Here is a 57,671-nt window from a genome sequence, read left to right on the forward strand (position 1 = left end):
CCACGCTCGGATCATCCGCCCGCGACCGGCTCTTCGCGCTCGGCAAGGCCGTCACGCCGACGCCGCTCGATGCGGCCGTCGCCACGGTCTATCCCCTGCTCTCGCACGCCGCCGCGCCCGCGCCTGCACTGCGCTTTCCAGTCTCTGCGCCAGGCAACCCGCGCACCATCACCGTCCAGACCGACGCAGGCATCGCCGACCCGGAGCACGTCGCGCGCACCGCTCTCGACCACGCCGCCACAGCGGTGCGCGGGTGCTCGTGCTCCGCAACACCGTGCGCGACTGCCGTCGACACGCAACAGCGCGCTCGAAGCGCTCGCCACTTACGACAGGATCGCTCGGCGCTGCTCTTCACCTGCTGCGACGTTGCCGACGCCGCACCATGCGCGGTTCGCCCGTGACGACCGTCGCGCGCCTCGACGCCGCCATCGAGCGTCGAGTTCGGCAAGGCCGAGCCCCGTCGGGCGGGCTGCGTGATCGGTCGCGACGCAGACCGTGCAGCAGGCGCTCGACCTCGACGCCGACCTCCTCATCACCGACCTGTGCCCGATGGACGTGCTGCTGCAACGCGTCGGGCGGCTCCATCGGCATCGACGGCCGACGGCGCTCAGGCGCCGGCCCGACGGGATACACGCGCGCCGGTCGCCGTGGTGCTGACGCCCGGCGAGCGCGACCTCGCCGCGATTCATCACGAAGGGCGGCGAGCCTCGCGGAAAGCACGGACACGGCACGGTCTACGACGACCTGCGGGTGCTCCACGCGACGTGGTGTCAGATCGAGGCAGCTCCCGATCGTCTCCATCCCGGCGATGAACCGGCACCTCGTCGAACACACCACGCACCCAGACGCGCTGCTCGACGGCCATCCCGCGCCGCGACGACGGGACTGGTCACAGCACCGGATGTGGGTGCACCGGGCAGTTCTGCGGCGACCGGCGCGCGGCGTGTTCATCGCTCGTCGACGCGGGCACGACGCGCTCTTCGGCGCGTGCGCCTTCCCCGACAAGGCGCTCGGCCGAGCGCATCTCGACGCGGCTCGGCGAGGGCGACCGGCGCGCGGTGCTTCACGCCGCCGCCGACGCGGCCCGTTCGGCGACGTGCAGGTCGCCAGAGCTCACCGTGCCGACTTTCATGGCGCGGGAGGTCGCCGCCCGACGCCGTGCCCACCGTGATTCGAGCGACGAACGCCGGCGCTTTGTGTTCGCGTTCGGCGCCGACGCGTTTCGTCTACGACCGCCTCGGGCCTTCGCGCCGCGAGACCGAGTGCCCCCGCCACCGACGAGGACCTCTCCGATGTCTGAACCGACGCACACAACCTGCTCACCGAGCCCGTTGCTCGACGGTCGAAGACGCGCGATGGAGCCCGCGCCCGCACTCACGCTCCCCGGCGTGCTCGCGCGCCTCGGGCGCGGAGAGTCGCCACGGAGTTCCGCTGCGCTGCGGTCGCACCAGCGGCACCCGTGGCACGCGTTTCTGGTGCAGCTCGCCGCCCTCGCGTGTGCGCGCGGCCGGCGACGACCGCTCGCGGTCGATGAAGCCGCGCTGGCGGGAGCGGCTGCTCGCGCTCACCGGCGGCGCGCACGAGCCCTGGTGCCTCGTCGTCGACGACCTCGCGACGCCCGGCGCTGCTCCAGGCCCCGGTGCCCGAGAACGAAGCTCGACGGGTTCAAGCGCACCTTCGATCAGCCCGACGCGCCTCGACGTGCTCATCACGGCCAAGAACCACGACCTCAAGAGCGCGCGCATGGACCATCGCCCGCCCCGAGCACTGGCTCTTCGCGCTGGTGACGCTCCAGACCACCGAGGGGTTTCTCGGCAAGGGCAACTACGGCGTCGCCCGGATGAACGGCGGCTTCGCCAGCCGACCGCAGGTGGGCGTCGCGCGCGGGCCCGGCTTCGTCGACCGCTTCGCCCGCGACGTGCGCACGTGGCTCGACGCGCGCCGCGAGTCGCTGATCTCGCTAGCTTCGGGTACGCGCCCCGACGGGATCGGGCTGCTGTGGTGCGAGCCCTGGGACGGCACGACCTCGCTGCGCGCTCCAGCGAACTCGATCCGTTCTTCGTCGAGGTGTGTCGGCGCGTCAGGCTCACCCTCGTGGGCGAGCGCATCGCAGGGCCGCGGCGTCTCGACCGAGGCCGCCCGCGTCGACGGCAAAGCATCTCGCTGGGCGTCACGGGCGACGTCTGGATCCCGGTCGAAGCGCGACGACGCAGGCAAGGCCCTCACGGTGTCGGCCAACGGGTTCAACTACGTCGCTCCTGTCGAACCTCCTCTTCGACGGCGACTACGCGCGCGCGCCGCGGCGCAGAGCCTCCGCCCCGAGGACGGCGACGCGCCGGTGCTCATCGCGCGGGTGCTCGCGCGGGGGCAGGGCGAGACCAACGGGCTCCACGAGCGGGTGCTCGAGCTCCCGGCCGACGGCTCGCGACCTGCTTCGCCGAGCCCGCCGCGCGCGCAGCGCCTCGGCGCCCTCGCGCAGCGGCGCGTCGAGCAGGTCGGCGGCGAGCGTCCGCAAGCGGGCGCTGCGGCCGGCGCTGTGCGCGCTGGTGCAGGCGGGCGCCGAGAGCGAAGCTCGACTTCGACCGACAAGCGGCCCGATCCCTTCGACCGCCCGCTTCGAAGAGCGCGTCGACGCGATCTTCTTCCGAGCACCTCTGGCGACGACGTCGGGCTACGACGACCCCACGGCCGACGCGCGCTGGCTCGACGACCGTGATCGAGCTTGCCCGCACGGTGCTCACCGAGGCCCTCGACGCGGTTCCGCTGCCGTCGATGCGGCCGCTTCCGCGCCGTCGCCGCCGCGCAGCGCCTCTTCGAGGGCGCCGCTCGCAAGCACTTCGGCATCGGCCTTTCCGACCGCGCCCAGCACCACCCCTGCACCGCCCGCCACCGAGGGAGATGACGCCCGATGAACGCCCCCGAGCACCAACCCTGCTCGCCCGCTCCGCGACGTCGTGGGGGCCGTCGCCCGCACGCTCCAGCGCCTACCGCCCCGGTGACCTCGCGGCGCTCCGCCGACTCGACGCCCCGACGACCCGCACTGCCCCGCGCTGTGGAAGCTCCTCGTGGGCGACCTCGCCGATCAGCTCCCGACCGGACGACGCCTCCCGCCGCCGCGCCGAGCGGCGCTGGGCCGTCATCCTCGCCGCAATGGCCGAAGCCTGGGCTTCGTCGGCCCCGGTCGACGGTTCGGGCGCGCGCTCGGTGAGGCGGTGCCCGAGACCCGCGTCGTGAAGATGCTCCGCGCCCACGACGACGCGCTCGCCGTCGCGGTCCGCACGGTCGTCCAGCAGCTCGCCTCGCGCGGCGTCTACTTCGATCACGTTCGACCTCGCGCGCCTCGTGCTCTCCGACGGCACGCGACGACGAAGAGCGACGTCCGCCGCGCACATCTACCGAGGACTTCTTCACGGCCGCTGCAGCGCGAGTAGACCGTCATCCGCACTGCAACGACTCACAGGAAAGAACCCCGATGATCACGCTTCATCCAGATCCACACGCTGACCTCGTATCCCGGCCGCGCTGCTCAACCGCGACGACGTGGGCTTCGCCAAGCGCATCGCCCTTCGGCGGCGCGACGCGCACGCGCATCTCGTCGCAGTGCCTCAAGCGCCACTGGCGCACCTTCGACGGCGCGCACGCGCTGTCCGAGCTCGCGGCGCGATGTCGCGTGCGCTCGCGGCATCACCTTCGAGCAGCTAGGTCCTCGAGCCGCTCGTGCGCCGAGGGCGTTGACCCGGCCCTCGCGCGGGCGGTGACCGAGGCCATCGATCGCCGCTGGTGCTCGGGCGAGAGCGCCAAGGCGAAGAAGGCCAAGGACGACGCGGAGGCGAAGAAGCCGAAGGCGAAGGGCAAGAAGGGCGCGGAGCGCGACGACGACGCGGCCGCGCGGAGCGTGGTCGCCGAGAAGGCGCCGTGCAGACGCGCAGGTGACCGTGCTGGGGCGGCCCGAGATCGAGTACTTCCTCGGCCACGCGCGGGCGGTCTGCGAGGCGAAGCCCGACGCCGAGCAAGATCGCCGACGCGGTGAAGGCGCGCCTCAAGGACGCCAAGAAGAACCTCGACGGCCATGCAGGCCGTGCCGCGGGCCTCGACGCGGCGCTCTTCGGGCGCATGGTCACCAGCGACATCCTCGCGCGCGGCGACGCGGCGCTCCACGTCGCGCACGCGCTGACCGTGCACGGCGAGCGCGCTCGGAGACGGACTACTTCGCCGCGGTCGACGACCTGCTCGGCGCGACGGCGACGACGCCCAGCTCGGCAGCGGCCACATCGGCACCACCGAGCTCACCTGCGGGCTCTTCTACGGCTACGTCGTGGTCGATGTGCCGCTGCTCGTCTCGAACCTCGAGGGCTGCGACCGCAAGGACGTGGGCGACGCGCCGATCGCACCCTCGCCGGCGAAGGTCGTCGAGGCGCTCATCCACCTCGTCGCGACGGTCTCGCCGGGCGCGAAGCTCGGCTCGACCGCGCCGCACGCGCTACGCGCAGCCTCGTGCTGGTCGAGGCACGGCGACGACGCAGCCGCGCACGCTGGCCAACGCCTTCCTCAAGCCCGGTGACCGAGCGGCCCGACGTGCTCGGCAACACCTACGCGCGCGCTCGACGAGCACCTCGCGCGACCTCGACGGGATGTACGAGAAGACGACCGCGCCGATCGCACGCGGCGATCGACGCGGCGAGGCGTCCTCGACGCGTCGCTCGCGGGCGAGCGGCAGGCGCTGGCCGCGGTCGCGCGGTGGGCCGGCGCCGTCGGTGCGGGGCACGTGATGCTCGGACGTGCTGCTGGCTGCGCTTCGACGCGCCGTGGATGAGCTTCGGCGGCGAGGTGGTCGACAAGTTCGGCGTGACCCGAGACTTTCCCGGGCGCGCGATGCTGACGGGGCTGATCGGCAACGCGCTGGGCTACGACCACGCCGGAGCCTGCGCGCCTCGACGCGCTCCAGCGTCGCCTCCGGTACGCCGTCGCGGCAGGACCGCGCGGGCGTCGCGATGATCGACTACCAGACCGTCGACCTGGGACAGGACTTCATGAGGCGCGCCGGCTGGACCACCCGCGGCGCGCCCGAGGAGCGAGGGCCGGAGGATCGAGCGACGGCACCCACATCCGCCATCGGCACTACCTCGCCGATGCCCTCTACACCGTCGCGCTGACGCTCTCCGGCGACGGCGAGCCCACGATCGACGACGTCGCGCAGGCGCTGCGCTCGCCCGAGCGGCCGCTCTTCCTCGGCCGCAAGAACTGCCTCCCTTCGGCGCCGTTGCTCCTCGGTCGTCACCCGCGCCCCGAGGCTGCGCGATGCGCTCGCGGAGGCGCCGCTCCCGACCGCGCGGTTGAGAGAGGTCGGTAAGCCATTGAAGGCCTGGTGGCCCGTCGACGAGGGCGCCGACTCAGGTCGCACGCTCGCCATCACCGACGACATGGACTGGACCAACCAGATCCATGTCGGTCGGCGCTTCATGCAGGAGTCGATGCTCACCATCACCAGCGAGGCCTCTCATGTCGGGTGACGCCCTCACCATGCTGCGGCTCGGGTTCGACGGTCCGCGGCTCATCGAGCTCGCGCGCCGTCGTCGGCTCCCCGCCCGCGACGTCGACCTCGGGTACGTCGTGCACTGCGCACTCGGCGAGCTCTTCGGCGCAGAGGCCCCGAAGCCCTTCGCAATCACCCGCGAGCAGGGCCGCGTCGTCGAGGTGCTCGCATACTCGCCGCACACCCGCGACGCGCTCCACACGACCGCGCAGACCTTCGCCGACCCGTCGCTCTACGACGGGCTCTGCCACTGGGCGAGCTTCGCGGGCAAGCCCATGCCCGAGCACTTCACCGCCGGGCAGAGGCTTGGGTTCATGGTGAAGGTCTGCCCCACGGTGCGACCCGCGAAGCCGGGGCTGCACCAGGAGAGCGAAGCCCCGGAGGTGGACGCCTTCCTCGCGGCCTGCCGGAAGGTCGGACCCGAGGTGAAGGTCGACCGGGAGACGGTCTATCGGGAGTGGTTCCTCGGGGAGATCGCTCGACGCGGCGGAGCGACGGTGGAGCACGTGGCGCTGGAGCGCTTCCAGTTGGAGCGACTCACCCGGCGACACCAGGGCGCCGACCGCAAGAGCGAGTCGCGCGACCGCCCTGCCGCCAGCTTCCACGGTACCCTCACCGTCACCGACCCCGCGCTCTTCCGCGCCACCCTCGCCCGCGGCCTCGGGCGCCACCGCGCCTTCGGCTTCGGGATGCTCCTCCTCCGCCCTCTCGCCCCGCGGTAACACCCGATGCTCAAGGGACGCCTCGGCCTGGAGACCGCCCGCATCCCCCACGGGGACCGCCACGGCCTCCTCTGGCTCGGCCGGGGCAACCTCGTCGTCGACGCGGGCACCCTCCGCTTCATCACCGCGGGCGACGGCGACCTCCCCGCGGGCGACTACGCCATCCCATTCCAGACCGTGTCGTGCATCGCGCTCCAGCCCGGAGCGACGGTCTCGCACGACGCGCTGCGGCTCTGCGCGAGGCACAGCACCGGCATCGTGGTGACCGGCGTCGATGGGCGTGCGGCTCTACGCCTCGATGCCCTTCGGCCCCGACGAGTCGGCCCGCGCGCGGATGCAGGTCACCCACTGGAGCGATCCCAACCTCCGCACCCTCATCGCCCGGCGGATGTATGCGTGGCGGCTCGGGGAGATCCTCCCCGACGCCGACATCGCGGTGCTGCGCGGCATCGAGGGCGCGCGCATGAAGGAGCATCTACAAGCGCCTCTCGCGAGCAGCTACGGGATGTCCATGGCGCGGCCGGCGCTACGACCGCGGCGGCGCCGGACAGCGCCGACCTCGCCAACCAGGCCATCAACCACGCGTCCACGGCGGTGTACGCCCTCGCCCAGGTGGCCGTGGCAGTGACCGGGACCATCCCCCAGCTCGGGTTCATCCACGAGGACTCGGGCCGCGCGTTCGCGCTCGACATCGCCGACCTGTTTCGCGACTCGCGTGACGCTCCCGGCGGCCTTCGAGGCGGCGAAGAGCCCGCGCCCCGGAGAGACCCTGGAGCGGGCCGTGCGCACGCCACGCCGGGAGCGGTGTTCACGCGCGACACGCGTCGTCGAGAAGATGATCGACCGCATCAAGGAGCTCTTCGACCATGATGACCATCGGCGATCACGCGAAACGTTCCCGACCGGTTTCGGGGCTTCCTGGCGTCGGTGATGTGCGAGGTGACGCCGGGGGTGTACACGTCGCCGGGGATGACCCGGGCGGTGCGGGAGCGGGTCTGGGCGGTGATGGAGGAGTGGTTCGACGCCGGCGACGCGCCCGACACAGGCGGTGGTGATGACGTGGCCTGACTCGCAGGCCCCCGGCGGTCAGGCCTTCCTGCACGCTCGGGCTCCCGAAGGTGGACCTCCAGGAGCACGACGGGATGGTCCTCGTGCGCTGCGCGCTGACCGAAGAGCACGCAACGGTCTTTGACAATCCATGCAGAACGAAACGCCGGGAGCGAGGGCTGACGGAGCGCTTCGTCCCTTCTCCCTCCCCACGGAGGTGACCGCCGTGGGGGGGGCCGGGGGGCGGGGGAGGCCGCGGAGGCGACCGCCGTGGGGGCCCGGTGCGCACCGGGGGGCCACGGAGGCGACCGCTGTGGGGGGCCGGCGCGCGCCGGGGGGCCACGGAGGCGGCCGCTGTGGGGGGCCGGAGGGCGAGGGGCGACGCTTGCGGACACCGCTGTGGGGGGCCGAACAACGGCGTTGCCATCGGCGGAAGGCATCTGCGACGCTCCGGGGAGTCGGCGGGGAGAAGCATTGGAAACTCCCCGCACATTTCAGCGAGAGAGGAGCGTTGCGATGAGACAGATCGACGAGAAGACCGGCTGGGAGGCTTCGAGGGCGGAGGTGTTGTTCACCGAGTCCGTGCTCGCGGCATCGGAGGAGCACCCGAAGCTGCTCCGCGCGATGCGCGCGCAGAACGAGCGCTGGACCGCGCTCGATGCGGTGCGACGCGCGGCGGAGGACGGGGTCGTGCGGGCGAACGCGCGGGTGTCGTGGCTGGACCTCCGGCTCGATGGCCGGGTGCGGGCCTTCGCCAACGAGCTGCTCCGCGACGCCGGGGGAAACAAGGACGACAAGACCTTCCGCGCGTACTTCCCGGAGGCGCCCAACGAGGTGATCCGGCTGGGCCTGGAGAGCGAGATCGAGCGCTGCGAGCGCTTCCAGACGGTGCGGGAGAGGGTCGCGCTCTCGAAGTCGGCGGCGGCGAAGCTCGCGGCCGTGGAGGCGGCGATCTCCGAGGGCAAGGCGGCGCTCCAGGGCCGACGCGACGCCTTCGCCGCACGCACCGGCGTGAGCCTCGATGTGGAGTCGTGGAAGGATGCGACCAACGGGGCGAGAGAGAGCGTGTATCTCCAGCTCCGCACGTGGGCCCTGGAGAACGGCGAGGAGCGCGGGTACGCCGACCGGTTCTTCCCGCTGGGGAATGCCAGGGCGACACGGGCGACCGCCGAGGAGCCGGATCAGGGCGGCAGCAAGGACAGCAAGGAAGACAGCAAGCCCACCGGCTGATGAAGGGGACCTGAGCGGACGGTCCGCAAAGAGGTCAAAGAGGCTCCCCCGCACACGCGGGGATCGACCCGCGCCGACGCGCGCGGCGCACGGCGCTGCGCCGATGGCTCCCCCGCACACGCGGGGATCGACCCGCGTCGCGCCGTGCGCGGCGAGACGCGGCCGACGGCTCCCCCGCACACGCGGGGATCGACCCGGCACCGCGCGCGCCTGCGGGCGCGCGGCGCGCGGCTCCCCCGCACACGCGGGGATCGACCCGCGTGCGCGATCGCGACGCACGCGTCGCGGCGAGGCTCCCCCGCACACGCGGGGATCGACCCCGCGTCGGCGATGGTCACGCTCGCCGCGACGGCGGCTCCCCCGCACACGCGGGGATCGACCCGCGTCGCGGCAGCGACGCCTCGGCGAGCCGCGCGGGCTCCCCCGCACACGCGGGGATCGACCCGTCGACGCGAGTCGCGCCGCGGCGATGCGCCGCCGGCTCCCCCGCACACGCGGGGATCGACCCGCGGCGTCGCGGCCGCGCGCGACGGTGCGCGCGGCTCCCCCGCACACGCGGGGATCGACCCGTCGCGCGCCGTAGCGCGACGCGTCGCGCACGACGGCTCCCCCGCACACGCGGGGATCGACCCGCCGGCGACGGTCGACCGCACGGCGCGCGTCGGGCTCCCCCGCACACGCGGGGATCGACCCGCGACCCCGCGCGATGCAGCCGCTGCGGACGGCGGCTCCCCCGCACACGCGGGGATCGACCCTGCGACGCCGCGCGACGAGCGTCCGCGGCGCGAGGCTCCCCCGCACACGCGGGGATCGACCCATCCGCGATCGCGCCGACGTGCCCGAGCATCGTGAGGCTCCCCCGCACACGCGGGGATCGACCCGCGCCGGCAGCGCGAGGTCGACGCGCTGCAGCTGGCTCCCCCGCACACGCGGGGATCGACCCTCGCGTCGCGTCGCGCGGTCCGCGCCAGCGCGCGGGCTCCCCCGCACACGCGGGGATCGACCCGCGCACGACGCGCGGGACGCTGCGACGCGGCGGCTCCCCCGCACACGCGGGGATCGACCCGGTCTCGCACGCGCAGCGTCGCCATCGCGGCTCCCCCGCACACGCGGGGATCGACCCGCGTGCACGCGGCGCGACGGCGACGCGCGTCGAGCGGCTCCCCCGCACACGCGGGGATCGACCCCGTCGCGACGGCGTCACCGGCCCGACGGCCGACGGGCTCCCCCGCACACGCGGGGATCGACCCGCAGCGCAGTCGGCGCTCCGTCGATGCTCGCGGAGGCTCCCCCGCACACGCGGGGATCGACCCCGCTCGGCGACGCCGCGGAGCCGTCAGCTCGAGGGCTCCCCCGCACACGCGGGGATCGACCCGTGCGCGACGCCTCGCCGGCGCATCGACGAGCCGGGCTCCCCCGCACACGCGGGGATCGACCCTGCATCCGATGCGAGCAGCGGCAGCGTCGACCGCGGGCTCCCCCGCACACGCGGGGATCGACCCTCGGCGCGAGCGTCGCCGGGCGGTCGCCGCGTGCGGGCTCCCCCGCACACGCGGGGATCGACCCGCGCGCACGCACGGCGTCGCGCATGGCCGCTGGCGGCTCCCCCGCACACGCGGGGATCGACCCGCCGCAGTCGATCGCCTCGAGCGCGGCGATGCGGCTCCCCCGCACACGCGGGGATCGACCCGATCGGCAGCCCGCGACGGCACGCGGCGTCGTCGCGGCTCCCCCGCACACGCGGGGATCGACCCCTGGCGCGACTGCGCCGCGATGCGCCGCCATGCGGGCTCCCCCGCACACGCGGGGATCGACCCGCGCGGCCGCGCAGGCTGCCGCGGCGTGCACCGTGGCTCCCCCGCACACGCGGGGATCGACCCGCGACCGGGCCGTCGCGGCGCATCGTCGCGCGCGGCTCCCCCGCACACGCGGGGATCGACCCCGCGTCGCTCGCAGCGGCACCAGCGCCGAGTGGCGGCTCCCCCGCACACGCGGGGATCGACCCGTCGGTCGCAGACGTCGACTCGCGCGCGGTGATGAGGCTCCCCCGCACACGCGGGGATCGACCCGTCACACCGCCAGCTGCGGTTGGACACTGTGCTGGCTCCCCCGCACACGCGGGGATCGACCCACGCTCGCCGCGCGGCCGGCATCGCCGCGAGCGTGGCTCCCCCGCACACGCGGGGATCGACCCCGGCCGCTGGCGATCGCCGTCGTGCCGACGTCAAGGCTCCCCCGCACACGCGGGGATCGACCCGTGACGGGCCATGAGCGCTCGACGCTGCGATCGGGGCTCCCCCGCACACGCGGGGATCGACCCCGCGCCTCGCGACGGCGGTCCGCGTCGCCGGTCGGGCTCCCCCGCACACGCGGGGATCGACCCGACGCGCGACGCCGCTGCCCGGACGCTCGGCAGGCTCCCCCGCACACGCGGGGATCGACCCGTCGGCGCGCAGTCGGCCATGCGCCGTGCCGCGGGCTCCCCCGCACACGCGGGGATCGACCCGTCGCGGTGCACGTGCGATCGGCGACGCGCCGGGCTCCCCCGCACACGCGGGGATCGACCCGCGCGCCCGGACGACCACCGCGGATCGCCGCGCAGGCTCCCCCGCACACGCGGGGATCGACCCGTGCCGACGTCGACGACGGTCGCTCGCACGCGCCGGCTCCCCCGCACACGCGGGGATCGACCCCGAGCGTCGGCACGCGCTGCGCAGCGGCTCGCGGCTCCCCCGCACACGCGGGGATCGACCCTCGGCGGCAGCGGCTACGAGCGACACCGCGGGCGGCTCCCCCGCACACGCGGGGATCGACCCGCCGCGAGCGCGACTGGCGCGGTCGACGTCGGCAGGCTCCCCCGCACACGCGGGGATCGACCCCGCTCGCATCGTCGAGCGCGCGATCACGCGCTCGGCTCCCCCGCACACGCGGGGATCGACCCGCGGCGATGCGCGCGGGCGATGCGCCGACCGCGGGCTCCCCCGCACACGCGGGGATCGACCCGCGCTGCGAGTCTTCGCGAGCTGGCCGAGCCTGCGGCTCCCCCGCACACGCGGGGATCGACCCCACGTCGCGCCGAGCGCTCGCCGAGCGGCACGTGGCTCCCCCGCACACGCGGGGATCGACCCTGCGCACGGCCGCAGCGCTCCGGCGCGCATCGCGTGGCTCCCCCGCACACGCGGGGATCGACCCGCCGCGGCGCGCGACTGCTCGACGAGCGCCGTGGGCTCCCCCGCACACGCGGGGATCGACCCGCGACCACGGCTCCCGCCGACCGGATGCCGCGACGGCTCCCCCGCACACGCGGGGATCGACCCATCGCGCGATCGCAGGCGTACGTCGGCCGACGCGGGGCTCCCCCGCACACGCGGGGATCGACCCTCGGCGTGGCCGCGTCGCGCCGCTCTCGCAGGTCGGCTCCCCCGCACACGCGGGGATCGACCCCACGCGGCCGATCTGCCCGCGGCGCGGCGCTGCAGGCTCCCCCGCACACGCGGGGATCGACCCGCTCGACCGCGCGCGCTGGCAGCGCGGCGCCTGCGGGCTCCCCCGCACACGCGGGGATCGACCCCGCCCGAGCACGCGTCGCGACCGAGCGTCGGTGCGTGGCTCCCCCGCACACGCGGGGATCGACCCTCGCTCGACGTGCGGCGACGCTTCACCCCGAGCATGGCTCCCCCGCACACGCGGGGATCGACCCGCGTCGCCTGGTGAGGTCGCGGAGGTCGCTCGCAGGCTCCCCCGCACACGCGGGGATCGACCCCGACGCCGAGCCGGTGACCTTCACGTCGCCGGAGGCTCCCCCGCACACGCGGGGATCGACCCGTGCCGCGTCGGGCTACCCGACGACTCCACCCAGGCTCCCCCGCACACGCGGGGATCGACCCGGCACCGGCGCGCGGTCGCCGCAGGTTGCATGCGGGCTCCCCCGCACACGCGGGGATCGACCCAGCGGTCGATGTCCGCCAGTCCGACGCGCGGCGCTGGCTCCCCCGCACACGCGGGGATCGACCCGTCCGGTCGGCGAACAGGCTCGTCGACGTCGTCGGCTCCCCCGCACACGCGGGGATCGACCCCTCCGCGTGCGCGCCACGGTGCAGACGAACGCAGGCTCCCCCGCACACGCGGGGATCGACCCGCGTCGCTCGCCGCAGACGCTGATGCACCATCGCGGCTCCCCCGCACACGCGGGGATCGACCCTCGTCGTCCGCCGTGGTCGCGCGATCCGCGCCACGGCTCCCCCGCACACGCGGGGATCGACCCCGACGTCGGGCGTCGGCTCCGGCGCAGCGCCGACGGCTCCCCCGCACACGCGGGGATCGACCCGCATCGGGTGATCGACGCTCGCGGAAGCCGCCAGCGGCTCCCCCGCACACGCGGGGATCGACCCTGCCGCACGACCCTGCGGCACCGCCTCACACGCGGGCTCCCCCGCACACGCGGGGATCGACCCGCCCGGCGCGCGCGTCTCCCGGCTGCGGCGGCCGGCTCCCCCGCACACGCGGGGATCGACCCTCGACCGTCGCGCCGCTAGGGACCGCGTCGACGCGGCTCCCCCGCACACGCGGGGATCGACCCGTGTCGCCGGTGACGTCGGCTTCCGTGCGGCCGGGGCTCCCCCGCACACGCGGGGATCGACCCGCCGCTGTCGACGTCCTGCGACGACCGGACCGATGGCTCCCCCGCACACGCGGGGATCGACCCTACCGGCGCCCGCGCACCTGCTCGTAGCCGCCCGAGGCTCCCCCGCACACGCGGGGATCGACCCCACGCGCGGAGGCAGGTGCTCGGTGATCGTGGTGGCTCCCCCGCACACGCGGGGATCGACCCGTCGCGCGTCGTGTCGCTCCGTGGCCGACGCCATGGCTCCCCCGCACACGCGGGGATCGACCCTCGGAGCGAGTCGTAGTCGCCGACGGTCGCGAGACGGCTCCCCCGCACACGCGGGGATCGACCCGCCGGCTGTGGGCCGCGCGAGATTCTGGCGGCGAAGGCTCCCCCGCACACGCGGGGATCGACCCACGCCACCGGCATCGACCGCGCAGGACGAGGTCGGCTCCCCCGCACACGCGGGGATCGACCCGTCACGCGGTGCATGCGGTCCGCGCATGGTCGGGGCTCCCCCGCACACGCGGGGATCGACCCGATCGCTCCGCGGTGACGCGCGGCGAGTCGCAGTCGGCTCCCCCGCACACGCGGGGATCGACCCTCGACGCGGCCTTCGCGTCCCCGGCTGCGAGAGCGGCTCCCCCGCACACGCGGGGATCGACCCCTCGGACGGACGGGAGCGCTTCAGCCGCGCCGGCTCCCCCGCACACGCGGGGATCGACCCTGGTCGATGGACGCCGGGAGACCGTGGCGATAGCGGGCTCCCCCGCACACGCGGGGATCGACCCGTCGGCGCATCCGCGCGGACGTCGGCGCGGGCGACGGCTCCCCCGCACACGCGGGGATCGACCCGCCGATGCCCGCGGGACTCGGTCGTCACGGCTCGGCAGGCTCCCCCGCACACGCGGGGATCGACCCCCGCGCCGCGCACGTGCTCGGTCGCCGCGCGCGAGGCTCCCCCGCACACGCGGGGATCGACCCGAGACAACGAAGCGTCGGGCGCTCCGAGGATGGGCTCCCCCGCACACGCGGGGGAGGCTCACGCGCGCGGATGCGGCGCTACGGCCCTCGCCGGCTGGGCTACGCTCCGGGGATGTCAGGCGACGCCGCACGCACCATCGACCCGGAGTTTCCCAACCTCGCGCCCGACGTCGTGGACGGCTACCGCAACGCGCCGGAGACGATGCTCGCGGAGATCATCGACGGGGAGCTGCTGACGATGCCTCGCCCCCACCGTCAACACGTTCACGCGGCGTCGGCGCTCGGCGAGGAGCTGGGGCCGCCGTTCCGTCGAGGGCGCGGCGGACCTGGGGGGTGGGTGATCCTCGACGAACCGGAGCTGCACCTGGGGCCGCTCCCTGACGTCGTGATCCCCGACCTGGCCGGGTGGCGGCGCGAACGCATCCCCGCGGACTTCCTCGCCGGGACCGAGCCGCCCTTCATCCCCCTCGCGCCGGACTGGTGTTGCGAGGTGCTCTCGCCCTCGACGGAGCGGGTCGACCGCGGGCGCAAGCTGGCGATCTACCATCGGGAGGGCGTCGGCCACGTCTGGCTGGTGTCGCCGACGCTGCGCTCCGTGGAGGTGTACCGCCGGGCGGACATCGGCTGGCTGTTGGTCGCGACCTTCGAGGGAGACGCGGTCGTGCGCGCGGAGCCCTTCGACGCGGTGCCGCTCGAGCTCGCCGGACTGTGGGCGCTGTAGCCCGGCCCCCCTCCCCCTCCGATCAATCCTCGTCAGGAAAGCGCGCCGTCGAGGCGAGCACCAGGTCGAGCGACGACGAGCCCAGCAGGTCGCGCTCGATGGTGTCGCAGACGCGGCTGAGCGCGAGGTCGTTGGGGTCGTGGCCGAAGGGGTTGTCGAGCTCCTGCCCGATGCCCTCGATCATCAGCACGGCGTACGCGACCATCATCGTCACCAGCGGCGTCAGGAACCCGACCTCCTCCACGAGGCTGAGCGGCAGCGTCGCGATGTAGAGCGCCACCATCCGCCGGAGGAGCAGCACGTAGCCGAGGGGCGTCGGGGTCTTGCGGATGCGCTCGCACCCGCCCAGGCTGTTGACGAGGACCATCACCTCCTCCTCGACCCGCGCGACCATCGGCGCATCGAGCGCCCCGCGCCGCGCGTAGCCCGCCAGCAGCGACGAGATCTTCTCCGAGGCATAGAGCGGCGGGCTCGGGTGCGCGGCCATCGCGGCGCGCTCGGCCTCCGGCAGCAGCTTGTCGATCTCTGGCCGCTCGGGCTCCTCCCGGAGCGAGCGTCGGGCGGCGTGCGCGAAGACCACCACCCAGGTCACGAACTCCCTCGCCTCCCCGACGTCGATGGCGGCGTGGCAGCGAGCCACGCGACCGAGGTTGCGCGACGCGTTGACGATCGACCCCCAGAGGGTTCGGCCCTCCCAGAAGCGGTTGTAGGAGGTGTTGGTGCGGAAGGCGAGGATCAGCGCGATGACCGCGCCGGAGATCTCGTAGAGCCCGATGTTGAGCACCACGCGGTCGTTGAAGCGATGGGCGATCCAGAGGGCGGTGGCGATCAGCCCGAAGACCAGCACCCGGCGCATCAGCCCCGGCGCGAAGGATCCCCGCGGAGACACCAGCATGTGGAGCCAGTCGGTCTTCGCATAGGAGAGCACCGGCCCTGGATCGATCCCTCACGAGCGAGCGTCAAGCGCGGCACCGCGGATGCAGCTTCGTAGGACGGCCCTCGGGCCGACCACAACACGCTCAGGAGGATAGAGGCCATGCGACGACTGCTGCTCGGTGCCCTTGCGGGCGTCTTCATCCTCTCGGGTTCGCTCGCGACGGCGCAGGACGGCGGGCTCCGCGCCCCGCCGACGGAACAGGTGCCCGGAGGCACCGGCATGGGCGGGCTCGACTCCCCCGACATGACCCTCAGCGAGGGTGAGATCGTGGCGACGGTGGCCGCGTTCAACCGCGGCGAGATCACCCTGGGCACCTTCGCGCAGGGCCGCGCTTCCAGCCGCGCGCTGAGGGAGTTCGCTCGCTCGATGGTGACCGCGCACACGGAGGCCGGCACGCGGATGTCGGCGCTCGCGCAGCGGCTCAACCTCACGTCCATCGAGGGCACCGAGAGCCTGAGGCTGACCGCCGAGGCGACGGCCACCCGGCAGCAGCTCTCTCGCCTCCGCGGCGGCGTCTTCGACCGCGCCTTTCTCGACGCGCAGATCGCGTCCCACGGCGAGCTGCTCGAGCTGCTCGACCACAAGCTGATCCCGTCGGCCCACGCGGCCGACCTGCGCACCGCGCTGCAGAGCGACATCCGACCCATGGTGGCCGCGCACCTCGCCCACGCTCGCAGCCTGCGCAGGCGGCTGTGACTCACTCCCTCGGTGTCGCACTGCCGCCATGGTGTGGCGGCGCTGCCGTGCGCGGCTAACGGCTGGTGCCGGTCGGCACCGACCCGCGGCTCGTCGGGCTTCGGCTCGCTCTCCACCGACGACTCGCCCACCCATCGGCCGATCGACATCAGGATCAGGTCGCGCGCCTGCTCGGGCGTGCGGTCGGAGACCTCGATGATGAGCCGCTTGAACTCGTCGTGCTGGAGATCGATCGCGACCGCCTTCGTGTCGTCGCGCACGTCGCAGAACACGTTGCCCGTGCCGTCGGCCATCACGAGCGTACCGGCGAGCACGTTGCCCGGGCTGTGCACCCCGCGAAACTGCGACTCCACCGGCATGTACATCACCTTCGAGATGTCGGGCCGCGCGGTGACCCCTGTGATGTGCGCGAGGGGAACGGTGATCGAGCTTCGCAGCGCCAGGATCTTGTCGAAGCCCTCGACGGTCACGAGGAGCGCGCTGTCCTTGATTTCGATTGTTGCCATCGGAGACCTCCGGGGCGATGCGCGACCCCCGCCACGCGATGGGACACCGCGTTGCAGACGCCGCGCCTCAGCTCATGCCTGTTGCCCTCGGGCACGCCTGTCAATGTGCGGCCCGGTGGCGCACCGCCCTCGGGGAGAGCGCGCTCAGGCCTTGTTGGCGAGGGCGCGCTGCATGAGGTCGGTCATGCGCTGGGCGAAGCGGTGCGGGTCGTCGCGGGGTCGAGCCCTCGGTGAGCAGCGCCTGGTCGTAGAGGAGCTCGATCCACTCGTCGAGCTGGCGTCGTCGCCGGCGTCGCGGCGCGCGCCTGGATGCGCCTCCATCAGCGGGTGCGTCGGGTTGAGCTCGAGCACCCGCGTCGGACGGCGGCACCTCGCGCCCGTGGGCGCGCAGCAGGCGCTCCATCGCGGGGTTCATCGCCGCCCGGCGGGACCACCAGGCAGGCCGGGCGAGTCCGTGAGCCGCGTCGAGCTGCGCACCTCGTCGCACCCGCGCGCCGAGCACCGACTTCACGCGCGCTCGACGAGCGGCTTGATCGCGCCTCGCGGCGGCCTCCTCGCTCCTGCTTCGCCTCGGCGGCTCGCGTCGAGCTTGAGGTCGGCGCCATCGCCACGTTGACCAGCTTCTTCCCCTGGAACTCCCGCAGCCCGTCGGCCGCCAGCGTGTCGATGGGATCGGTGAGGTAGAGCACCTCGTAGCCGCGCGTCGCGCAGCGCCTCCAGGTGCGGCGACTCGGCGGCCGCCTGCCGCGACTCGCCGATGGACGTAGTAGATCGCCTCCTGCCCCTCCTTCATGCGCGCGACGTACTCCGCGAGCGAGGTGATGCCCGTCGCCGTGCGAGCTCTCGAAGCGCACCGAGCTGCCCGAGGCGCTCGCGGTACTCGTAGTCGATGGTGCAGGCCCTCCTTGAGCGACGCGCGCCGAACTGCGCCCAGAAGGTCGCGTAGTCCGTCGGGCGTCGTCCTTGGCGAGCTCGTCGAGCCGGTCGAGGGTCTTCTTCGCGACCTGCTTCTTGATGGCGCGCACCACCGCGGAGTCCTGCAGGGTCTCGCGGGAGACGTTGAGCGGCAGGTCGTCGGAGTCGACGAGCGCCGCGCACGAAGCGCAGCCACGAGCGGCAGCAGCGCGTCGCAGTCGTCCATGATGAAGACGCGCTTCACGAAGAGGCTGCACGCCCGCGGCGCCCTTCGCCCGGAGTGTCGATGTCGAAGGGCGGCGCCTCGGGACGTAGAGCAGCCCGGTGAACTCCTGCGTGCCCTCGACCTTGAAGTGCGTCCACGCGAGCGGCTCCTCCCAGTCGTGGGTGAGGTGCTTGTAGAACTCCTCGTACTGCTCCGTCGGTGATCTCGCCTGCGCGGCCGCTGCCAGAGCGCGCTCGCCTGGTTGATCGCCTCGAAGGCGGGCTCCTCGGCCTTGGGCTCCTCGCCCTCCTTGGGCTCCTCCTTCTCGCCGCAGCTCGATCGGGTGGCCGACGAAGTCGGAGTACTTCTGCACCAGCTCGCGCAGGCTGCCAGCGTCTGGAGGAAGTCCTTCTGGTCGTCGCTTGAGGTGGAGGATCACCGAGGTGCCCGCGCTCGCGCGCTCGGCGGGCTCGACGGTGAAGCCGTCGCTTGGCGTCGGAGGCCCAGCGCCAGGCCTCGTCGCTGCCCGCCGGCGCGGGACGACCACCGTCGACCCGGTCGGCCACCAGGTACGGCGCAGTAGAAGCCCACGCCGAACTGCCCGATGAGCGTCAGGTCGGGCTTTCCCGCCTCTGGCCTTCAGCGACTCCAGGAACTTCTTCGAGCCCCGAGCTGCGCGATGGTGCCCAGGTTCTCGACGAGCTCGTCGTGGGTCATCCCGACGCCGTTGTCGTCGATGGTCAGCGTGCCCGCGGCCTCGTCGGGGATCAGCCGGATGCGCAGCGGCGTCCTCGCCCAGTCAGCCCGGGCCTCGGTGAGCGACGCGGAAGCGCAGCTTGTCGATGCGCGTCGGAGGCGTTGGAGATCAGCTCGCGGAGGAAGACCTCGCGGTGGCTGTAGAGCGAGTGGATCACCAGGTCGAGGACCTGGCTCACCTCTGCCTGGAACGAGTGGTGTTCGGGTGCGTGCGCTTCGGTGGTTCCCATGGGGCGAGGCTGATAACCAGCCGCGCGCCACGGCTCAAGCCCTACGGGCTCATTCCATGTAAGAAGGCGAGAGGAAGGCGTCGCGGTGGGCCCACAGCTCGTCGGCCACCTCCGCGGGCACACCCTCGGTCACCGCCGCGATGGCCGCGTCGACGTCCCCGCCCTCGGCCGCCGACCGCCCCGCGCGCCGGGCGATCTCGCCCGCCGCCTGGAGCACCATCCGCGCGGTCATCTGCCCGACCATCCCGCCGAGCGACTGGAGCGCCTCGCCCTGGGCCCGCGCCTCGGACTCCGACTCCGCCCGCATCACCCGGATCTGCTCCATCGCCGCCGCCAGCTTGCGCGCATAGCGATCGCGGTAGCCCTGAGCCTCCCGCGCCGCCCGCTCCGCCGCCTCGATGCGCTCCAGCGTGTCCGTCGCGTAGTTGCCGAGCGCCTCCCGGGTCGCCTCCAGCTCCCGCTCCAGGTCGGCCGCCATCGCCTGCGCCGATGCGACCGCCTCCGCGGCCTTCGACTGCGCCGAAGCGACCTCCTCCGCCGCCTTCGACTGCGCCGATGCGACCTCCTCCGCCGCCTTCGACTGCACCGAAGCGACCTCCTCCGCCGCCTTCGACTGCACCGAAGCGACCTCCTCGGCCGCCTCCCTCAGCGCCGCCGAGGCCTCGTCCGCCGCCTCCCTCAGCGCCGTCGAATACTCCTGGTGGATGGCAGCCACCGCGTCCAGGTGCTCTGCCCGCAGCGACTCCGCGGACAGCTCTCGCGCCTCGTCCATCGCCCGCTTCATGGCCACCGTCGCCTCCTCGGCGGCGATGCGCGCGGCCCGCTCGGCGGCGAGCTCCTCGGCCTGCTCGTCTTCCATGGCGCGCAGGGCCATCGCGTGCGCCGCCCTCGCCGCCTCGAAGCGCGACACCAGGGCGTCCTGCGCCGCCTCGGACTCCTCCCGGGCGCGAGCCACCGCGGCGGACAGCTCCGCCCGCACCGCGGCCAGCTCCCGGGCGTGGGCGTCGAGGAGCCGCTGCCGCTCGGCGTTGGCGACGTGCAGCGCCGCCCGCAGGCCCGCCGCGTCGTTGGCCAGCTCGCCCAGCTGACGCCGCGCCTCGTCGCGCTCCCGGGTGCGCTCGTCGGCGTAGCGCTGCCACTCGTGCACCGTGCCGTCGGCCTGCATCAGCGCGCTGGCCGCGTGCTCTCGCTCCTGGCGCACCGCCTCGAGGGCGCGGCTCAGCGTGGCCCGCTCGGCCTCGATGGACTGGAACACCCCGTCGCGGGAGCGCAGCCGCTCCTCGAGCTCGGTGCGCTCGCGCTTCAGCCGCTCGACGACCTCCCTGGCCTCGTGGATGGCGCGGTCGCGCCCGACGTGGTGGGTCTTGAGCGCCAGGATCTCGCTGTCCTTGCGGGCCAGGGCCTCGCGCAGCAGGGCCAGCCGCCGCCCGGCGCCGTCGCCGTTGCGGGTGGCCTCGTCGAGCTCGCGCTGCGCCCGGTGGAGGGTCTCTACCTCGCGGCGGAGCTGCGCGTTCTCGGTCACGAGCTGGTCGCGGTGCCTCGCGAGCTGCTGGGCCGCCGCGTGCGTCGCCCGGAACTCCTGCTCCGGCACGAAGGACGGCAGCTCGTTGTGCGTGTCGACCGAGCCCGGGTTTTCGTAGTTCAACGCCATGAAGCTCTCTCACCTCCACGACGGGCCTTGGCCTACATGGTGGGTGCGGGTCCAGTTTTCGACCGAGATCGCTTTGACGCCTCCCGCCAGGAGCGGTCACGCTCGGGGCCGCCATGACGTACCCCACCCCCGGTCCGAACGTCCCCTACGGCATCAACCCCCAGTACGACCCGCGGATGGCCCGCGCGGCGCAGCTCGCCGAGAGCGCCCGCAACTGGCTCATCATCTGCGGCATCGGCTGGTTCGTGGGCTTCATGTGGATCACCGGCCCGCTGGCCTGGTACCAGGCCAACCAGTTCGCCCGAGACTTCCAGACCATGGGCCTCGCGCCGCCCAGCGAGGTCACCAACCTCCGACTGCTCGGCATCATCACCACCATCGTGGTCGCGGTGGGCTTCCTCTTCCTCATGGTGGCGCTCGCCGTGATGTTCATCGGCTTCGCCTCCTACGGCGGCTTCAACCCCCGCTGACCCGCCGCTCCCGGCGGCCCTTCGCTACGCGGCGCCCTTCGGCGCCCGAGGCATCCGGAGGCAGAAGCTCGCCCCCGCCCCAGCTCGCTCTCGACCGTGACCGACCCGCCGAGCGCGTGGACGACGCGCCAGACGATGGTGAGCCCGAGGCCCGTGCCCTTCCCCGGCGCCTTCCTGGTGAAGAACGGGGTGAAGATCCTCGCGCGGTCGTCCGCGGAGATGCCCGGCCCGTTGTCGCTCACGGTGAGCAGCACCTCGTCGGCCAGCAGCTCGCCCCGCACCACCACCCGGCCGCTCTCATCGCGCGACCGCCTCGATGGCGTTCTGAACCAGGTTCGAGATCGCCTGGTGCAGCTCCTCGGCGACGCAGTCGACCCACCCTTCGCCCTCCAGCTCAAGCACCAGCTCGACCGGGCGGCCGATCGACGAGGACACCAGCGTGGCGACGTCCCTCGCCCCGGCGAACACGTCGTGCGAGCGCGCCACGCGAGCGAAGCCCTCGCGGCTGTACCGCCGCATCAGCGCCACCGTGTCCCCGATGCGCGAGAGCCCCGCCTGGGCGGTCTCGAACATCCGCAGCGTGCGCCCCTCCAGCGCGGCGATCCTCGCCCGCTCGGCGTCCCCGTCCGCCTTCGGGACGGCCATCTTGAAGGCCTCGGTGACGTCGATGCGCACCCGCGTGAAGGCGTTGCGCACGTAGTTGAGCGGGTTGTTGATCTCGTGCGCCAGGCCCCCGGTGATGGTCTCGAGGGAGTCCATCTGCTGGATGAGCACCCGCTCGGCGGCGGCGTCGCTCGCCTGCGCGAGCTTCTGCACCGTGGCCAGCAGCTCGCGGGTGTTGAAGGGCTTGCTCATGTGCTCGGTGACCCCGGAGTCCATGCCCTCCAGCCGGTCGGTGAGCTCGCCCCGCGCGGAGAGCATCAGCACCGGGACGTGCTTCGTGCGGGGGTCGTGGCGGAGCCGCCGCGTGAGCTCGAAGCCGTCCATCTCCGGCATCATCAGGTCGGTCACCACCACATCGGGCATGTGCTTGAGCGCGAGCTCCAGCCCGCGCACCCCGTTGGGCGCGGTGAACACCCGGAAGCTGCTGCCGCAGCACCGTGTGGATGAGCCGGGTGACCTCCGGCGTGTCCTCCACCACCAGCACCGTGCGTCCTCGCGCCCCCTCGTCCGGGTCGCGATCCACCACGCGACGCTCGGTCGCGTCGAACACATCCAGCAGCCTGAACTCATCGCGCGCCGCGAACTGCGCCGTCCAGTCCGTGGGGCTGTGCTGCGCGCGGCGCTCGTTGGGCACCGTCGTCCGCGCGGGCGCGGCGCTCCAGCACCTCCGTGCGGGAGGTGCGCCCGCCCCTGGCGGAGCGTCACGGTGAAGGTCGCTCCGGCGCCCGGGGGCGCTCGACGCGGTGATGGTCCCGCCGTGCAGCTCGACCAGCTCTCGGGCGAGCGCGAGCCCGATGCCCGTGCCGCCCTGCGTGTAGCGGTTCTGCGCGGTCTCGCTGTCCACCTGGAAGAAGCGCTCGAAGAGCCGCTCGGACAGCTCCTGCGGAAAGCCCGCCCCGGTGTCCTCGACGGAGACCCGCGCCTCGCTCCGCCGTCTTCGGACGAGCGAGATCGTGATGCTCCCCCCCTCGGGCGTGTGCTTCGCGGCGTTGGAGATGAGGTTCACGAACACCCGCTCCAGCCGGTCGAGGTCGCACCACACCTCGGACACCTCGACGTTGGCCTCGAAGCGCAGCTCGATGCGCTTGCGCTCGGTGAGCGGCGACACCTGGGCGACGAGGGCACTCAGCCACCGCACGAGGTCCTGCGGCCTCACCCGGAGGCGCAGCCGCGACTCCTCCAGCCGCGACAGGTCGAGCAGGTCGCCGATGAGCCGAAGCAGCCTCGCGCCGGACAGGTAGATCGACCGGAGCGTGGCGCGCTGCGGCTCCGAGAGCTCGCCCAGCTCCCCGTCGATCATCAGCTCCAGCGGCGAGAGGATCAGTGCGAGCGGCGTCTTCAGCTCGTGGGTCACGTTGGCGAAGAAGCGCGACTTGAAGGCGTCGAGGCGCTGCAGGTCCTGGTGGGCGCGCCCCAGGTTGGCGGTCGTCTGAACGATCACGAGCTGATTGACGATCTGCTCTCGCTGGGTGCGGTAGGCGAGGATCTGGCCGATCGAGATCACGATCGCCGTCGCGGTGAGGAACACAAGGTTCGACACCGCGCCGACCCCAGCGGTCTCCGGCCGCAGCATCAGGTTGGGGAGGAGGAACGACAGCACGATGATGGCGTGCGTGGTGAGCACCACCTGCGGCGGCCACACGAAGAGCAGCCCGGTGGCCACGATGATGAGCGAGAGGCCCGCGTAGTAGGGCGACGCGAGGCCCTCCAGCAGCACGGTCATCAGGGAGATGCCGCAAGAGCCGACGATCAGGTAGCTCGCCGAGAGGCTGTTGGGGAAGCGCTCGAACCAGCGTGTCGGGAGCAACCTGAACATCGCCAACGTCAGCACGGTGACGAACGCTCGCGTGCCCCACAGCACCTTGAGCCACGCAGCCGGGGCGACGAGCCAGTCGAGCACGCCGAAGAGGGGATACATCGTGATGCCGATCCAGAGGACCAGCCGCGTGCCGCGGCGATTTCTCTCGACCAGCCAGGCCCTCCAGCGGGGCTCGACCTCTTCGATGGGTACCGGCCCGACCGGGCTCACGCCCGAGTCAGCACGGCGAACGGGTTGACCCCCGAGGGCTCCTCCCGAATCGCGACGGTGGCGTCAGGTGCCGCCGCGCGCCCCATCGCCAGTAGATCTTCGTGGGTCTTGTACTTCAGGTTCCAATCGAGGTTCAGCTCCATGAACCAGCGGTTGGGGCTCGTCGGCACCATGTTGCCGATGAAGAGCTCGCCCTTCGGCCTGAGGTTGCCGTAGAGGCTCTTCGTCAGCGACACCGCGGTCGGCATCTCGAGGTAGTCGAAGAGCCCCGTGCAGAAGATCACGTCGAAGCCCCCGTACCTGGCGAACAGCGTCGGGTCACGCAGCAGCCGCTTGATCGAGTCGTGCAGGTAGGTGACCGTCACGGCCTTCGGCCAGCGGGCGCTCACGATGGGGCTGATGCGACGAAAGGCGTACGACAGGGCTCCCTTGTCCTGGTCGAAGAGCACGATCTCCAGCGGGACGGGGACCGTCTTCCGCTGCTTCAAGAGCTCGTAGACCTCCTGCGCCGGACCGGCGGCCACGGACAAGAACCGCAGTGGGACGCCCGGCTCCGCGTGGTCGAGCGCCTCGGAGAGCCGGTCGCGGACGAGGTTCTTGCGGAACCTCACAGCGTCGCCCGGGCGCGTCGTCAGGATGGCCAGGCTGACAGCCTTCGCGAAGAGCGTCGGACCGGCGAACTGGTTCTCGTACATGTACTTCATCACTTCGTAGTCGCCGGGGTACCCGAGCGGCTTGAAGAGCGCCCGGTGCATACACGGCGCCTCGATGAAGTACTGCTGCAAGAACCGCTGTGAGTACTCCTTGAGCGCGGGGATGTCCGCGAGCGGCACCGTCCGGAGCGCCGCGTCGATGCGCTCCGACCGACGGATGAACTCCTCCGCGAACTCGCGCCTTACCCTGCCGATGAGCGCGTCGCGCGCGGCCGATCTGCCCTCGCCATGAACCACGTCCCAGGGGAGCAGGCGCTCGACCGCCGTGAGGTGCTCGCGCGCGTCCTCGAGGAAGAGGCGGAGCTCGGCGACGAGCGACTTGAACTCGGCGTGCCCCTCGACCCTCCACGGGGCGCTCGCGAGCCCGAGCCCGCCGGAGCCCGCGGACGCGTAGGACTTCACGTCGCGCAAGGCGATCACGTCGTCCACGTTCATCAGGGAGTCGACGAACGACGCCCCGACGACAAGCTTCCCATCGAGGCGGCGAAGCGAGCTGACCCGCGCGGCGCCGCTGTACGCCTCATGCTGATCGAAGTTCAGGGAGAGTTCCGGAATCTCGAACCCGATCTCTACCTCGACGTCGACCGGCCACTCGAAACCCACGCCGTTCTGCGAGACATCGGTCATCTCGCAGTCGAAGCGGCGACCGCTCACGGAGATCGACACCACGGTGCGAACGGGCCCGAGGTCGGATGGCTGGTAACGCTGGGGCCTGAAGTAGATCTCCCGCCCCTCCCCCCCGTCGAGGTCCTCGACGTTTCTCGGGGCCACGCTGGGCCGCCCCTCCGCCAGGACAAGTTCATCCTGGCTCATGCCGGGGACGATCGAGGGCCGTGAAAGACGTTCGACGCTGCGTCCCCTGTCGTCACTATCTGTCATCAGGTCCTCTCGGCAGTTCGATCACAAACCTCGCCCCGCCCCCCGGCGGCACCGGAGGCACCGAGCGGATCGATCCGCCGTGCTGCTCCATGATGAGCCGACACATGTAGAGACCCATCCCCAGGCCGTGCGCCCCCTTGGTGCTCTCGAAGGGATCGAAGAGCCGCGACGCGATCTCCGGAGCCACCCCCGGACCCTCGTCCTGCACCGCGATCGACACCCCCCCCGGGGTGCGCGCCACCTCCACCTGGATGCTCTGCGGCGCGTCCGTCGACTGCATCGCGTTGCGCAGGAGGTTCACCATCACCTGAAGGATGCGAGCGCGGTCGCAGCGCACCGGAGGCAGGCCCGGCTCGACGGTGATCACGCAGCGAGAGCGCCGCTGCTCCATCTCGAGCCCGGCCAGCACGAGGGCGTCGCGCAGCACGTCCGAGAGGTCGATGGGCTCCTCCTTCAGCGCGAGGCTGCCCGCCGCGAACTGGTGCAGCGTGCTCAGCGTCGACATGAGGTGCCGGGTCGCGGAGACGCCCACGCGCAGCGGCGACATCAGCCGCGGCGCCACGCCCTGCGCCTCGAACAGGCTCTCGAGCAGCGTGAGCCCGCCGAGGGTGTTGCGCAGGTCGTGGGTGATGCCCGCGGTGAGCCGGCCGATGGTGCCCAGGCGCTCGAGGTGCAGCATCTTGTGCTGCGCCGCGCGGAGCTCGTCGAGGGCCAGCTTCAGCTCGTCGCTGCGCGCGGAGAGCAGCTCGAGCAGCCGGGCGTTGAGCCTGCGCTGCTGCACCATCGCGCTGGCCTGCGCGACGGCCCCGAGCAGGTCTTCGGGCTCCCAGGGCTTGTGCATGTGCCGGAACACCCGCGCGCGGTTGATCGCGTCGACGAGCACCGGCGTGTCGGTGTAGGCGGTGAGCAGGATGCCCGCGACGTCGGGGTAGCGCTCGCGCACCACCGCCAGCATGTCGATGCCCGTCATGCCGGGCATGCGCTGGTCGCACACGATGACGTCGAAGCGCTCGACCTCGAGCAGCTTCAGCGCGATCTCCGCGGAGCGCGCCTCGTGCACCACGTAGTCGGCGTCGAGAAACGCGCGCAGCACGTCGAGGTTGCCCAGGTCGTCGTCGACGATGAGCACCTGTCCGGTGAGCGTCTCGCCGATACCGTACCGGGCGGCGAGCGCCGCGAGCGCATCAGGCTCAAGCACGACCGGAGTCTAGACAGGGCAGCGTGAGCCCATCAACCGCGAAGTGTCCGAATGACGGCCCCGGGATCAGCGCGCCCGATGTGCTGCGAAGTGGTCGAGGATGTGATCGGCGACCGAGGCCTTGCTCATCGGAGCCAGCGGAGTCACCGCCCCGGGCGTCACCAGGGTTACGCGGTTGTCGTCGCCGTCGAAGCCGTCCGCCGCGAGGTTGGCCACCACGAGGTCGCAGCCCTTGCGGACAAGCTTCTCCCTCGCGCGCTCGACGAGATCGCTCGTCTCGAGCGCGAAGCCCACCAGCATCGGCCCGCCCTCATGACGCGATGCGCCGAGCTCGGCGAGGATGTCGGGGTTCTTCACCATCCGGATCACGAGCTCGGCGTCGGACTTCTTGATCTTCTCGGCGGCGACCTCCGAGGGCCGGTAGTCGGCCACCGCAGCGGCCATCACCACCAGGTGCGCTGATCCGGCAGCGGCCATCACCGCGTCGCGCATGTCCCGCGCGCTGCGCACCCGCTCCACGGAGACGCCCTCCGGGGTCGGCAGCGCGGAGGGCCCGCTCACCAGCACGACGTCCGCGCCCCGGTCGCGCGCCCGCATCGCGATCGCGTAGCCCATGCGCCCGGACGATCGGTTGCCCACGAAGCGCACCGGGTCGATCGCCTCGTGGGTGCCGCCTGCGCTCACCAGCGACGCGACAGCCCGCGAGGTCCTGCGGGGTGAGCGCGCGCGCCGCCGCGTCGACGATCTCCCCGGGCTCGACCATGCGCCCGATGCCGCTCTCGCCGCTGGCGAGCGGCCCGACGACCGGCCCCACGACGACCACGCCGCGCGCCCGCAGCAGCGCCACGTTGGCCTTCGTGGCGGGGTGCTCCCACATGCGCGGGTGCATCGCCGGGGCGACCACCACCGGGCCGCGCGCGGCCAGCAGGCAGGTGGTGGCGAGGTCGTCGCCGAGCCCGTGGGCCATGCGCGCGAGGAGGTCGGCCGTGGCCGGGGCGACGAGCACCAGGTCGGCGCGGCCGGTGAGCGCGATGTGCAGCTCGCCCGGGTACGAAGGGTCCCAGAGGTCGACGCGGGCCGCGCGGCCGGTGATGCCCGCGAAGGTCACCCCGGTGATGAAGCGCTGCCCGGCGGGGGTGAGCACGGTCTCGACGGAGGCCCCGCGGCGCTGGAGCTCGCGCGCGACCAGCGCCGACTTGAAGGCCGCGATGCCGCCGCCGACGACCAGCAGCACCTCACGCCCCGCGAGCGCGTCGCCGCTCACCGCGCGCCCGGCCTCGCCGCGGGCCTCGCCGCAGGCCTCGCCGGCACCGGGCAGCTCGCCCCGGCGCACCCGCTCGGCACCACCGTGCGCCCGGCCGCCGCCGCGCTGGTCATCGCCGCCGCCGTGGTCGCCGGGAGCGCGCGGGTCAGGCCCTGACGGACCATCCACCCCGCGGTGCCGCAGAAGCCCGGGCGGCGCACCTCCTGGATGTCGTCGCTCTCCAGCGGCTGCGTGAGGGCGAGGTACTGGTCCGCGGTGTACTCCGGGTGGTCGTCCTGGCCGCGCGGACCCTGCGGCGCCAGCCGGCCCGGTGCCCACGCGCCAGACCTGCATCGTCGGGCGGATAGGCGTCGAGCCAGCGCTGGCGCACGGCCTGGTCGCCCTCGCGGATGATCCGGTACCGGGTGATGCGAAAGCCCGGGATGCCCCGCTGCGTGAGCACCCGCGTGCCCGCCGGGAGGTTGGCGTCGGGCACCTCGCGCTCCTCGAAGCGGTCGACCCGGGGCATCACCTTGCGCACGAAGGTCACCGCGCGGGTGCGACGCGCGCCCAGCAGCTCGATGCGGGCGAGCCCGTTGTTGAGCCGCGTGTGAATCACCACCGGGAAGGGCAGCGTGTTGCGCAGCTTCAGGTTGATCGACGGGTACACCACCGTCGCGTCGAGGCCCATCTTGATGTAGCCGCTGGGGCGCGAGTGCGGCGTCCGGTCGACCACCTCCATGCCCGCGAAGAACGACGCCGCGAAGAGGCTCCCGGCGATCTGGCAGACGCCGCCGCCGACGCCGTCGATGAGCTCGCCCGCGGAGATGACCGTCGCCATGCGGAAGCCGTTGGCCTCGGAGCGGTCGCCCACGATCTCGTTGAAGTCGAGCACCGCGCCCGGCATCCAGACGTAGCCGTTCACCCGGCTGGCCGCGAGGTGGAGGTTGTACGTGCGGTCGCGGTGGTCCTCGTTGGCGTTGTAGTTGGTCTGGAACCACCCCACGACGGCGTTCATCTCCACGTCGCGGAGCTGCTCGGAGGTGGTCGTCGGGTCGGTGTGCTCCAGCACCGCCTCCACCCGATTACGCCCGTTGGTAAACGCCGTGTCGAGCAGGGCCAGCGTGCCGAACACGTCGAGGTAGGTGCCGCGCCGCTCGGGGATCACCCGCCGCTGCTCGACGTCGATGCGCGCGTCCACCGGCAGGTGGTCCACCTCCTCCTTGAGCTGCGCGAGGAGCGGCAGCGCCACGGCCCCCTCCAGGCGCACCGGGAGCGGCAGCTCGATGGGCCCGCGGGCGAGGGCGGCGTGGTGCCGGACGAGCGCGCTCGACGGGTCGGCCGCGGCGCGCAGCAGGTGCTCGAGCAGGCGCACGTCGACCCGGGCGCCGAAGGCCTCGCGGCTGCGCTCGAGCGTGCGCTCCTCGGCGACGATGGTGACGTGCTCGCGGAGGTACGCACGCGCCAGGTCGCGGGCCTGCGCTCGGGGATCGGGCCCCAGGGTCACCGGCCGGCCGCGCACCCTCACCCGCGGGACGCCCGCGGCCTGCGGGGCCCGCTCGGGGAGCAGCAGGTACCCGATGCCTCCGCCCATCAGGGCGAACAGGAGGGACAGCGAGGAGAGCCGCAGCCAGCGCGTCATGGGAGCTCCCCGGTCGGTAGACCGCGGAGCCGGTCGGGTCAACCTTCCGACCGGGAGCGGCCGATGCGCCGGTGCATGAGCGACGGCAGCGAGGCGCGCACCGAGGCCGTGCGCCCGGGGTCGATCTCCGCGAGCACCACCCCCTCGCCCTCGGCCCGCTCGGCCAGCACCACGCCCCACGGGTCGACGATCATCGCGTGGCCCCAGGTGGTGCGCCCGCCCGGGTGCGTCCCCCACTGCGCCGCCGCCAGCACGTAGGACTGCGACTCCACCGCCCTCGCCCGGAGCAGCAGCTCCCAGTGCGCGCGGCCCGTCGTGGCGGTGAAGGCCGCGGGCACCGCGAGCACCGTCGCGCCGCCGTCCACGAGCCCGCGGTACAGCTCCGGGAAGCGTACGTCGTAGCAGACGCTCAGGCCCAGGCGCCCCACCGGCGTGTCCGCCACCACCAGCGCATCGCCCGGGGCCGTATTACGCGACTCCGTAAGAACGGGCCCGCCCGGCAGGTCGATGTCGAAGAGGTGGATCTTCCGGTAGCGCGCCACCACCACGCCCCGCTCGTCGAGCAGCGCCGCGGTGTTGAAGGTGCGCGCGTCCTCCGCGCGGGCCTCCGGGACGCCGCCCCAGAGCACCCACGCCCCGGTCTCCCTGGACAGCGCCGCCATCCTCTCGCCGCACGGCCCCCCCGGCGCCTCGCCCGGAACATACCTCCCGGCGACCTGCCCCCTGCCCTCCTCGGCGCCCATGTAGAGCGCGTTCTCGGGCATCACCACCAGCGCCGCGCCCGCCGTCGCCGCCTCGCGCCCGAGGGCCTCCGCGGTCGACAGGTTGCGGCCGACGTCCTCACCGGAGTTGAGCTGCACCACCGCCGCCTTCACGCGCCGCCCCTCCCTTCGAACTCCACCACGCCCGAGCGCATCGCCGCGCGCGTCGGAACGATCTCCCGCCCGGTGAGCGCCGCCACGGTCACGACCATCCACGCCTCCGGCAGGCCCCGCACCCGGTAGCTGGCGTTGCGCGACTCCACCACCAGCGCGGCGCCCTCACGGCGCACCGCCACCACGCCCCGATCGATGAGGGCCTCCAGCGGCGGCGCCCAGCCCGGCGCGCAGCGACGCCACCACGCGGCCGCCTCGTGCACCAGCACCACGGGCATCGGCTCGCCCGCCGGGGCGACGACCCCAGCGGGGATCTCCGGGTGGGTCACCCCGCGCCGGGCGCGCACCCTCCGCGCGAAGGCGACGGGGCCGAGCGGGGCGAGGCCCTGGAGGGCGGCGGAGCGCAGTCGGGCGAGCGGGTCGTGGGTCACGGAGCGCACGATAGCGCGGTCCGACGGCAGTCTTCAGGGGGGAAGCGAACTAGTGGCCGCAGGGCGAGGCCGAGGACGGGGCCGAGCGGCGCAGGGTGAGCCCGAGCCCGAGGCGCAGGGTGAGCCCGAGCCCGAGGCGCAGGGGGTGCCGGAAGCGCAGGGCGATCCGGAGGCGCAGGGCTCGCTGCCCGAGGTGCACCACGCCACGCGCGCGACGATGGCGACCTGGGCGGCGGAGATGATCGCGAGCCCCGCGATGCCCATGAGCACCGTGTAGCCGAGGCCCTTGCGCACGAGCCCGAGGTCGCCCGGGACCACCGCGACCACCTCGCTGGGCGACTGCGCGCGGAAGGGGGCGGGCTCCATGGTGGGGTGGCTGTGCGGGCGCACCAGCACGTGGTCGAGCACCGGCGCCCAGACGAGCGGAGTGGAGACGTGCTCGACCTCGCGCGGGACGATCGCGAGCGCGCCGTCGCTGACCGCCTGCTCGAAGCGGGCGAGGCGCACCGCGCGCAGCATCGCCGCGAGGGTGAGCACCGAGGCGACCACCGTGAGGCCCACCGAGGCGGCGTGAAGGACGTCGATGCGGTAGCGCCAGCCGGCGAGGCCCGCGCAGGCGCCGATGAGCGTAGCGGCCTCGATGGAGAGGCGCTCGGCGCGGCTGGCCGAGGGCTCACGCTGGGCCGCGCGCACCCGCAGCGACCAGAGCGAGAAGAGGACGCCGAAGCCCCCGCCGACCAGCAGCCCGTACGCCACCCCGTAGGCCGTGGCCACCGGCAGGAAGCGCGTGAGCGCGAAGCCCGCGCTGGCGACGACGGCGATGGAGACGACCGCGCCGCCGAGGGCGCCGAGGAGCAGCGAGCGCCCGAGGGTGCGGACGACCGCCTGCGCGTCGCTGCCGTCGGGCTGCGCGGCGGCGCGGGCGACGTAGGCCCCGCAGATCGCCCCGAGGAGCAGCGTGGGCAGCCACCCCAGCGGGGCCGCGTGCTCGGCGCCGACCCACTGGAACATCAGCGGCGACAGGAGCGCGCCGAGCGTCGCGAAGAGGACGCGCGTGGCCCTGAGGGATGAGGCCGCGTCGACGGTGCGGAGGGGGTGCGGGAATGGCGTGGCGTCCATAGGGGGTCGAGCATGAACCCGCGGCCCCGGGGTGACCAGCCCTCCCCTACAAGGCCCTGCGGCGCATGGAGACATTCATCAGCAGCCCCACCCCGATCAGGATCGCGAGCACGCTCGAGCCGCCGTAGGAGAAGAAGGGCAGGGTCACGCCGACCACCGGGAGGCTGCGGGTGACCATCCCGACGTTGAACACCACGTGCCAGAAGAAGAGGGCCGAGACGCCGACGGCGATGGCGGCGCCGAAGCGGTCCTTGGCGAGCGAGGCGATGCGCAGGGCCCAGAGGATGAGGAAGAGGTAGAGCAGCAGCACGATCACGACCCCGAAGAAGCCCTGCTCCTGGGCCCACACCGGGAAGGGGAAGTCGGTGTGCGTGTCGGGCAGGAAGTGCTGCTGGTTCTGGGTGCTCTGCATGAACCCCTGACCCCACCAGCGGCCGCTGCCGATGGCCACCATGCTCTGGTGCGCCTGCCAGCCGGTGCCCTGCACGTCGACCTGCTCGCTCATGAACGAGGTCAGCCGCTCCTTCTGGTACTGCCTTCAGGCCGTAGAGCCAGAGCAGGGTCCCACCGACGAGGCCGCCGCCCACGATGACCCCGAGGGTGCGCAAGGAGATGCGCACCAGCGAGAGGGTGCTCACCGCCACGAGGCCCACGATGAGGGCCGTCCCGAGGTCGGGCTGGGCCATGATGAGCCCCAGCGGAAGGGCGATGAGGGCGCCCGGGGCGATGAGGTCGCGCAGGGACCACGGCCCGCTGCGCTGGTCGCGGTGCACGTAGCGCGCGACCGCGAGCATCAGGCACAGCTTCACGAACTCGCTGGGCTGGAAGAGGAAGCTCCCGAGCTGGATCCAGCGGTGCGTCCCTCGGATGCTCTTGCCCAGCAGGAACACCAGCACCAGCGCCGCGATCGACCCGATGTACGCGCCGTACGCGTATCGCTCGTAGACCTTGTAGTCGATGGCCGCGACGATCACCGCCACGCCGCCGCCGAGGGCGAGCCAGTAGATCTGCTGGATGTAAAGCTCAGCGCGCGCTCCGGTCTGCGCGCTGGTGGCGGAGTAGAGGTTGACCACCCCGAGCGTCGCGATGACGCACACCACGAGGAAGAGCGGCCAGTCGAAGTCGTCCCGGAGCCGATGCTGTATCGTGCGCGCCATAAGGGGTTCTTCGGGGGCCTCAGCGCCTGGGCTGGTGGGCCCGCCAGGTGGCCACGCTGGGAATGGGTGCGCCAGGGCGGATGCGGGTGAAGTACTCCCGCACCACCTGGGTCATGAGCGGCGCCGCCTCGTGGCCGCCGGAGCCGCCGTGCTCGACCAGCAGCACCACGGCGATCTCGGGGCTGGCCGCCGGGGCGAAGCCCGCGAACCACGCGTGGTCGCGCTGCGTCGACCAGCTGCGCCGCGGGTCCGTCGGGTCGCGCACGATGCGGGACACCTGCGCGGTGCCGGTCTTGCCGGCGACGTCGACCTCGGCGACCTGCGCGGCGTGCGCCGTGCCGTGCGCGTCGGAGATCACCCCGGCGAGCGCGTTGGTGATCATCGTGAGGTGCGCCGGGGTGACGCTCACCTGACGCCGCACGGTGGGGGGAAAGGTCTGGATGATGGTCCCGTCGGGGCCCTCGACGCGCGAGACGAGCTGCGGGACGAAGAGCGTGCCGCCGTTGGCGAGGGCGGCGTAGGCCATGGCGAGCTGGAGCACCGTGACGCGCACGTTCCCCTGGCCGATGGCGGTGTTGAGCGTGTGCCCGATGCGAAACTGCCCCGGGTAGTTCTGCGCGTACCAGGCGCGGGTCGGGATGAACCCCGGGGTCTCCTGGTTGATCCCGATGCCCGAGCGGTGGCCGAGGCCGAAGTCGAAGGCCATGCTCGCGATGCGGTCCATCGTGACGGCCTCGGCGAGCGTGTAGAAGTACACGTTGCACGACTCCACCAGCGCCCGGTTGCGACGGCGCAGTCGCCTTCAAGCCCGCAATCGACATGAATCGAGTCATCATGGGCGGGCAGATGGTCATCATCGCCGCGATGATCATCGCCGGTGGAATCATTCGGGCGCGAATGAAGGCTGCGCGCTGACAGCGCGGCAATCGTGAGACGGAGCTGGTGTGCGCTGGACAATCGGCATCCTTGGGCTAACTCACGACCACGTCTGGACGCACCTCTCCGACCTGGCGCGTCGCGACGATGTGCGGCTATCGATCGCCGAGCCGCGCGCCGGACTTCGCGCCCAGGCCGAGGGAGTGCATGGAGGCATCCGCCTCTATGACGACGCGGCGGCGTTGCTGGAACACGAGCAGCCACAAGCGGTGTTGGTGTTCACCGACAACGCCGGCTCCGCCGCGTTCGTCGAGTTGGCGGCGTCCCACGGCGCAGCGGTGATGGTCGAGAAGCCGATGGCTGACCGTCTGGCCAACGCCGAGCGGATGATGGTGGCGGCCGGCCGGGCTCATGTGCCGCTCATGGTCAACTGGCCGACGGCATGGAACCCGGCGATTCGTCATGCGCTGAAGCTGGCAGCCGACGGCGAGATTGGCGAGATCACCCGTTTCAGCTTCCGCGGCGGCCACGCCGGCCCGCGCGCGTTCGGTGTCTCGGACGCATTCGCCGAGTGGCTCTACGACCCGGCTCGCAATGGCGGCGGAGCGTATATCGACTACTGCGGATACGGCGCGTCGATGGCCCGGCTGCTCCTCGGCCTTCCCAGCCGCGTTCAGGCGACGATCGGCCGTCTTCGGACCGACGACAGCATGGTTGACGACAATGCAGTCCTGACACTACGGTATCCACGGGCGATGGCTGTGGTGGAAGCGAGCTGGACGGCCGCCGGGCCGGTGCCACAGCCCGGGCCGGTCATCGCGGGCGAGCGAGCCAGTCTCGTTGTTCTGCCAGGCGCCGCCAGCCGGCCAGCGCGAGTTCTGCGCGTTTCGTCCGACACGCCGGAGGGCGAGGATCTGGATATCCCGCCCTTGTCAGCCGACGAGGGCAGCGCCACGAGCTACTTCCTGACACGCCTGCACGACGGCCACCCGATCGACGGCCTTGTCAGCGCCCGCGTCGGACGGGATACCCAGGAGATCCTCGAAGCCGGCCTCCGTGCCGACCGCGAGGATCGTTCCGTCTCGCTGCCATTGCCGATCGGGGTGTGACGCGCGGGGACAAGCCTCCTGCGCCCGCCCCGTTTCTCGTACCATGCCATTCATCGGACACGTTGCGAATTCGTATCGGAGGAGCGCCGTATGGCAGAGCCGGTTCGGGTCGGGGTAATCGGATGCGGGCGGATCTTGCCGGCCCATCTGCGAGGGATGCATGCGCTGCGGGACGCAGGGATCGAAGATTTCCGGGTGACGGCGCTGGTTGCGCGCGACCCGGCCGACGCCGAGCGTTTTCGCAAGCGTGGCGAGGGACCGCCACCGCGTCCGCCTGTCTCGACAAACCCCGCCGACTCGCTGGCCGCTCCTCACCGCTATATCAGCGATTTCCAGTCAGACATTGACGCCGAGGTGTATCCCGATGTCGCGTCGATGCTGGAGAGCGGCGCTGTCGACGCAGTAACGATTACCGCGTCGCTGCCTCAGCACCATCAGATCGGCCTCGCGTGCCTCGACGCCGGGGTTCACGTCATGGTCGAGAAGCCACTGGCTGTCTCGGTCCGCGCCGGACGGGCGATGGTCGAGATGGCCGAGCGCAACGGGCTGACGCTCGGGGTGATGGAGATGGTTCGCTACGACCCGGCACTACGCCAGGCACGCTGGGCGATCGAGCGCGGCGAAATCGGCGATGTCCAGATGGTTGCCTCGGTGTCGATCGGCGCCGGGGAATGGTCGCCGGATATCATCGTCGCGGACACTCCGTGGCGTCATCACAAGCTGGAGGCGGGGGCCGGCCCGGCTCTCGACATCGGCGTCCATATTGCCCACCGGCTACGCTACCTGGCCGGCGAGGTAGCGACAGTATCGGCGCTGACGCGCACGTTCGAGCCCCGTCGTGTGCGCCGAACTGGCGCGCCGTCGTCCGTCGTGGCCGAGACGGCCGCCGACGTGGACGATGCGTTCTTCGCGCTCATCGAGTTCGCCAACGGAGCGGCCGGGACGATCTCGTTTACCTGGGCCGGCCACGGCGCGCCGATCGCACTCCCCGGCGGGATGGCGATCTATGGCTCACGAGGCTGCCTGCACGGCGCAACTCTCATTCGGGACGACGGGAGCCGTGAGGCAGTAGCCGATCTCTTCGATCGCGAGGCGACGGCCGCCGAACGCGATGCCGCGACACCACACGGAGTAACCGACCCATTCGGCCTGGCCTATCTCGACTGGCTGCGCGCAATCCGCGCTGGCAGCCAGCCGGAGACGAGCGGCGTCGAGGGGCTGCGTGACCTGGCGACGGCGTTCGCGATCAGCGAATCCGCGGCGGCCGGAGAATCCGTCACGGTCGACGGAGTCCTGGCAGGCACAATCGACAGTTGGCAGCGCGAGATCGACGCGCACTATGGGCTATAGCCACACTACGGTGTGGCCGGCGGCTGAATTTCCGGCGTGCTGCCGATCGCCGTCAGCTTGAAGTCGATCTTGTAATGGGCATCAGTGCCGTCGGCGTTTGTCCAGGTGATCTCTCCCTGCTGGCGTACTGGCGTCCGCAGCTCATCGTCCACCCAGACATCGATCTGTCCTTTGGGGTTGTTGATTGTCTCATTGGCGGCGAACGAGGACGATTTGAGGAAGGTCTCGGCCAGCATCCGGTAATGGCGAGTGGATCGGCCGTCGATCTTCTCGGCGCCCAGATCCTGTGCGTCACTCCCTGTGACGATCGGTGGAACGACCTGCAGGAACGTCGTGGGCGAGAACAGCGCCATGTCCGTTCCTTCCGGCAACGGCGCGGGATCACCGCCAGCCTGGGCGATGAATGACTTATCGCCAACCTTCCAGATTTCCATGCTGTTTCCGCCACCATCGGTCTTGAGGTGGAAGTGGTCGATCGCCGACTGCTGGATGGAGTAGACGACCGTCACATCACCAGGTCCGCCAACATTGCTCATCACAATGGCGAGATCTAACGAGAAGTTCGGGATCTTCTCCGGGTCGAGCGGCGGAATCTCGCCGATTGGCGCCTCGGCGATGATCGTTGCCGTCGGGCTTGCCGAACGGGTCGCGGTCGCGGCGGGCGAAGATGGAGAGGCGGAGATCGTCGGTGAGACTGCCGCGGTTGGCGACACCGCTGGCGATCCACTTGCAGTGGGGCTGGCAACAGCGTGCCCGGCAGTCGGCGACGCCACGACAGCGGAGGTCGTCGACGTGGCCGTGCTCTTCCCACCACCCGTCGAGCAGGCAGCCACCAGAAGAAGCACCGACAATGCGCCGAGACACGGGAGAATGAAGCGGCGAGAGACACGCGTCATGGGGCAACCCCTTCGGAACGTGAGCGACAGCGCTCGGCAGAAAGACGGCCCACTACCAGCGAACCTCGGCCGCCGGCTGGCCGGCGGCATCGAACGTCGAGACCACCCATGCGCACGGACGCACGAAACCGCTCGGGCCATCCTCGATCAGCAGTTCGCGCAATGCCGCCGGTTCGATGTCGGTGTCGGATGCGACACGCACGAAGCGCGCGGCAGGCTTGTCCTCAACATCGGAGGCGTCCTCCAGGGCGCAGAGGACACAGACGAGGAGTTGGCGGCCGGCCTGCTCAACGATGTAGACGAGCCGCTCCGGCCGGACAACCGCTCCGGTGATGGTCAGCGCGACGCGGCGAGCAGCCTGCTGCAGGCTCTCACCCTGGCGCACTTCTCCGACCGGCAGCTTGACGCTGCCGAAGGCGACCGTCACCAATACCTCGCCGCTGCCGCCCATGTCGGCCGGCAGCGGAGTCACCGGCGCTACCCGCAGGTCAATGCCCGACGGCTCCGGCGCGGCCGACCGGGGCAACCAGTCCTCTTCGATCATTCCTCACGCCTTCCGTGCTACCAGCGTTCGCGATGGACGAAATCGTCGAGCGACCTGCGCCCTCGCTTCAGTGACGGCGACGGAACATCCTGGTCGGGGTAACCGATCGGGATGACGCCAACCGGCGTGACCTCATCCGGGATGCCAAGCAGTGCCTTCAGCCGAGGAGTATCCGGGATACCGGCATACCCGGCCGCCAGCCCATTGTCGACGACGGCCAGCAGGAGTGTCTGCACCGAGCAGCCGATATCGATAAACCAGAACGGCACCGGCCACTCGATCTCGCTGCCATCACCCTGAACCTTGTCCGACTCCTGATAGCGGCGATGGTAGGCCGCCTCACTGACGCAAGGGATTGCTTGCAGCGGGGCTTCGGACACCCAGGGATGCCCGAACGCGTCCTCATAGTGCTCTTCCTCGCCGCAGCAGCGAGCAACTTCTTTGCGCAAATCGGGATCGGTCACGATGATGAACGACTGACCCTGGGTGAAGCCCGCGCTCGGCGCGCGCTGAGCGAGCCGCATCAATTCGTCGACTATCTCGGGGTCGATCGGGTCTGGCCTGAAGTGCCGGACCATCCGCCGCTTCCGGACGACATCGGCAAATTCCATCGCTGTCACATCCAATCGTGGCGCTCGGGCGCAGTAGCACACCGCGCCAGACGATACAGTCTCACCGCTGGCGAGGCAAGGCAGGCCCAGCACTGTATGCTGACCATTGACCATTACACAGGAGGAACGAAGGAGATGACGGTGACGAACATCGAGGCGGCCAGGGAGCGGCTCTTCGCCGAGATCGACCGGCGAGAGGGTGAGCTGATCGAGCTGATTCAGCAGCTGGTGCGCTGCAAATCCACGCTCGGCAACGAGGCGGAGCCACAGCAGATCATCGCCGACTATATCCGCGAGAGCGGCGTCGAGCCAGATGTCTGGGATCTGAACGACGCGGTTCTGGCGCTGCCGGGGGCCGGGAACAGCGGCGTCCCGTTCGCCGGCCGGCCAAACGTCGCCGCCGTCTATCCGGGCGTTGGCAACGGCCGCTCGCTGATCCTCAATGGCCACATCGATGTCGTCAGCTCCGAGCCGGACACGAACTGGACCCGCGACCCGTGGGCGGCATCGATCGAGGGCAGACGGATGTACGGCCGTGGCGCCTACGACATGAAGTGCGGCACGGCGCTCAACGTCTTTCTTGCCCGCCTGATCCGCGACATCGACATTCAGCTCGGTGGCGACCTCATCGTCGAGAGCATCATCGAGGAGGAGTGCACCGGTAACGGAGCGCTGGCCGCCTGCTTCCGCGACGGCGCGGATTCGGCGCGCTACCGCGCCGACGCGGCAATCATCAGCGAGCCAACCGATGGACGCTACATCGCCGCGCATGTCGGCGTCATCTGGTTCCGCGTCAACGTCCTCGGCGAGAGCGCTCACGCGGCGGTCGCCTGGAAAGGTGTCAACGCGATCTATCGGATGATGCCGATCATCGAGGAGCTGCGCGCGCTCGACGCCGAGATGAACACCGAAAGCCACCCCGATTATGCCGGCATCGAGCACCCGATCAACCTGAACGTCGGCGTTATCCGCGGTGGAGACTGGCCGTCGAGCGTGGCCGGCGAATGCGCAATCGAGTGCCGCCTGTCGATGTTTCCCGGCGTGACGGTCGAGGAAACACGCTCGCGCGTGGTCGCTGCCATCGACCGAGCCATCGAGCGCGATGGCTGGCTCAGCCAGCACCCGCCGACGATCGAGTGGTACGGCTTCCAGAGCCCCGGCTCGATCATCGCGCCCGAGGAGGAGATCGTCCAGACCCTCGCTCGCCATCATCTCGCGCTGCGCGGCGACGCGCTCTTGCCAATCAACATGACCGGAACGACAGATATGCGCAACTTCAACGTCTACTCCGGCATCCCCGCGTTCTGCTACGGGCCAAGTGGTTTCGGCGCGCACGCGGCCGACGAGTGGCTCGACCTCGACTCGCTTATTCCGACGGCGCGGGTCATCGGCGCGACGATCCTTGACTGGTGCGGAGTGACCCGCGCTTGACAGCCGAGCCGGCCCCTTCCGATAATCTCCCCGTCGGCCGCCCACGGGCGGTCGACGCACGTGCGGCGGTTGCCGCTAGCCTGATCTGGATATCCTCATGACTGTGATGCTCCATCTCGACGACTCCTACCTGCGTTCGTTCGACGCGACCGTCACCGCGATCAGCGGCGATGGGATCGTGCTCGACAGGACGGCGTTCTATCCAACCGGCGGCGGCCAGCCGCACGATACCGGCAGGCTCGCAGCTGGCGGCGAGGAGTGGCGCGTCATCGACGTCATCAAGCGCGACGGCGATGTCATCCACACCCTGGAGCCCGGCGTCGCGCCGACGGCCGTCGGGGAGACCGTCCATGGCGAGATCGACTGGGAGCGACGCTACCGATTGATGCGCACCCACACCGCCCTCCACGTCCTCTGCGGCGTCGTCTTCCGCGAGTTCGGCGCGCTCGTCACTGGCGGTAACATGGGACTCGACAAGGCGCGTATGGACTTCGAGCTGGAGGATCTCTCGGCCGAACGCGTCAGCCGCATCGAGCGCCTCGCCAACGACGTGATTCATGACGGGCGCGCCGTGTCCTGGCGGACGCTGCCCCGAGACGAGGCGTTCCGGATCCCCGACCTCATCCGGACGAAGATCAACCTTCTTCCGGCGTCGATCTCCCAGGTGCGAGTTGTCGAGATCGAGGGTCTGGATCTTCAAGCAGATGGCGGCGCCCACGTCCACAATACCAGCGAGGTTGGTGGCATTCGGGTGATCGGCACGCGGTCGAAGGGCCGCATCAACAAGCGGCTCGAGATCGAGCTCATCGACGAAGTGAATGGGGTGGGGGAACGATGAACTGGGATCGGCTCGTTGCGCAGCGGGCGCCTGAAATCCACGGCTGGCTCAAGGCAACGCTGCCAGCACTCGAACAGATGTGGGCAGCCAAGGGGTTGATCTATCTGTCGAATGGCGCGCCCGCAATCGAGCAAATCCCGATCGCCCGTCTTCGTCAGGCGCACGCGGACGCCTGGGAGGAGCCGGAAGAGGCGCTTTCCTATGGCGATGGAGGCGGCTACCCACCGCTGCGCCAGGAGATCGCCCGCCGGATGGCCGGCCGCGGCGTCTCGGTAGCCACGGACCAGATCCTCGTTACCAACGGATCGCAGCAAGGCCTCGATCTTGTCGGGCGCGCGCTGCTCGATCCCGGGGACATCGTCATCGTCGAGGGACCCAGCTACTTCGGCGCAATGCAGGCCTTCGATGCGTACGAGATCGGCTATCGGGTCGCGCCGGCCGACGAGCATGGGCTAATCCCCGAGGCGCTCGAGCCGCTGCTCTACGAAGAACCGCGGCCGAAGATCCTCTACACCATCCCGACGTTCCAGAACCCGACTGGCACAACGATTCCCGACGGCCGGCGGCGAGCAATCCTGGCAATGACCCGCGCAGCCAACGTGGCGGTCGTCGAGGATGATCCGTATGGAGATATCTACTTCACGCCCGATCCAGTTCGACCACTGCGGTCGCTCGATCCAGACGTGATCTACCTGGGCACATTCTCGAAGACACTCGCCCCAGCGCTTCGAATGGGCTGGATGATCGCGCCAGAGGCCGTGTTGCGGCTCGCGTTCTGGTCGAAGGAGGGGATCGACATGATGTCCGATCGCTTCGTCCAGCGCGCGGTGGTGCGGACCGTCGAGAACGGCTGGCTCGACCACTACCTCGACGGGGCTCGCGCCTTCTATCGCGAGCGACGCGACGCGCTACTGGCCGCGCTCGAGCGCGAGATGCCCGATGGCGTAACGTGGACGCAGCCCGAGGGTGGGTTCTTCCTCTGGGTCAGCCTTCCAGAGGGATATAGCTCCGACGATCTGTTGGTGCTGGCCGTCGAGGAAGGGGTCGGCTTTCTGCCGGGCTCCTGCTTTTTCCCCGAGCCCGCCCCACATCGAGGATTCCGGCTATCGTACCCGAGCCCCGACTCCGAGACGATTGCCGAGGGGGTTCGACGACTCGGGGTCGCAACCCGCCGTCTTCTCGGAGCATAGCGACCCCCGCCACGGCCGCGGTGATCGGACGAAACGATGAAACGGGCCGGCCGCGCCGGGTCGCGTTGCCTCGCGATCCCGATTTCGGCGGCTGCCAAAGCGCACGATCGCTTTCGCGCACTCCATGTCTCAGCGTATACTCGAGATATGTTCTCAAGGCGCAAGTGATCGCGCGGTTGCCGCGCCGACCTCGGGGGTGGTCACATGACGACCAATCGCGATCGGAGTCCGCGGGCAGGCATCCGGCGCTGGAATCCAGACAGGTCGTATTCGACTACCCCGGACGCCGAACAATCGGGACTCGATGGAGAGTTTGCCTACCTGCCGGTAGTTGCCTATCAGGCTCAAGGGCAGTATCTCGATCCGGCGATCCGGCTTGTCTCCGTCACACGCACTATTCACAATCTCGTCGGGTACACGCCTGCTGAGTGGATCGATGACGGACTCTGGGAACGTGCGATCCATCCCGACGATCACGACCGTGTCATCGCCGCCTGGGCTGCCCGAAATCCACAAGAGCCCGGCGAGTCAATCGAGTATCGCCTCATCGCCCGCGACGGCGCGGTTGTCTGGGTTCGCGACGAGGTCATTCCCGAGGTTCGTGATGACCGCAACCTCACCCTGTCGGGCATATTGCTCGATATCACAAAGCAGAAGGCGCTTGAGATCGCTCTCCAGTCGAACGAGTCACGCTTTTTTGCCGCATTCGAGGACGCCGGTATCCCGTTGGCGATCTCCGGTCTGGATGGTCGCCTCCAGCGGGTCAATCACCCATACTGCGAGCTGTTCGGCTATGACGCTGACGAGCTCGTCGGCATGGACACCCGTGTACTCCTCGTCCCCCAGCATCACAAGAATTCACAAACGATTCAGCAGGATCTGATTGCCGGGCGCATCCGGTCGGCTCAGAACGAGCGCCAGCTGCGGCGCAAGGACGGGTCGTCCATCTGGGCAGTCATCACCGTTTCGCTCCTGCGTGATGCGGAAGGGCAGCCAACCCATCTGCTGGCTCAGCTGCAGGATCTGAGCGAACAGCGGCGAACCGACGCCGCGCTGCAAGAGGCGAACGAACGGTATCGGACGCTGGTCGATCATCTGCCAGATATCATCACCCGGATCGATCGCGATTTCCGGCACCTCTATATCAACCCCGCGGCCGAGGCGGTGATCGGCATCCCGCCAGCACGCTGGATCGGACGGACGATGCGCGAGATGGATCTCATCGATCCGCTCTGCGACACCGTCGAGCGGCTCGTCGCCCAGGTCATCGCCACCGGCGCCGAGGCGACCGACGATTTCCGCTACATCAGCGCCGATATGACACGCGACTTCGAGATTCAGATGATCCCAGAGACGAGCGGAGACGGGACGGTCGACACTGTGCTCGCGATCGGCCGCGAGGTGACCGCTCGTGTCCACGTTCGGGAGCAGCTGGAATTCGAGGCGACCCACGATGTGCTGACCGGGCTGCTCAACCGGCGCGGATTTCTGGACCGCCTCGGGTTGGCCATTGCCGAAGATGTCAGCCACACACGATCCCTCGCGGTGCTGTTCATCGATCTTGATGACTTCAAGGAAGTGAACGACAGCCACGGTCATGCGGCCGGCGACCAGGTGCTGATCGATGTCGGGCAGCGCCTCTCCTCGCTGATTGATACCGCGGGAGCGGTCGCGCGTCTGGGCGGAGATGAGTTCGCCATGATGATTGGCACGCCCGACGCCGAAGCGGTCGCAATAACGGCTGCTCGCAACATCCTTGAAACGCTCCGCTATCCATTCATCATGAATCGGACCGCCATCGAGCTCAGCGCCAGCATCGGGATTGCCGTGCGTTCGACAGTGCTCGATCGGCCTGTCGACTTGCTGCGCTGGGCCGACATTGCGATGTATCAGGCGAAGTCGATCGGCAAGCACTGCTTCGTCCAGTTCGAATCGGCGCGCTACCCCGAGGATGCGGCGCGGCCCGAATGGGAGCGAGCGCTTCGTCAGGCAATCGCAACGGACGAGCTGACGCTCGACTACCAGCCGATCGTCGATCTCACGACCGGAGAGATCGTCGCGCACGAGGCACTCGCGCGATGGCGTCACCCGAGGTTCGGGCTGGTGCCGCCGGAAGCATTCATCCCATTCGCGGATGAGATCGGTCTCGCGGGCGCGGTCACGGGCTGGGTGCTCCGGAGAGCCTGCGCCGACGCCCTCGGATGGCCGACGCAGGGCGCAGGGAATCCGCCGACCGTTGTCGTGAACCTGTCTTCCCGCCAGCTCGCGGACCCCGACACGAGCGACACACTGGCCCAGATACTGGAAACGACGGGGCTCGCGCCATCGCGGCTGGTTCTCGATATCCCGGAACAGGCTCTGATGCATCACGCGACAGCCATCCGCGACCGTATTCATCAACTGGCCGAGCTCGGTGTTCGCATCGCGATCGACAACTTCGGCCGTGGTTACACGTCGCTCAGCTGCCTGCGCAGCTGTGGGATCGACGCAATCAAGATCGATCGATCGTTCATCAGCAGCCTGCCCGACGATCCGGACAGCGCCACGATCGTACGGGCCATCATCGGGCTAGCGCAACCATTCGGGGTTCGGACAATTGCGGTCGGCGTCGAGACTGAGGCGCAGGCGCGCTGGCTCCGCGAGCTCGGCTGCGATCAGGCACAGGGCTTTGCGTTCGGAGAGCCAGCCCGGTTCCGCGATATCAGCCGACCGAGGCCATAGGCAGGCTCGGCGAACAATGGGTGCGACACGCCAACCGAGAGCGCGACAGCGCCATGCTCGACGAGCCGCAAGATCCTCGCGGCGATGAGGGTCCTGGTGACGCTGTAGACCGGGAAGCGGGCGTGTGCGTCCAGCGGCATCGTCCCGGCCAGGTCAGCCGTTCCGATCCCTGCTTCGAGGATCGGCCGGCCGTCGCGCCAGACAGCGACGGCCGCGCCGGACGCGCCGCTCTGGGCGACGAGCGTCGACGCAGCCGCCAGCAGGCGATCGACGCCTGCTTGTTCCGGCATCCTTAGTCTGCGGGCGCGGCAGACGGCATCGCTGCCTTGACGACCCCGGCCAGCCGCGCGATACCCTCGTCGATCTGGTCCATCGTCACCGCGCTGAAGGAGAGGCGCAGCGAACGACGGCCACTGCCGTCGGAATAGAACGCCGGCCCGGGGATATAGTCCACCAGATGCTCGCGGGCGGCGGGCTGCATCTCGATGGAATCAACGCCTTCCGGGAGTGTCAACCAGAGGAAGAAGCCACCATTCGGCTTCGTCCAGTTGACGCCCTCCGGCATCTCGCGATCGAGCGCGGCGAGCATGTGTGCGCACTTGCCCTTATAGATCTGCTGGAGATTCGCGATGTGCTCCGCGTGGCGCCCCGTCGTCACATACCATTCGGCCAGCGCGGCAGTGTAGGTGTTGCGCAGAGTGTCGGACCGGCCACGCCCGAGGACGGCGATGATATCTGCGGGGCCGGCGCACCAGCCAAGCCGCAGGCCGGCGGCAATTGTCTTCGACAACGTGCCAAACAGCAGCACCGAGCCGGGATTTGCAAGACCGAACATGGTCGGCTTCTTCTCGCCTTCGAAGCGCAGGTCGATGTAGGCGTCGTCCTCGAGGATCAGCAGCCCACGCTCGTCGGCAATCTTTGCCAGCTTGTGGCGGCGTTCGACGGAGAGCTCGACGCCGGCCGGGTTCTGAAAGGTCGGGATCGTATAGAGGAACTTTGCCTGCTTGCCTTCGGCAGCCAGCTTGTCCAGCGCAGCCTCGACCTTTGCCGGGTCAACACCATCGTCATCGACCTCGACGCCGATCACCTCGGCGCCCGCCAACCGGAACATGCCGGTCGCGCCCATCCAGGCCGGAGCGTCGGCCAGCACGATATCGCCCGGATCGACCAGCATATCGACGACCAGGCTCAGCCCGCTCGACGCGCCGGACGTGAGCAGGATCTGGTCGGGGGTAACGTTCAGCTCATAGTCGCGGTGGAGCTTCTCGGCCAGCGCGGCGGCGAGGCCGTCTGGCCCGACCGGATCGGCGTAGACGAGGGAATCCCGGCGGTTGTTTTCGGCGAGGAATTCGGCGGCCTCAACCATCTCATCGAGCGGCAGGGAATCGAGGTCGGGGTTGCCGAACGAGAACGAGATCATATCCTTGGGCGAGGTTCGCGACGGCCGGCTCGTCTTCGCCGCGATCTTGCCGCGCCGCGACCAGCGATCATTCCAGCGTTCATCCACCCAGACAGCATCCTTCCTCAGGTGATCGGCGTCAACATGAGCGAGCGCCGCAACTTCGATAATCCAGAGCCTATTCAGCGAGTATATCCGAGGATGACAGACAGAAACGGCCCGCGGAACCCACGCTGGTCCCACGGGCCGTTGACCCCCGACGATCGTTTGAACCGATCGATCAGGTAGTGCTGTTCGTCGCAGCGGCAGCCGATCGGCCCGTTATCCGTGACCGGCGGCGAGTCGTTGCCCCGAGATCGCGAAACAGCGCGAAGAGTGCCTGGCGCAGCTCGATCGAAGTCGAAAGTAGCTCGATCTGCAGATCTTCGGGGAAGCCACGCGCGTCAAGCATGTCCTGGAACTCGGCGTCGAGCGTCGTCACCTCGGCTTCGAGGCGAACAAAGTCATCGACATCCGCGCCCAGAACGTGGGCGATGTCAGAAAGTACCTGGAAGCTCGGCAACGTTTGCCCTCGCTCGAGCCGGCTCAGATGCGATGCCGAAATCCCTGCCTGTGATGCCAGCCCATCGAGCGTCAGCCCCTTCATCCGGCGCATTCGTCGGATCGCGGGACCGATCCTCTGACGCTGGACTCCTGGTCGTTGCGCCATGTTCGTTCCTCTTTCCCACCAACAGACGACACATCCTGTTGCGCGGCGCAATCATCGCGCCGTAGCCCCCGTGCAGCGGCCGGGGCGTCCTCATCGAGTCTGCCGGGACATCCAGACGTTGCGCCGTTGCCTCGCCATATCCCGGCTAACGGTCCGAAGACACTCTTGTTATACCCCGTGGGGACAAAGTTTGGAAGCCCCAACACGCACAAGATCCCGGTCGGAGTGTGACGATTTCATCATAACGTCATTCTCCCGGTTGGTCGTTCTTTTCGTGGATGGCATCGCGCGGTGTCCGTAGAGAGAACTCATGCAGTAAGCGTCGACATGCAGAAAGCGATACGTGACGGACGACGCGGCACGCGGGCTGCGCAGCAGCTGATCGACGATCGAAAGAGAGAGTACACTTTGAACATGATGAAACCCGGCACACACCTGCGACTCCTTTCCGCCCCGAAGTCAGCGCCTGCGCGCCGGAATACCGGCGCGATTCCGGCTGGCATCGCTGCGTCGGTTGGCTTCGGCCTGCTTGCCATTGGCTTCGACCAGCTTTGTGAGTCATTCAAGCGCCGCAAGATGAAGCGCTACGAGGCGCTGTCTGATGGCGCGGCGCATATAGCAACGGCGCTGGCCGTGTCCATCCCGGCGATGCCATTTGTCGAGCACAAAGCCCGGCTCGCCGCGCTTGCGGCACTCAGCGCCGTTACGATCGATCTCGATCACCTGGTTGCGGCGCGGTCGGTGCGGCTGATTCCCTGCATGACGATGCCGGAACGGCCGGCCTCGCACAGCCTCCTGACAGTCAGCATCGTCTCGTATGCCGCCGAGCGTCTGTGGCCCGGCACGCAGAGTGGCCTCGCGCTGACTCTCGGACTTGGCTCGCATTTGCTACGCGACCTGGCAACTGGCGGGGCGCCGCTTTTCTTCCCCCGCCGTGTGATCGAGATGCCACGCCCACCGGTGGCGACGATGATGCTCTCGCTGGGCATCTTCGGCCGCTGGTACGCGCGTCGACTGCTCGACCCCAGCCGGCCACGCCGTTCCAACCCGGCGGTGCTAGCGCCCGAAGCACTGGTGGTAGGTTCCCGTGCCATCCGAGCCATCCGTCGCCACCCCTCGGCGGCCTGACGCGGCAGCCGCGAGGCGCGGCACGGTCTACGCCATCATCGTCAACTACCGCACGCCGGATCTGACGGCAGCCGCTGTTGCCCACCTTCGGGACGGCGCGCCGGCTGACCGCAGCCTTGTCGTCTATGTCGTCGACAATGGTTCCGGCGACAATAGCGTCGCCCGGCTCGACGCGACCTGCCCGGGCGCGATCATGATCGCCTCGCCGATCAATCTCGGCTTCGCCGGGGGAAATAACCTTGCCCTCCGCGACATTCTGGCGTCCATCCCCGACGATGCCTCTCGCGCTGATTCGTTCGTTCTCCTGCTGAATAGCGATGTCGAGGTCGAGCCAGAGACACTCCCCTCGTGCCTCGCGTTCATGGACTCCCACCCGGATGCCGGCATCGTCGGCCCGCGGCTACTCCTGCCGGACGGCTCGCTTGATCTGGCCTGCCGGCGCGGCTTTCCGACGCCGGCGCGCGCGTTCTGGAAGCTGACGGGACTGGCCAGACGGTTCCCAAATAATCCGCGCTTCACCGGTTATAACCTGACACATCTCGACGAGATGGAAACCACCGAGGTCGATTCCGTCGTCGGCGCATTCATGCTCGTCCGGCTCAGCGCGATCGATCGGGCCGGCCTGCTCGACGACACATTCTTCATGTATGGTGAAGATCTCGACTGGGCGTTCCGGATGAAATCGGACGGCTGGAGGGTGTTCTACTACCCGGTCGCGACGGCGCTGCATCTGAAGGGAGCAACGTCGCGCAGGCAGTCATACCGGATGCTCTACGAGTTCTACCGATCAATGTGGCTTTTTCACCGCAAGCACTATGCCCCGCGCAGCAGTCGACTGCTAAACTGGGTTGTGCTGGCGGGCATCATTGCTCGCGGCGCAATTGCGATGGCCTCGAATGCCCTGCGCCCCGCGCACGCCAAACGCGTCGCCTGAGCTCATGGCGATCGGCCCCGGCTATCGCGCGGCAATCGACGAGGGACGGAGCAGAACCGGCATGGCGAAACTCGGCGCGCCAGCGGCGCCCGTCGCGCCGCGCCCAACCGACTCGCGACTCGGCGCAACCGAGGCCCCCCGGCATCGGGACGCTGCCCGTCACGATCTGTTCGCCGTCATCTTCGGGCTTACCCTCTTTCTGACCGACACGACCGCGCTCGTTCTTGCCCTGTTCTTCGCGTATCAATTCCGCGACATGGCCCGGCCCGCGAGCGGGGCGAGCCAGCCGGCTCATGAGATGTCCGTGCTGTTGATCACGGTCGCAGCCACCATTGTCCTGGGTGTCTTCATCATGAGCGGCCATTACCGACGCCAGCGCTCCGTCTCACGGATGGACCAGGCGTATCGAATTGTCATCCAGATCTCGCTCAGCCTGTTGCTGGCTATCGCTATCACCTCACTGGCTGTCGGTCGCGATTTCGTCTACTCGCGGCCGCTCGTTGTCTCCGGTTGGGTCTTCGCGATCGTGACCGTCACGGCCGGCCGCTTCATCCACACCGGCATCGTCGGAGCGCTGAGGGCGCGCGGCGTCGCCTCCGACCGGCTACTGATCGTAGGCGTCGGCCAGACCGGCCGGCTGGTGCTCGACAAGATCCGACGATCGCCACAGCTCGGCTACCAGGCGGTCGGCTTCGTCCAGCACGACCCCTTGTTCGGCGACACAGAGCCTGAGATCGACGGGCTTCCGGTCCTCGGAATGACGGACAACCTGGCGCGGATCGCCGAGGAGCAAACGGCGGACGAGATCATCATCGCCCTGGCCGGCGTCCCCCACGAACAAATCCTTGAGATGGTCTACGCCGTCACCGACCTGCCCGTCTCGGTTCGTGTCTACCCTGAATCGTTCCGCCTGCTCACCAGCGACTCGATCAGCATTGGCGACCTGAACGGACTGCCGACCGTCAGCGTCCGGCGGATCGGGCTGCGCCGGTTCGACCGCGTCGTCAAGCGGGCGATGGACATCGTCGTCAGCGTGATCGCGCTGCTTCTGTTCGCGCCAGTGATGTTGCTGATTGCGTTCATCATCAAGCTGACCTCGCCCGGGCCTGTCTTCTTCGCGCAAGAGCGCGTCGGCCAGGATGGTCGGGCCTTTCAGCTCCTCAAGTTTCGGTCGATGCCGGTGGACGCCGAGAAGAACACCGGGCCGGTCTGGGCAGCGGCCGACGACCCACGACCGACTCGTTTCGGCCGCGTGTTGCGGCGCTACTCGGTCGACGAGCTGCCGCAGTTCATCAACGTGCTGCTCGGGGAGATGAGCGTGGTCGGGCCCCGGCCAGAACGACCCTACTTCGTCGAGCAGTTCTCCCAGATGATCCCCGCCTACATGGCCCGCCACCATGAAAAGTCCGGCGTCACCGGCTGGGCACAGGTAAACGGACTGCGCGGCGACACCTCGATCGAGGAACGCACCCGCTACGATCTATATTATGTCGAGAACTGGTCGATCCTGTTCGACCTGAAGATCATCGTCAAGACGATCTTCCACATCTTCCGCTCCGACGCGAACGCCTACTGACCGGCCGGCCCAAGCGCTCCGACAACGTCGGCGACGATGTCCTCGGCAGCCTCGATCCCGATTGAGAATCGCAGCAGCCCCGGGCTAACACCAATCGCGGCGAGCTGCGCGTCCGTCAGCTGCCGATAGGATGTCGACGGGTGGTGGACGACTGTCGTCATGACGCCGCCAAGCGTCTCGGCGAACTGCACCAGCCGCAGGCGATCGACAGCGGCTCGCGCCGCCGAGGCGGTTCCGAGATCGACCGAGAGCATGCTCCCGAATCCACCGTGCAGCACACGGCAGGCAACCTCGTGGGTCGGGTCGGACGCCAGCCCCGGGTAATGAACACGCCGCACAGCCGGGTGTGCTTCCAGCGCCTCGGCCAGCGCTAGCGTCGTTGCGCTCGACCGGGTGATCCGGACATCGAGGGTCCGCAAACCGCGAAGGCATAGCCATGCCTCGAATGGGGCGCCGACGCCGCCAACCCGCACCGCCGCATCACGCACCGGCTCAACCAATGTGACTGGGCCGACGACTATCCCGCCGGAGGCGTCATTGTGGCCGGCGATGAATTTCGTTGCCGAGTGGACGACAAGCGACGCGCCGTGCTCCAGCGGTCTGCAATGTAACGGCGTGGCAAACGTGTTGTCGACGATCAGCGGGACGGACAGATCTCGCGCCAGGCCGGCAAGCGCCGGGAGGTCGCTCGCGCGCATCGTCGGGTTGGCAATCGTGTCCACCCAGAGGAGAGCCGGCCGCGGCTCGGCGGCCAACGCCGCGCGCACTGCGTCCAGATCGGCGACATCCACCCAGGTCGTCTCCACGCCAAACCGCGCCATCTCGTGATTCAGCATGCCGCGAGTGCCGCCATAGACGCGGTCGGCAGCAACGACCCGGCTGCCCGCGCGCGTCATCGCCAGCAGCACGGCGAAGATCGCGCTTGACCCGTTCGTCGTCGCCACACCTGCCTCTGCGCCCTCGAGCTCGGCAACCGCCTGCTCCAGCTCACGATGGTTCGGAACGCCGTAGCGGCCATAGATGTAGGCTGGCGCGCCGTCCTCATAGACAGCGTCGATGGTGGCGATATCGGGGTAGACCCAGGCTGTCGACTGGGCAATCGGCGGCGCCACCGACCGGGTCAGCGAGCCGGCCGCATCAGCGGTGGCGCCAGCGTGAACGACTCGAGTCTGCTCGCGTTCGGGCATCGTCTCAGCACTTTCAGGTAGGCATCGGCAATCGTCAAACAGGGCTGAGTCTAGCAGGCGACGCTCTGTTGCTCGACAGGATCATGTAGGATTGCCGACCATGACTGTCCGTACCTTTGCCCGAACGCTCCGGTTCCTCCTTCCACTGGCCCTGATCGCAGGGCTTGCGGCCTGTAGTGGGCCCGATCCGTCTGGCACAGCCGAGCCACTGGCGGTCGGTTCCCCCAGCGCGACAACCGCCAGAGCGACCACCGTCACGACGACTACCGAGGCGCCGGCGGCGACCACGATAGCCGAACCATCACCGACAGCCACGCAGATCGTCGAGGCAACCGGGACGGCTATTGCGCCAACCGCAACGGCCACCACAACGCCCGGCGACCGACAGGGTCTTCTCCCATCGCACCGCATCGTCTCGTTCTACGGCCATCCAAACTCGGCGCAGATGGGGATCCTCGGCGAGTATTCGATCCCCGACCTGCACGCGAGGCTTGCGGAGCAAGGGGCAGCCTACGCGGCAGCGGATCCGGCGCACCCGGTCGTTCTGGCATTTGAGCTGATCGCGACCGTCGCGCAGCCGTGGCCGGGCGACGACGGCACCTACGTCGTGTATTCCGGCGACGAGCTGATCCAGGAGTACATCGACTACGCCACGGCCCACGACATGATCGTGATCCTCGATCTACAGATCGGCTATGACACTATCCCGCACCAGATCGAGGTTATCCGGCACTGGCTGGAGCTACCGAACGTCCACGTCGCGCTCGACCCTGAGTTCTCGACCGCCGCGAACGAGACCGTGCCAAAGGACCGTATTCCGGGAGAGTTCATTGGCGAGGCAGATGGACGGAATATCCAGAAGGCGGTCGAGATGCTGTCGCAGATCGCGACCGACAAGCAGTTGCCCTCGAAGATTCTGATCCTGCACCAGTTCGAGTCGGAGATGATCTTTCACAAGGACGCGATCAAACCGCTGCCGGGCGTCGATATCGTCCTCGACATGGACGGTTTCGGCGGTCAGGAAGCCAAGCTGGGGAACTACACGCACTTCGTCACCGATGAGTTGATCGAATTTGGCGGGATCAAGCTCTTCTATCGGCAGGACGACCCGCTCCTCACCCCCGAGCAGATCGTCGCGCTCGACCCGCCCGCGCTCATCGTCATCTATCAGTAGCTCACCGTCCGTCTTGACATTGCCCGGGTAATCGGCACACTAGCGCTCGATTTCACACCCGCTTTGGCGGGTCGTAAAGGAGAGCAAGTGAGTCCAATCTCGATGGACGGCGGATACCTTAAGCGATTCCCGATTCTGGGGCCACTGACGCCGGGCACGACGCAACGTCACGAAGTTGCGCTTCCAGGCGATGCGTTGCAAGAGCAACGCTGGCCGGTAATCTCGATAGCCGGCATGCATCCCGGACCGGTGATCTTCATCAGCGCCGGGGTACACGGCGGCGAATATCCCGCAATAGAGACAGTCATCCGGCTGGCCCGCTCAATCGACGCCGGCGAGATATCCGGCGTTATCGTTCTGATGCCCGTCGTCAACCTGCCGGCGTTCTGGGGCCGGACTCCATTCGTCTGCCCGGTCGACGGCCTCAACCCGAACCGCATGTTTCCCGGCAGCCCCGACGGAAGCTATACCGAACAGCTTGTCCACGCCATGACGGAGGAGCTCATTGCGCGGGCGGACGTGTATGTCGACCTGCACGGCGGCGACATGGTCGAGGCGTTGGCGCCATTCTCGATCTGCCGCGGAGGGCACGACGCTGCCGACACGCAGGCGCGCGAGCTTGCCGAGGTATTCGGGCTGCCCTACCTGCTCGTCATCGACCGGCCGGTCCAGCCGGCCAAAGGCTCGATGAGCTTCGTCGCCGCGGCCGAGCGCGGAGTGCCAGGTTTCATCGCCGAGGCCGGCGGTGTCGGTTTGCTCGACGAAGAACCGGTGCGACTGCTGACCGACGGCTTGATCCGTGTCCTCAACCATCTGGGGATACTCCGCCGTGATGTCGACCCGGCCGGCGACGTTACAGCGCTCTCCCGCTTCGATTGGCTGTATTCGCGGCACGCGGGCATGTTCCATGCGCGAGTCGCAGTGGACGACCTGGTCACCGTCGGCGCTGTCGTCGGCACGATCGACTCGTTATTCGGCGATGAGCTCGAGCAGATCGTCGCCCCCGCCGACGGCCGCGTCCTGTTCCTGACCACCAGCCCCGCCATGCCGATCAACGGCCTCCTGATGGGCATCGGCGTCGCAGATCAGAGACCATCGTGGCAGGCGAACGGAGCCGCATCGTGAAGATCTCCCCGCGCGCCGCCGAATTGCAGCGACGCGCCATCGTCATCGACGGACACAGCGACATCCTCCTGCCGGTCCTGAACGGAGTGACCACTCTTACCGAGTCGTTTCCCGCCGATGCCCTCGAACGCTGGCGGACAATCGCGGCAAACCGTCCCGTGGCCGAGCTGCGCGACGTCCCCTACGAGCTTGATCCGCTCGCGATGCTGATCGCGCCGGCCGGCCAGTACGAGCTACCGTTGCTGGAGCAGGGTGGCGTCACGGCACAATGTGTGGCGATATATCTGCCGGACGACAAGCTCGATCACGCGCTGGAATCGGCGCTGGAGATGGTCGCCGCGCTGCGCCGCGTTGTTGCAGCGAATGCTGATCGCTGCATCCTGGCAACGAGCGCCGCCGAGATCCGTCGCGCCAAACGGGAGGGCAAGGTCGCCTGGGTGCTGACGATGGAGGGCGCCGAGCCGATCGGATCACGGGTCGACCTGCTCGATATCTTTCACCTGCTCGGGCTCCGAATGACGACACTCACCCATAGCCGCCGTAACCTGCTGGCGGATGGCACCCAGCAAGACATCGCGACAGGCGGGCTGACCAGCCTGGGCAAGCGCGCAGTCGATCGCTGCCAGGAGCTTGGGATCGTGCTCGACGTGGCGCACCTGTCTGACCGCGGCTTCTGGGACGTAATCGAGCGCGCCAGCCGGCCGGTCGTCTGCTCCCACACCAGCGTCCTGACCCCGTCACCCGGCTACCGCGCCCCATGGGACGAGGTAAATCCGACCTACGGGATGACCAAGGCGCAGGCGATTGCCCAGACCGGCGGCTTGATCGGCATTGTCTTCTGGGGCATGGCCGATATCGCGGCGCTGGTCGATGAGGCGGACGCCATCATCGACCAGACAGACCCCGACCACGTCGCGCTCGGTACCGATTTCTTCGGGTTCCGCGACGCTCCGCTGGATCTGCAACACATCGGCGAGCTCCCTGCTCTCACCGAGGCGCTCGTCGAGCGCGGCTATGACGACGCAACGATCCTCAAGCTGCTGGGGGAGAACTGGCTGCGGGTATTCGAGGCGAGTTGAGCGGGGGCGATCAGCCCCCGGTCGTTTCAGCGTCCCCACCCCGACGTCTCCGGGGCTTGGCGGCTTCTTCTTCCGCGAGGGCGCGTCGCAGGATCTTGCCAGTGGCGGCCTTCGGCAAGCTCTCACGAAACTCGATCTGGCGCGGCACCTTGAACTTCGCCAGACGCTCGGAGCAATACTGCAGCACATCGCGGCGCTCCAGTGTCTCACCTGGCTTGACGACGACGAACGCCTTGACGACCTGCCCGCCGACCGAATGCGGCACTCCGATAACCGCTGCCTCGACGATCTTCGGGTGTGAGTAGAGCACCTCCTCGATCTCGCGAGGATAGATGTTCTCGCCGCCGGTGATGACGACATCCTTCTGGCGATCGACGATCTGGAAGAAGCCGTCCTCGTCCATGATCCCGATATCACCGGTATAGAGCCAGCCATCGTCGGACAGGACGGCGGCGGTGTCCTCCGGACGGCGCCAGTAGCCCTTCATCACCTGCGGGCCGCGGATGGCAACCTCGCCGCGCTCGCCGATCGGCACAGGTGCACGGGTATCGAGGTCGACGATCCGCGCCTCGGTGCCGGGTAACGGCATACCGATCGTCCCGATCCGGGCCCGGCCATCGAGCGGGTTGGCGTGCGTCACCGGAGATGCCTCGGAAAGCCCATAGCCCTCGACGAGATGGCCGCCGGTGATCTCCTCGAAGCGCTCCTGAACGCTGCGCGGCAATGGCGCGCCGCCGCTGATGCAGTAGCGGATCGACCGCATCGACGCCTGACGGGCCGGGTTATTCTCAACCGCGCCGTTGATCGCACTGTACAGCGTCGGCACTCCGGGCAGGAGTGTCGGCTGGTACGTCGCGATCTGCTCCATGACGTCGGCGATCTCGAAGCGTGGGACGAGGACCGTTGTCGCGCCGAGATAGGTAGCCAGGTGCAGGCAGAGGGTCACACCGTAGGAGTGGAAGAACGGCAGGATCGAGAGGATCGTCTCCTCGCCATCGCGCAGCTCCGGCACCCAGGCGCGCACCTGCATCACGTTCGCAACCATATTTCGGTGGGTCAGCACCGCCGCCTTCGGCAGGCCAGTCGTGCCACCCGTGTACTGAAATGCGGCGATATCGTCCGGCGAGGTTGCGACGCCCGGGTCGCGATCGGAGGCGCCCTTGAGAAGCGCCGGCAGGCTGTAGATGCCTCGAGCCGCGTCGAAGGGAACGGAGATCATCTCCTTCCGATACTTCAGCGGGTAGAGCCAGCGCTTGATCGTCGGCAAAAAGTCCTGTGGCCCAGTCATAATCGCCCGCTCGACGACGCCACGCTCGACCAGAGGGGCGATGCGATCCCAGACTCGGTCGAGCGCGACGACGACGCGAGCGCCGGAGTCGACCGCCAGATCGTCCAGCTCGCGCTCGACCAGCAGCGGCGAGAGTGCCGCGACAACGCCGCCCGCCTTGAGCGTGCCGAGATGGACGATCGGGTATTGCGGCATGTTGGCCAGGACGATCAGGACGCGATCGCCCGGCTTGACGCCATGCTCGATCAGTCGGTTGGCAAACTTCGAGGAAAGCCGGTCCACCTCTCGATAGGTCAGGTGCCGGCCGTAGTAGGTAAACGCTACGCGATCGGGGTACCGATCGACGGCGACACGCAACAGGTCCGGCACTGTCTGAGTCACCGGCGCGATATCGGGTGTCGAGCCGGCCGGATAGTGCCGCAACCATGGCCGCGCCGCATACGGGTCGGCAACATCAACCCCGATTGACGCTTCCGGCTGTTGATTCACGCTTCCCAACCTCGCCCTCATGCCCGGCGCTCATCGCGCGAGGTCATCTCACCCTGAGCCACCGGCTTCCGAACTCGCCGGGGCTGAGGGAGTGCCGCATTCCCACCACCAACACCCATAATCGTACCGCCTCGCGAGAACGCCCGACCTTTGAGCCGCCACGAAGCCTCGCGATGGCGTGAAACGACGGTTCCACCGAGACGCCGCCGAACCAACAGGCCCGCCTCTGCCCCTATGGAGTCGCTACATCCACCCGCTCATCCCTCGTTCACAATCATCACCGGCTCGATCTCGTCGGATGGCTGGAACCCGAAGACCTTCCCATAGAAATACAGTTCTGCCTCAAGGGTTCGGCTGATATTCTCGGCGCGACGGAACCCGTGCTGCTCGCCCTCGAAGGCCAGATAGGCGTAGGGCAACCCCTTGCGGTCGAGCGCAGCGACCATCGCCTCGGCTTGCGATGGTGGAACGACCTTATCCTCCAACCCCTGGAAGATGATCATCGGCGCCGAGAGCAACTCGGTGTGGTAGGCCGGAGAACGGGCGAGATAGATGTCGCGCGCCTCGGGATATGGGCCGACGAGCCCGTCGAGGTAGCGCGACTCGAACTTGTGCGTGTCGGTCGTCATCGTCTCGAGGTCGGAGATGCCAAAGTGGCTGGCCCCGGCAGCGAAGACATCGGTAAAGGTCAGCGCGGCGAGCGTCGTATACCCGCCGGCGCTGCCGCCACGGATCGCCATGCGCGCGCCGTCCACCAACCCCTGGCCGGCCAGATAGCGCGCTGCGTTGGCGCAGTCGTCTACATCGACGATGCCCCAGTTATCCTTCAACCGCTCGCGATACTCACGGCCATAGCCGG

Annotated in this window: 50 protein-coding genes, 1 pseudogene and 1 CRISPR repeat array (1 of these 52 running past the window's edge); of the genes and pseudogenes, 26 read left to right on the forward strand and 25 right to left on the reverse strand. The window is 69.7% G+C overall.

Going from position 1 to position 57,671, the window contains the following annotated elements; genetic code table 11:
* Nucleotides 1–401, forward strand: a 401-nt coding sequence (locus V9F06_00185; GenBank protein MEI2616038.1) for a hypothetical protein, incomplete at its 5' end; no start/stop codon positions are given.
* A gap of 918 nt (nt 402–1,319) precedes the next feature.
* On the opposite strand, the gene V9F06_00190 is transcribed toward V9F06_00185, so the two are convergent.
* A complete protein-coding gene (locus V9F06_00190; GenBank protein ID MEI2616039.1) occupies nt 1,320–1,568 on the reverse strand; it encodes a hypothetical protein in 249 nt (82 codons plus the stop codon).
* Between the two features lie 215 nt (nt 1,569–1,783).
* Here V9F06_00190 and V9F06_00195 point away from each other — a divergent pair, with 215 nt between their 5' ends.
* On the forward strand, nt 1,784–2,716 hold the full coding sequence (locus V9F06_00195) for a hypothetical protein (GenBank protein MEI2616040.1): 933 nt from the start codon (nt 1,784–1,786) through the stop codon (nt 2,714–2,716).
* Between the two features lie 268 nt (nt 2,717–2,984).
* On the opposite strand, the gene V9F06_00200 is transcribed toward V9F06_00195, so the two are convergent.
* Nucleotides 2,985–3,323 carry a hypothetical protein gene (locus tag V9F06_00200; protein ID MEI2616041.1) on the reverse strand — a complete coding sequence of 113 codons (339 nt, stop codon included), beginning with the start codon at nt 3,321–3,323 and terminating at the stop codon, nt 2,985–2,987.
* A gap of 149 nt (nt 3,324–3,472) precedes the next feature.
* Between V9F06_00200 and V9F06_00205 the strand changes: the two genes are divergently transcribed.
* From V9F06_00205 to V9F06_00240, 8 genes and pseudogenes are all read left to right on the forward strand, one after another.
* Nucleotides 3,473–4,030 carry a type I-E CRISPR-associated protein Cas7/Cse4/CasC gene (locus V9F06_00205; protein ID MEI2616042.1) on the forward strand — a complete coding sequence of 186 codons (558 nt, stop codon included), beginning with the start codon at nt 3,473–3,475 and terminating at the stop codon, nt 4,028–4,030.
* A gap of 225 nt (nt 4,031–4,255) precedes the next feature.
* A pseudogene (locus tag V9F06_00210) lies at nt 4,256–4,561 on the forward strand (type I-E CRISPR-associated protein Cas7/Cse4/CasC).
* Nucleotides 4,562–5,354: 793 nt separating this feature from the next.
* Complete coding sequence (locus V9F06_00215) at nt 5,355–5,510, forward strand: hypothetical protein (GenBank protein MEI2616043.1); 156 nt, start codon at nt 5,355–5,357, stop codon at nt 5,508–5,510.
* Nucleotides 5,500–6,255: a type I-E CRISPR-associated protein Cas6/Cse3/CasE gene (gene cas6e / locus V9F06_00220; GenBank protein MEI2616044.1), complete on the forward strand. Its 756-nt coding sequence runs from the start codon at nt 5,500–5,502 to the stop codon at nt 6,253–6,255. Before V9F06_00215 ends, cas6e begins: the two co-directional genes overlap by 11 nt.
* Before the next feature lie 6 nt (nt 6,256–6,261).
* Nucleotides 6,262–7,125: a hypothetical protein gene (locus tag V9F06_00225; protein MEI2616045.1), complete on the forward strand. Its 864-nt coding sequence runs from the start codon at nt 6,262–6,264 to the stop codon at nt 7,123–7,125.
* A 12-nt stretch (nt 7,126–7,137) separates the two neighbouring features.
* The gene (gene cas2e / locus V9F06_00230; protein MEI2616046.1) at nt 7,138–7,323 is read left to right on the forward strand and encodes a type I-E CRISPR-associated endoribonuclease Cas2e; all 186 of its coding nucleotides are present in this window, start codon (nt 7,138–7,140) and stop codon (nt 7,321–7,323) included.
* Nucleotides 7,324–7,818: 495 nt separating this feature from the next.
* A complete protein-coding gene (locus tag V9F06_00235) occupies nt 7,819–8,532 on the forward strand; it encodes a hypothetical protein (protein ID MEI2616047.1) in 714 nt (237 codons plus the stop codon).
* A gap of 41 nt (nt 8,533–8,573) precedes the next feature.
* Nucleotides 8,574–14,183: direct repeats of the CRISPR family, unit length 29 nt; unit sequence GGCTCCCCCGCACACGCGGGGATCGACCC.
* Nucleotides 14,184–14,192: 9 nt separating this feature from the next.
* Entirely contained in the window at nt 14,193–14,843 is a 651-nt protein-coding gene (locus tag V9F06_00240; protein ID MEI2616048.1) for a Uma2 family endonuclease, read from the forward strand.
* A gap of 22 nt (nt 14,844–14,865) precedes the next feature.
* On the opposite strand, the gene V9F06_00245 is transcribed toward V9F06_00240, so the two are convergent.
* A complete protein-coding gene (locus tag V9F06_00245) occupies nt 14,866–15,771 on the reverse strand; it encodes a bestrophin family ion channel (protein MEI2616049.1) in 906 nt (301 codons plus the stop codon).
* Nucleotides 15,772–15,879: 108 nt separating this feature from the next.
* Here V9F06_00245 and V9F06_00250 point away from each other — a divergent pair, with 108 nt between their 5' ends.
* Nucleotides 15,880–16,476 (forward strand): DUF4142 domain-containing protein, encoded by a 597-nt coding sequence (locus V9F06_00250; GenBank protein ID MEI2616050.1) that lies wholly within the window; start codon nt 15,880–15,882, stop codon nt 16,474–16,476.
* Nucleotides 16,477–17,302: 826 nt separating this feature from the next.
* On the opposite strand, the gene V9F06_00255 is transcribed toward V9F06_00250, so the two are convergent.
* Together V9F06_00255 and V9F06_00260 are read right to left on the reverse strand one after the other, a co-directional pair.
* On the reverse strand, nt 17,303–18,649 hold the full coding sequence (locus tag V9F06_00255; protein MEI2616051.1) for a hypothetical protein: 1,347 nt from the start codon (nt 18,647–18,649) through the stop codon (nt 17,303–17,305).
* A 488-nt stretch (nt 18,650–19,137) separates the two neighbouring features.
* A complete protein-coding gene (locus V9F06_00260; GenBank protein MEI2616052.1) occupies nt 19,138–20,739 on the reverse strand; it encodes a hypothetical protein in 1,602 nt (533 codons plus the stop codon).
* 113 nt (nt 20,740–20,852) lie between these two features.
* Between V9F06_00260 and V9F06_00265 the strand changes: the two genes are divergently transcribed.
* A complete protein-coding gene (locus tag V9F06_00265; protein MEI2616053.1) occupies nt 20,853–21,209 on the forward strand; it encodes a hypothetical protein in 357 nt (118 codons plus the stop codon).
* Here V9F06_00265 and V9F06_00270 read toward each other — a convergent pair.
* The 5 genes from V9F06_00270 to V9F06_00290 form a co-directional block, all read right to left on the reverse strand.
* A complete protein-coding gene (locus tag V9F06_00270) occupies nt 21,185–21,496 on the reverse strand; it encodes an ATP-binding protein (protein MEI2616054.1) in 312 nt (103 codons plus the stop codon). The two genes, V9F06_00265 and V9F06_00270, sit on opposite strands and share 25 nt — an antisense overlap.
* Before the next feature lie 10 nt (nt 21,497–21,506).
* Nucleotides 21,507–22,286: a response regulator gene (locus V9F06_00275; protein MEI2616055.1), complete on the reverse strand. Its 780-nt coding sequence runs from the start codon at nt 22,284–22,286 to the stop codon at nt 21,507–21,509.
* Between the two features lie 1,611 nt (nt 22,287–23,897).
* Nucleotides 23,898–25,493, reverse strand: coding sequence for a hypothetical protein (locus V9F06_00280; GenBank protein ID MEI2616056.1), 1,596 nt, complete (start codon nt 25,491–25,493; stop codon nt 23,898–23,900).
* A complete protein-coding gene (locus V9F06_00285) occupies nt 25,483–26,691 on the reverse strand; it encodes a hybrid sensor histidine kinase/response regulator (GenBank protein MEI2616057.1) in 1,209 nt (402 codons plus the stop codon). Before V9F06_00285 ends, V9F06_00280 begins: the two co-directional genes overlap by 11 nt.
* A 66-nt stretch (nt 26,692–26,757) precedes the next feature.
* Nucleotides 26,758–27,375: a phosphopantothenoylcysteine decarboxylase gene (locus V9F06_00290; protein ID MEI2616058.1), complete on the reverse strand. Its 618-nt coding sequence runs from the start codon at nt 27,373–27,375 to the stop codon at nt 26,758–26,760.
* On the opposite strand from V9F06_00290, the gene V9F06_00295 reads away from it, so the two are divergent.
* Nucleotides 27,323–28,111 (forward strand): hypothetical protein, encoded by a 789-nt coding sequence (locus V9F06_00295; GenBank protein ID MEI2616059.1) that lies wholly within the window; start codon nt 27,323–27,325, stop codon nt 28,109–28,111. The two genes, V9F06_00290 and V9F06_00295, sit on opposite strands and share 53 nt — an antisense overlap.
* Here the strand turns inward: V9F06_00295 and V9F06_00300 are convergent.
* From V9F06_00300 to V9F06_00320, 5 genes are read right to left on the reverse strand one after another with little or no spacing between them, the layout of a single operon-like run.
* The gene (locus V9F06_00300) at nt 28,101–29,576 is read right to left on the reverse strand and encodes a VanW family protein (protein ID MEI2616060.1); all 1,476 of its coding nucleotides are present in this window, start codon (nt 29,574–29,576) and stop codon (nt 28,101–28,103) included. The genes V9F06_00295 and V9F06_00300 overlap by 11 nt on opposite strands.
* A 38-nt stretch (nt 29,577–29,614) precedes the next feature.
* Entirely contained in the window at nt 29,615–30,451 is an 837-nt protein-coding gene (locus tag V9F06_00305; GenBank protein ID MEI2616061.1) for a carbon-nitrogen hydrolase family protein, read from the reverse strand.
* Nucleotides 30,448–30,882: a hypothetical protein gene (locus V9F06_00310; protein ID MEI2616062.1), complete on the reverse strand. Its 435-nt coding sequence runs from the start codon at nt 30,880–30,882 to the stop codon at nt 30,448–30,450. Before V9F06_00310 ends, V9F06_00305 begins: the two co-directional genes overlap by 4 nt.
* Nucleotides 30,883–30,915: 33 nt before the next feature.
* Complete coding sequence (locus V9F06_00315; protein ID MEI2616063.1) at nt 30,916–32,001, reverse strand: hypothetical protein; 1,086 nt, start codon at nt 31,999–32,001, stop codon at nt 30,916–30,918.
* 46 nt (nt 32,002–32,047) lie between these two features.
* Nucleotides 32,048–32,506: an FtsW/RodA/SpoVE family cell cycle protein gene (locus V9F06_00320; GenBank protein ID MEI2616064.1), complete on the reverse strand. Its 459-nt coding sequence runs from the start codon at nt 32,504–32,506 to the stop codon at nt 32,048–32,050.
* On the opposite strand from V9F06_00320, the gene V9F06_00325 reads away from it, so the two are divergent.
* Nucleotides 32,505–33,248 (forward strand): hypothetical protein, encoded by a 744-nt coding sequence (locus tag V9F06_00325; GenBank protein MEI2616065.1) that lies wholly within the window; start codon nt 32,505–32,507, stop codon nt 33,246–33,248. The genes V9F06_00320 and V9F06_00325 overlap by 2 nt on opposite strands.
* On the opposite strand, the gene V9F06_00330 is transcribed toward V9F06_00325, so the two are convergent.
* Nucleotides 33,178–33,930 carry a penicillin-binding transpeptidase domain-containing protein gene (locus V9F06_00330; GenBank protein MEI2616066.1) on the reverse strand — a complete coding sequence of 251 codons (753 nt, stop codon included), beginning with the start codon at nt 33,928–33,930 and terminating at the stop codon, nt 33,178–33,180. The genes V9F06_00325 and V9F06_00330 overlap by 71 nt on opposite strands.
* A 172-nt stretch (nt 33,931–34,102) precedes the next feature.
* Between V9F06_00330 and V9F06_00335 the strand changes: the two genes are divergently transcribed.
* Both V9F06_00335 and V9F06_00340 read left to right on the forward strand, forming a co-directional pair.
* Complete coding sequence (locus V9F06_00335) at nt 34,103–35,143, forward strand: Gfo/Idh/MocA family oxidoreductase (protein ID MEI2616067.1); 1,041 nt, start codon at nt 34,103–34,105, stop codon at nt 35,141–35,143.
* A gap of 90 nt (nt 35,144–35,233) precedes the next feature.
* Nucleotides 35,234–36,493: a Gfo/Idh/MocA family oxidoreductase gene (locus V9F06_00340; protein MEI2616068.1), complete on the forward strand. Its 1,260-nt coding sequence runs from the start codon at nt 35,234–35,236 to the stop codon at nt 36,491–36,493.
* A 5-nt stretch (nt 36,494–36,498) separates the two neighbouring features.
* On the opposite strand, the gene V9F06_00345 is transcribed toward V9F06_00340, so the two are convergent.
* Genes V9F06_00345 through V9F06_00355 form a run of 3 tightly spaced genes read right to left on the reverse strand, consistent with a single transcriptional unit; the run spans nt 36,499 to nt 38,544 of the window.
* On the reverse strand, nt 36,499–37,389 hold the full coding sequence (locus tag V9F06_00345; GenBank protein MEI2616069.1) for a hypothetical protein: 891 nt from the start codon (nt 37,387–37,389) through the stop codon (nt 36,499–36,501).
* A 52-nt stretch (nt 37,390–37,441) separates the two neighbouring features.
* Nucleotides 37,442–37,933: a hypothetical protein gene (locus tag V9F06_00350; GenBank protein MEI2616070.1), complete on the reverse strand. Its 492-nt coding sequence runs from the start codon at nt 37,931–37,933 to the stop codon at nt 37,442–37,444.
* 17 nt (nt 37,934–37,950) lie between these two features.
* Complete coding sequence (locus tag V9F06_00355) at nt 37,951–38,544, reverse strand: nitroreductase family protein (protein ID MEI2616071.1); 594 nt, start codon at nt 38,542–38,544, stop codon at nt 37,951–37,953.
* A 135-nt stretch (nt 38,545–38,679) separates the two neighbouring features.
* On the opposite strand from V9F06_00355, the gene V9F06_00360 reads away from it, so the two are divergent.
* From V9F06_00360 to V9F06_00375, 4 genes are all read left to right on the forward strand, one after another.
* Nucleotides 38,680–39,975: an ArgE/DapE family deacylase gene (locus V9F06_00360; protein MEI2616072.1), complete on the forward strand. Its 1,296-nt coding sequence runs from the start codon at nt 38,680–38,682 to the stop codon at nt 39,973–39,975.
* A 97-nt stretch (nt 39,976–40,072) separates the two neighbouring features.
* On the forward strand, nt 40,073–40,813 hold the full coding sequence (gene alaXM, locus V9F06_00365; GenBank protein MEI2616073.1) for an alanyl-tRNA editing protein AlaXM: 741 nt from the start codon (nt 40,073–40,075) through the stop codon (nt 40,811–40,813).
* Nucleotides 40,810–42,003, forward strand: coding sequence for a PLP-dependent aminotransferase family protein (locus V9F06_00370; protein MEI2616074.1), 1,194 nt, complete (start codon nt 40,810–40,812; stop codon nt 42,001–42,003). The genes alaXM and V9F06_00370 overlap by 4 nt, the downstream gene beginning before the upstream one ends.
* Before the next feature lie 204 nt (nt 42,004–42,207).
* Nucleotides 42,208–44,724 carry an EAL domain-containing protein gene (locus V9F06_00375; protein ID MEI2616075.1) on the forward strand — a complete coding sequence of 839 codons (2,517 nt, stop codon included), beginning with the start codon at nt 42,208–42,210 and terminating at the stop codon, nt 44,722–44,724.
* On the opposite strand, the gene V9F06_00380 is transcribed toward V9F06_00375, so the two are convergent.
* The 3 genes from V9F06_00380 to V9F06_00390 all read right to left on the reverse strand — a co-directional run bounded on the left by V9F06_00380 (nt 44,658) and on the right by V9F06_00390 (nt 46,832).
* Complete coding sequence (locus tag V9F06_00380; GenBank protein MEI2616076.1) at nt 44,658–45,014, reverse strand: serine hydrolase domain-containing protein; 357 nt, start codon at nt 45,012–45,014, stop codon at nt 44,658–44,660. The genes V9F06_00375 and V9F06_00380 overlap by 67 nt on opposite strands.
* A 2-nt stretch (nt 45,015–45,016) precedes the next feature.
* Nucleotides 45,017–46,231, reverse strand: a complete 1,215-nt coding sequence (locus V9F06_00385) for a PLP-dependent aminotransferase family protein (GenBank protein ID MEI2616077.1) — start codon at nt 46,229–46,231, stop codon at nt 45,017–45,019.
* 172 nt (nt 46,232–46,403) lie between these two features.
* Nucleotides 46,404–46,832, reverse strand: a complete 429-nt coding sequence (locus V9F06_00390; GenBank protein ID MEI2616078.1) for a helix-turn-helix domain-containing protein — start codon at nt 46,830–46,832, stop codon at nt 46,404–46,406.
* 414 nt (nt 46,833–47,246) lie between these two features.
* Here V9F06_00390 and V9F06_00395 point away from each other — a divergent pair, with 414 nt between their 5' ends.
* Genes V9F06_00395 through V9F06_00405 form a run of 3 tightly spaced genes read left to right on the forward strand, consistent with a single transcriptional unit; the run spans nt 47,247 to nt 50,470 of the window.
* Nucleotides 47,247–47,960, forward strand: a complete 714-nt coding sequence (locus V9F06_00395) for a metal-dependent hydrolase (GenBank protein ID MEI2616079.1) — start codon at nt 47,247–47,249, stop codon at nt 47,958–47,960.
* Nucleotides 47,920–48,894: a glycosyltransferase family 2 protein gene (locus tag V9F06_00400; GenBank protein ID MEI2616080.1), complete on the forward strand. Its 975-nt coding sequence runs from the start codon at nt 47,920–47,922 to the stop codon at nt 48,892–48,894. Before V9F06_00395 ends, V9F06_00400 begins: the two co-directional genes overlap by 41 nt.
* Before the next feature lie 4 nt (nt 48,895–48,898).
* The gene (locus tag V9F06_00405; protein ID MEI2616081.1) at nt 48,899–50,470 is read left to right on the forward strand and encodes an undecaprenyl-phosphate glucose phosphotransferase; all 1,572 of its coding nucleotides are present in this window, start codon (nt 48,899–48,901) and stop codon (nt 50,468–50,470) included.
* On the opposite strand, the gene V9F06_00410 is transcribed toward V9F06_00405, so the two are convergent.
* The gene (locus tag V9F06_00410) at nt 50,464–51,657 is read right to left on the reverse strand and encodes an aminotransferase class I/II-fold pyridoxal phosphate-dependent enzyme (protein ID MEI2616082.1); all 1,194 of its coding nucleotides are present in this window, start codon (nt 51,655–51,657) and stop codon (nt 50,464–50,466) included. The genes V9F06_00405 and V9F06_00410 overlap by 7 nt on opposite strands.
* 100 nt (nt 51,658–51,757) lie before the next feature.
* On the opposite strand from V9F06_00410, the gene V9F06_00415 reads away from it, so the two are divergent.
* The 3 genes from V9F06_00415 (at nt 51,758) to V9F06_00425 (ending at nt 55,035) form a co-directional block, all read left to right on the forward strand.
* Nucleotides 51,758–52,831, forward strand: coding sequence for a hypothetical protein (locus tag V9F06_00415; protein ID MEI2616083.1), 1,074 nt, complete (start codon nt 51,758–51,760; stop codon nt 52,829–52,831).
* A gap of 87 nt (nt 52,832–52,918) precedes the next feature.
* Nucleotides 52,919–53,956, forward strand: coding sequence for a succinylglutamate desuccinylase/aspartoacylase family protein (locus V9F06_00420; protein ID MEI2616084.1), 1,038 nt, complete (start codon nt 52,919–52,921; stop codon nt 53,954–53,956).
* Nucleotides 53,953–55,035: a membrane dipeptidase gene (locus tag V9F06_00425; protein MEI2616085.1), complete on the forward strand. Its 1,083-nt coding sequence runs from the start codon at nt 53,953–53,955 to the stop codon at nt 55,033–55,035. The genes V9F06_00420 and V9F06_00425 overlap by 4 nt, the downstream gene beginning before the upstream one ends.
* Before the next feature lie 10 nt (nt 55,036–55,045).
* On the opposite strand, the gene V9F06_00430 is transcribed toward V9F06_00425, so the two are convergent.
* Together V9F06_00430 and V9F06_00435 are read right to left on the reverse strand one after the other, a co-directional pair.
* On the reverse strand, nt 55,046–56,812 hold the full coding sequence (locus tag V9F06_00430) for a long-chain fatty acid--CoA ligase (protein MEI2616086.1): 1,767 nt from the start codon (nt 56,810–56,812) through the stop codon (nt 55,046–55,048).
* A gap of 257 nt (nt 56,813–57,069) precedes the next feature.
* Nucleotides 57,070–57,671: the final stretch of a S9 family peptidase gene (locus V9F06_00435; GenBank protein MEI2616087.1), read on the reverse strand. Its footprint extends 1,345 nt past the window's final position; only the last 602 of its 1,947 coding nucleotides appear in the window; the start codon falls outside the window, past its right edge; the stop codon is at nt 57,070–57,072.

It is taken from the genome of Thermomicrobiales bacterium (assembly GCA_037045155.1).
Taxonomy (GTDB): domain Bacteria; phylum Chloroflexota; class Chloroflexia; order Thermomicrobiales; family CFX8; genus JAMLIA01.

Excerpts from the sequence above, each read along its gene's own strand:
- V9F06_00205 (MEI2616042.1), top strand. The coding sequence starts at position 3,473 with ATGATCACGCTTCATCCAGATCCACACGCTGACCTCGTATCCCGGCCG.
- cas6e (MEI2616044.1), top strand. The coding sequence starts at position 5,500 with ATGTCGGGTGACGCCCTCACCATGCTGCGGCTCGGGTTCGACGGTCCG.
- V9F06_00225 (MEI2616045.1), top strand. The coding sequence starts at position 6,262 with ATGCTCAAGGGACGCCTCGGCCTGGAGACCGCCCGCATCCCCCACGGG.
- V9F06_00235 (MEI2616047.1), top strand. The coding sequence starts at position 7,819 with ATGAGACAGATCGACGAGAAGACCGGCTGGGAGGCTTCGAGGGCGGAG.
- V9F06_00240 (MEI2616048.1), top strand. The coding sequence starts at position 14,193 with ATGCGGCGCTACGGCCCTCGCCGGCTGGGCTACGCTCCGGGGATGTCA.
- V9F06_00250 (MEI2616050.1), top strand. The coding sequence starts at position 15,880 with ATGCGACGACTGCTGCTCGGTGCCCTTGCGGGCGTCTTCATCCTCTCG.
- V9F06_00260 (MEI2616052.1), bottom strand. The coding sequence starts at position 20,739 with ATGGCGTTGAACTACGAAAACCCGGGCTCGGTCGACACGCACAACGAG.
- V9F06_00265 (MEI2616053.1), top strand. The coding sequence starts at position 20,853 with ATGACGTACCCCACCCCCGGTCCGAACGTCCCCTACGGCATCAACCCC.
- V9F06_00280 (MEI2616056.1), bottom strand. The coding sequence starts at position 25,493 with ATGACAGATAGTGACGACAGGGGACGCAGCGTCGAACGTCTTTCACGG.
- V9F06_00300 (MEI2616060.1), bottom strand. The coding sequence starts at position 29,576 with ATGACGCGCTGGCTGCGGCTCTCCTCGCTGTCCCTCCTGTTCGCCCTG.
- V9F06_00315 (MEI2616063.1), bottom strand. The coding sequence starts at position 32,001 with ATGGACGCCACGCCATTCCCGCACCCCCTCCGCACCGTCGACGCGGCC.
- V9F06_00325 (MEI2616065.1), top strand. The coding sequence starts at position 32,505 with ATGAACGAGGTCAGCCGCTCCTTCTGGTACTGCCTTCAGGCCGTAGAG.
- V9F06_00320 (MEI2616064.1), bottom strand. The coding sequence starts at position 32,506 with ATGAGCGAGCAGGTCGACGTGCAGGGCACCGGCTGGCAGGCGCACCAG.
- V9F06_00340 (MEI2616068.1), top strand. The coding sequence starts at position 35,234 with ATGGCAGAGCCGGTTCGGGTCGGGGTAATCGGATGCGGGCGGATCTTG.
- V9F06_00345 (MEI2616069.1), bottom strand. The coding sequence starts at position 37,389 with ATGACGCGTGTCTCTCGCCGCTTCATTCTCCCGTGTCTCGGCGCATTG.
- V9F06_00350 (MEI2616070.1), bottom strand. The coding sequence starts at position 37,933 with ATGATCGAAGAGGACTGGTTGCCCCGGTCGGCCGCGCCGGAGCCGTCG.
- V9F06_00355 (MEI2616071.1), bottom strand. The coding sequence starts at position 38,544 with ATGGAATTTGCCGATGTCGTCCGGAAGCGGCGGATGGTCCGGCACTTC.
- V9F06_00360 (MEI2616072.1), top strand. The coding sequence starts at position 38,680 with ATGACGGTGACGAACATCGAGGCGGCCAGGGAGCGGCTCTTCGCCGAG.
- alaXM (MEI2616073.1), top strand. The coding sequence starts at position 40,073 with ATGACTGTGATGCTCCATCTCGACGACTCCTACCTGCGTTCGTTCGAC.
- V9F06_00370 (MEI2616074.1), top strand. The coding sequence starts at position 40,810 with ATGAACTGGGATCGGCTCGTTGCGCAGCGGGCGCCTGAAATCCACGGC.
- V9F06_00375 (MEI2616075.1), top strand. The coding sequence starts at position 42,208 with ATGACGACCAATCGCGATCGGAGTCCGCGGGCAGGCATCCGGCGCTGG.
- V9F06_00380 (MEI2616076.1), bottom strand. The coding sequence starts at position 45,014 with ATGCCGGAACAAGCAGGCGTCGATCGCCTGCTGGCGGCTGCGTCGACG.
- V9F06_00390 (MEI2616078.1), bottom strand. The coding sequence starts at position 46,832 with ATGGCGCAACGACCAGGAGTCCAGCGTCAGAGGATCGGTCCCGCGATC.
- V9F06_00395 (MEI2616079.1), top strand. The coding sequence starts at position 47,247 with ATGATGAAACCCGGCACACACCTGCGACTCCTTTCCGCCCCGAAGTCA.
- V9F06_00405 (MEI2616081.1), top strand. The coding sequence starts at position 48,899 with ATGGCGATCGGCCCCGGCTATCGCGCGGCAATCGACGAGGGACGGAGC.
- V9F06_00410 (MEI2616082.1), bottom strand. The coding sequence starts at position 51,657 with ATGCCCGAACGCGAGCAGACTCGAGTCGTTCACGCTGGCGCCACCGCT.
- V9F06_00415 (MEI2616083.1), top strand. The coding sequence starts at position 51,758 with ATGACTGTCCGTACCTTTGCCCGAACGCTCCGGTTCCTCCTTCCACTG.